The organism is Arthrobacter cupressi (genome assembly GCF_900099975.1).
Classification (GTDB): Bacteria; Actinomycetota; Actinomycetes; order Actinomycetales; family Micrococcaceae; genus Arthrobacter; species Arthrobacter cupressi.
Genome location: NZ_FNEI01000001.1, coordinates 113,406 through 170,694 on the forward strand (window position 1 = coordinate 113,406; position 57,289 = coordinate 170,694).

A 57,289-nucleotide genomic window follows, 5' to 3' on the forward strand; every position below is an offset into this window, starting at 1 on the left:
CGTTTAAGCGGCGTGGTTTAGGCGGACAGGCCCGACGGCGGCCGGCCGCCCCGGCGGCGCGCTCCGGGGGAGCAGGCCTCCTAGCCCGCCGCCCGCACCGCCAGCCACACGAACTCCTGGGCTCCGAGCGTCAGGCCGTCCGCCAGGGACACCGGCCGGCCACCCAGGAGTTCGGTGGCGCCCGGAGCGAAACCGGAGAGGGTCTGGGCCGTGACATGCTGGGCCGCGTCCGCGAAGTTCGCCAGGACCAGCACGGTGCGGCTCCCGCCCGGGCGCTGGTAGCCCAGGACGTGCCGGTTGTTGGCGTTGAATCCGATCAGCGGGTTTCCCGCGAGCTCGGGCGTTGCGGAACGCACGTCGAGCATCCGCTTCAGGCTCGCGAAGATGGCGCCTTCCGGCGTCGACGGATCGCCGCGGTGCGCGTAGCGCCCGGCGGGGTAGTGCGGACGGTGGACCCAGCGGCTGTCGGCCTCATGGCCGGGCTCCTCCGCGTAACTGTAGTCGTTGAGCTGGCCCACCTCGTCGCCGAGGTAAATCAGCGGAATCCCGCCGGTGCTGATCGCGATCGAGTGCAGCAGCAGCACCCGGCGCACCGCCTCCGGCGAGCCGTCCTCGAGTCCGCACAGGGACGCCGTCGTGCCCGAAATTCGGCAGTCCCCCGTCTTCGGGTTGTCCTGGAAGGCGACGCCGCGCGCGAAGCTGCCCGGGAAACGGTTGACGTAGAACGAGTTGAGGAAGCGGCGGTGGTCGAAGCCGTTGATCCCCAGTTCCGCGGCGTCCTCGTCGGCGAAGGTCCAGCCGATGTCGTCATGGCTGCGCACATAGTTGACCCACGCGGTCCCGGCCGGCAGGTTGTGCCGCCGTTCCAGGGCCTGGGAGAGCAGCGATGCGTCCCGCGTGGCCAGGGCCTCCCAGCCCAGCGCCATCTCCAGCGGGTTGTACGAAATCTGGCATTCGGCGGGGTCGATGTACTGCACCACCTCGTCCGGGTGGACGATCGCCTCCGACTTGAACAGCAGCGACGGCGCGGCCAGGCGGCACACGGCGTTGAAGCCCCGCAGCAGCTCATGGGCCTCGGGCAGGCTCTCGCAGGCCGTGCCGAGCTGCTTCCAGATGAAAGCGACTGCGTCCATCCGCAGGATCTCCACGCCCTGGTTCGCGAGGAACATCATCTCGCCCGCCATCGCCCGGAACACGGCCGGGTTGGCGTAGTTCAGATCCCACTGGAAGGTGTGGAAGGTGCACCAGACCCACCGGCCGTCCGGCTGCTGCACGAAGCTGCCCGGGTGGTCGTCCGGGAAGATCTCCCGCACGGTCTGCTCGTAGGCGTCCGGCATGGTGCGGTCCGGGAAGATCCAGTAATAGTCGGAGAACTCCTGCTCGCCCGCGGCGGCGCGCCGCGCCCATTCGTGCTCGTCCGAGGTGTGGTTGAAGATGAAGTCCAGCACCAGGCTGATGCCGTTCGCCCGCAGCTCCGCGGCCACCTCCCGCAGCTCTGCCATGGTGCCGACCTTCGGGTTGACGTCCCGGTAGCTGGACACCGCGTAGCCGCCGTCCGAGTTCGGTTCAGGGGCAAGGAAGAGCGGCATGAGGTGCAGGTAGCTCAGCCCGAGTTCGCGGAAATAGGGGATGCGTCCGCGAAGGCCCTCCAAGTTTTCGGCGTAGCGGTCCACGTAGCAGACGCCGCCGAGCATGTTTCCGGCGGCGAACCACTGCGGCTCGGCCTCGCGCCGGGCGTCGAGTTCCTTCAGTTCCGCGGGGCGCTCCTGCCACGACCGGGCGCACTCCACCACGAGGGCCGCCAAGTGCTCCTCCCAGTCCGGGCGGGAGCCGTAGAGCGAGGCGAACAGTCCCCGGAGCACTGGCACGTACTCCTCCACGCGGGCGAGAAAGACCTTCCAGTCAGGTCCTTTCCGGCGCAGCCCGGGGTCTGCTTCCAAGGCCTCGAGGACCTGCTTCAGCGTCGCGTTTCCGTCGCTGCTCGTTCCGCCCATGGGACCTCCTTGTACACCGTGTGTGGCAGCAGCCGCACAGGGAATGTATGCGCTGCATCACATACTGTAGTGGCCTCCGAGGCACGCATGAAAGCGCTTACGCATCTGCCGCGGCTCAGCCGCCGGACCGGCACACCTCCACGAAGGCTCGGAACGGCGCCAGCCGCTGCCCGTCAGGCAACTGGCCCGCCTCCGGATGCCACTGCATGGAAACAACCCAACGCAACGGATCCTCCAGGCCTTCGATCGTGCCGTCGTCGGCCACCGCCGTCACCAGCAGCCCGCTGCCCACCCGGGCCACGGCCTGGTGGTGGCCGGACGCGATCCGCACGCTGGGCGAGCCGCCGTACAGGCCCGCGAGACGGGAACCTGCCGCCAGCCCGACGTCGTGCCACGCCCAGGAGTGTTCAGCCCAGGAGTGTGCAGCCCGGGTGTCCGGGACTTCGGCAGCGGGTTCCGGCCCCGCCGCGATCCGGTGCGTCACCGCGGACGGGTGCATGTCCTGGATGAGCGTGCCGCCGTAGAGCACGTTCAGGACCTGGTGGCCCCGGCAGATCCCCAGTACCGGGATCCCGGCGGCGACGCCCGCCTTGGCCACGGCGATGTCGAGCTCGTCCTGGGCAGGGTTGACGTCGTACAGCGCGGGGCCGGGTTCCTCGCCGTACAGGCCGGGGTCCACGTCGCCGCCGCCTGGCAGCACGACGCCGTCGAGCCCGCGCACGCCGGCGGCCGGGTCGCCGTCGGAGGAATCCAGCAGCACCGCTTCCGCCCCGGCCCGGCCGAGCAGCTCCACGATGAGTTCAAAGAGGCCGTTGGCCTTGCCGACGCGCGGGTCGGCGCCTTCGGAGTTGCTGAGCCGGACGGGGATGCCGATGCGCGGTGCACCGTTTGAAGGCTGCATGGCCCCATTCTGCTACGGAGCCGCCCGGAAAGGACCAGCAAATGCCTAAGCTGATCGGATGACACCCTCCGGCCGCCTGAATCCCAGCCCGCGCACCCTCGACGTCGAAAGTGTGGCGCACTTCGACCGGCTGGTCAGCGCCGGTGCCGGGACGATGCATGGCTGGCACGCCCAGTCGCTGGACCTGAGGGGCCGCAGCCGCGAACTCACGGCGCTCGACGCCCAGGGCGCCATTTTCCTCGGCTGCACTTTCGACGACGGCGTGGAGGACAGCCTGCGCAGCCGCGGCGCCCTGATCTTCCCGAAACTGCGCGGCATCCCCTTCAATCCGTACCGGGGCAGCCTGTATACCGCCGCCGAACTCTACGAGGACATCGCCGGGCACGAATACGAGGCCACCCCGGACGCCCGGATCTACCAATGGAGCATCCTGCCCGGCCAGCGCACCAGCCTCGACGCCACCCTCGCAGCGGCCCTGCACGACCACGCCGTCGGGGACGCCCTCGAGGAGGCGCTCTCCAACGGCGACTTCGCCGGCACCCGCCTGGTGGGCGTGATGGGCGGCCACGCGGCCCGGCGCGGCACGGCGGAATACGCCGACGCCGCCCGGCTCGGCAGGCTCCTGGCCCGTTCCGGTTTCACCGTCGCCACCGGCGGCGGCCCGGGTGCGATGGAGGCCGCCAACTGCGGCGCGTACCTCAGCGGACTGCCCGACGGCGACTTCACCGCCGCGCTCGGAACCCTCGCCACCGCGCCGGGCTTCCGGCCCTCGGTGACGGAGTGGGCGCGGGCGGCGGCCGCCGTCGTCGGGCAATACCCCGGAGGGACCGCCTCGCTGGGCATTCCCACCTGGTTCTATGGGCACGAACCGCCCAACCTCTTCGCCACCCACATCGCCAAGTACTTCGCGAACTCCGTACGGGAGGCGATCCTGCTGGAACTGTGCACGGGCGGCATCGTGTTCCTGCCCGGATCGGCCGGCACGGTGCAGGAAATCTTCCAGGACGCCTGCGAGAACTACTACGGCGCCCCGGAAACCATCACGCCCATGGTGCTGGTGGGGCGTGAACACTGGGAGGAAACGTACCCGGCCTGGCCCATGCTGCAGGCGCTCGCCCTCGGAAAGCCGATGGCCGGCCGTATCCACCTCGTGGACACCGTGGAGGAGGCGCTCACGGTGCTCGCCTAGCTGCCCTTCCCGCGCACGGACATGTCCGCTCCTTCGTGCGAAGAAGCGGACATGTCCCGGTGGATCAGGCTTCCACGATGTTGTGCTCCGGGCCGAAGCCGAACTTGGTGATGTTCTCCACCGAGTCCTCGCCGATCACCAAGATGTCGTGCTCGCGGTAGCCGCCGGCGCCCGGGAGGCCGTCGGCCACGGTGATCATCGGCTCCATGGAGACCACCATGCCCGGCTCGAGCACCGTCTCGATGTCCTCGCGGAGCTCCAAACCCGCCTCGCGGCCGTAGTAGTGCGAAAGCACGCCGAAGGAGTGGCCGTAGCCGAACGTGCGGTTGGGCAGAAGGCCGTAGCCGATGTAGATCTCGTTGAGCTCGGCGGCGATGTCCTTGCAGACGGCGCCGGGCTTGATGAGTTCGAGGCCGCGGCGATGCACCTCCACGTTGATGTTCCAGAGCTCGAGCGAGCGCTCGTCCGGTTGGCCGAGGAAAAGGGTTCGTTCGAGGGCGGTGTAGTAGCCGGAGGTCATGGGGAAGCAATTCAGCGAGAGGATGTCGCCCTTCTCCAGCCTGCGGGTGGTGGCCCAGTTGTGGGCGCCGTCGGTGTTGATGCCGGACTGGAACCAGACCCAGGTGTCGCGGACTTCGCGGTCCGGGAAGGTCCGGGCGATCTCGTGGACCATGGCCTCGGTGCCGATCAGGGCCACCTCGTATTCGGTGATGCCTTCGCGGATCGCGTTCCGGATGGCCTCGCCGCCGAGGTCGCCGATGCGGGCGCCGTGCTTGATGACCTCGATTTCCTCGGCGGACTTGATCATGCGCTGCCGCATGGCGTCCTGGGAGACGTCGAGGAGCCGTGCGCCCGGGAACGCGGCGGCGAGCTTCTCGCGGGTCAGGCCGGGCAGGAAATCGTCCTCGACGCCCAGGCGCGTGGCCTTGACGCCCCGCTGCCGCAGGGCCTCCTGGATGCCGAAGTAGAAGTTGTCGCGGCGCCAGTCGGTGTAGACGATGTTTTCGCCGTACGAGGTGCGCCACGGCATGCCGGCGTCGATGTTCGCCGTGATGGTGACCGAATCGTCGGCGGTGACCACCAGGGCGTAGTTGCGCCCGAACGTCGTGTAGAGGAAGTCCGAGTAGTACTTGATGCCGTGGTACGAGGTCAGGACGACGGCGTCCAGCTCCTTCGCGGCCATGATCCGGCGGAGGCCGGCCAGGCGGCGTTCGAATTCCGCAGCCGAGAAGGTGAGCTTGCCCTTGCTGCCGTTGTGCAGGACCTTGAGGCGCTCGAGTTCGGTGACGTTCGTGACGGTGGTGTCGACGGACATGGTGTGTCTCCTTTTCAGGGGTTGTGTTGCGTGGGTGATGGAAGTTGGTGGATGCCGCGCCGCTACTGCGCGGCGAGTTCGGCGCTGATCGCCTCGGCGAGGGCCTTGGAGGTCCGCTCGAGCAGGAGCTGCCCGGCGGCCTCCGAGGCGGATTTGGCCGAGGAGAGGCAGCCTGATGCGGGCGTGAGTTCGGCCCGGACCGGCAGGATGTCGTAGCGGGGCAACTGCGCCGCCGGCAGGTCCATGACCCGCTCCAGGCGGACGAGGTCGGGGTGCAGGTGCAGCATCAGGGAGGTCTCCAGGACGCCGCCGTGCTCCACGTCCCAGCCAGGGAAGGAGCCGCTGTAGATCTCCTCGATGGTGTCCTCGTCGACGAAGTCCCAGTACGAAAGCAGGATGGCGGACACGTCCTGGCCGCGCCGTGCCAGCTCGGCCGTGGCTTGTTCGATTCCCTCGTAGAGGAACTGGTAATTCTCGAAGTGGCCGTTGAGGAAAATGAGCCTGTGTGCGCCGTGCCGGGCGAACTCGAGGGTGAGCGTCCTGGCGATCGAGATCAGCGTCGTCGCGTCGAGGCTGGTGGTGCCGCCCAGGTGGTTCCCGCCGCCCGAACGCTGCTGCGACTTGTACCCGTACACGACCGGCGCGGCGACGAGGCCCCCAATGACCCCGGCGAGGCGGGTGCTCATGGCCTTGGACAGGATGACGTCGGTGTTGAGCGGCAGGTGCGGTCCGTGCTGCTCGATCGAGCCGACCGGGATGATGACCGGCGCACCATCTGCGATGGCCTCGCGGTAGGTGAACGCGTCGAGCTCCTCCATGAGGACGCTGCGGGGCATGGTTTCTCCTTGAATGCGGTGTGGGAAGGCATGGGGGACCGGGGCGGCGGCGGGTCGTGGGCCCGCCGCCGCCGCGATCCGGGAAAGGCTACGGGGCCGGGATGTGGCTGGCGTCGGGAGCGGGGGGCACTGCCTGGACAGACGCCGATGGCTGGACGGGAACTGCCTGGACGGGCGACGACGGCGGTTCGGCCGCTTGCGTCACGTCACCGTGCACGTCGAGGTACTCCTGGTCGCTGACGCCGTCTTTGATGCCGAGCGGCACCTCCGGGTGGATCCGGTCACGGAACCGCGGGTAGCTGAGGGCGAAGTACAGGATTCCCGAGGTGAGCGAACCGGCCAGCCAGGACAGGTCCACGCCGCCCATGGCCGTGGCGATGGGGCCTTGGAAGACCGGCAGGGCGCCGTACATGAACAGCCAGGTCATCACCAGGCCGGCTGCGAAGGCGATGAGCGCGCGCGGGTTGACGGCCTTGAGTTTGGTGTCCCGCGGGCCGGCGAACAGGTAGCCGAAGTTCTTGTGCCGGCGTTCGAAGATGAAGTAGTGGACTGCCATGATGCCGCCCCAGGTGGCTACCCAGGCCGCGATAGCGATGACCCAGCTGTCCAGGAGCGTCGCGAAGTCCTCGGCGAAGAGGAAGAGGATCACGGCGCACATCGAGAAGATGCCGACCACGATCGAGATCTTCCTGCGTGAAATCTTGATGTCGAGGGCCTGGGTGGCAACGCCGAAGGTGTACAGGTTGATGATGTTGGTGGCGATCGGTCCGTGGATGACCAGCAGGATGACCGGGATGGCCATGGCGCCGAAGCTCTTGACGATCAGCTCGCCGGGATCGGCGGTGCCGTTCATGGTCGCCAGGCTCGCACCGAGCAGGCCCAGCCAGGCGACCGGGAGGAACTGGCCGAGGACCGAGGTGAAGTAGAGCTTGCGGGGCACGATGCTCTTGGAAACGAAGCGTGAGTAATCCGGCGCGTAGGTGAACCAGCCGATGCCCCACCCAATGCCGATCGCGGTCATGATGCCTGACATCGCCGCGATCCGCTCGCCGCCGCTGAGGACCTCGCCGGCCGGGCCGGCGTAGCTCCAGTCGATGGGCAGCTGGGTCCAGGCGATGATGGACATCGCCACGAGCACAAGGAGCGTGGGCGGCATGGTGATGCGCTCGAACTTGGCGATCGCGCCGTAGCCGCGGTAGCAGATGGCCACCTGCACGCCCATGATGACGGCGGCAACCCCGACCTTCCAGGCCAGGTTCTCCTGGGCCGGGTCCACCCAGCCGATCATGCCGAACAGGGCCATGACCAGGTCGAGGATGACCCAGGTGTTCACGGCGGACCAGCCCACCGCGACGATTGCCTGGATGGCGGCCGGGACGTAGGCGCCGCGGCGGCCGAAGGCGCCCCGGGCGAGGAGCATGCCGGTTGCCCCGGTCTTCTGTCCGAGGAGGACGAAAAAGCCGAAGCCGACCATGCCGATGACGTTTCCGAGGACGAGCACCGTCATGGTGTCGGCAAGGCCGAGGCCCATGTTGATGCCGAGGGCGCCGAGGATCCAGTTGATGGGGGCGACGTTGGCCCCGGCCCAGATCCAGAACTGCCCGGAGAGTTTGGTGGTGCGGGCCGACTCCGGAACGGGCTGCAGCACATCCTCGACGGCGTGCGTGGCGTTCTCAGAGTGGCTCTGAGTGCGAAGACTCATGGGGGGACTACTTTCTCTTGGTCTGCTTTTCGAGCGAGTAGCCGGCTCCCTTCCACTGTATGGCGGCCGATCCGCATCCAGTAGACTCACCCTGTCGCCATTGAGTGCGGCTCCGGGTTACAGATCGTCACCTGCATGAGATGCGCGTTACACGGACGAACGTGAGGAAGCGAGGCGCTGCGTGGCCGTTCCGTTGAAGGAAGTCCTGGACAGCGTGGCGCTTCTGCCGGGCCAGCCGGTGGTGCTCGCCGGGCAGGAGGCGGTTGCCCACCGGACGGTGCGCTGGGTGCACTCAAGCGAGGTGGTGCAGATCGCTCCGTTGCTCAGGGGCGGCGAGTTCCTGCTGGTGGGCGGCCAGAACTTCCTTGCCCTCCGCGAGGGCGCGCAGCTGGAGTACATCAGGAGCCTGTCCGAGCGCGGGGTCGCCTGCGTCGCCTTCGAAACGGCTGGCGGACGCGACATCCCCCTGGAGGTCCTGGCGGCCGCCGACGAGGCAGGGCTGCCGCTGGTGGGGCTCCGGAACGTGGTGCCGTTCGTCGAGGTCGCCGAATGGGTGAACCGGCGCATCGTTTCCCGGCAGGTCGAAGCGCTCCAGATTGCCGATGCCCTTTCGCAGCAGCTCGCCGAGCGGGTGGCCGCGGGCGGTGCCCCGCTCCTGCCAATCCTCGAACTGACGGCACGGGCGCTGGATGCCTGGGTCGCCGTCGTCGATCCGCGCGGCGTCGTGATCGAATCAGCCGGTACCGAACCAGGGGAGCGCGGCCCCGCCTTCAGCGTTGAACTGAACGTTGGCGGCATCGACATCGCCCGGCTCGAGATCTCCTCCGCTTCGGAGGACCCGGACCGCCTGGAGACCGTGGCCCAGCGGATCCGCGGCATCGTGGCCCTCGCCCTCTCGCAGCGCCACCGTCCCAGCCTCGCCCGGATGGCCGATGACGCGCTGCTGCGGATGATCGTCGCCGGGGGCGGCGGTGACCAGCTCCTGGAGTTGGCCGAGGCGGCGGGGCTGCCGCCGGACGTTCCGGTCGCCGTCGCGCTTTTCCGCTCCCGGGACTCGGGGCGTCCCGCTCCCGACGCCGAGCGGACCCTCCGCGCGCTGGGCGCCCAGATCCGGCTCCACGCCGACGGCGACGCCTTGGTGGCGCTTGTTCCGTTCGAGCGCGGGGGGAGCGTGGCCGCGCGGCAAGAGTTCATCCGCTCGCTGCGGGAATCGCTCTCGGGCAAGGGCGGCCTTGGCGCGGTCGGTCCCACCGAGCCGTCCATCCGCGGGGCGTCCCGCTCACTCGCCGAGGCCCGGATTACCCTGCGGCTCGGGCGGGCGTCGAAATGGGAACACGCCGTCTATGACAGTGCCGACTTCGTCGTCGAGCGCTTCGCGGAACGGGAGCTGCCCCGGCATGCCGTGGAGCTCTTCATCGAGGAGACGTTGGGGCCGTTGATGGAGCTGGAGCGCCGCCGCGGCGGCGAGCTGGTGCGCACGCTCGATGTGTGGATCACAGAAGGCTGCAACACTGCGGAAGCCGCGCGGGTCCTCTTCCTTGAGCGGCAGAGCCTCCACAAGCGGCTCGCCCGCATCTTTGAGGTCCTCGGCGGTGATCCCCGCGGGACGGGCCGGCTGGGAGCGCTCGCCTTCGCGGTCAAGCTCGTGCGCGGAAACGCCCGGCTGCGCGACGGCGCCCGCGGCTGACGGGCGACGGGCCGGTAACGCAGGACGCCGGGCACCAATTCGGTGCCCGGCGTCGCGCTGTGGAGAAGGTCTACTTGAGCCAGGCCTCCACCTTCTCGGGGTGCGCCTCCACCCACTTCTTGGCCGCAGCTTCCGGTGCCATGCCGTTCTGGATGTCCGTTGCCACGGAATCCTGGTCGGCGTTGGTCCAGCTGAACGCCTTGGCCAGCTTGGCCGCCGGCGAGCCGCTGTCCGCGAACTTCTTGGAAATGACCTTGTTCAGCTTGTAGTCCGGGTAGTCGCAGGCAATCTTCTCGGCGTCCGCATCGCAGCCGGGTGTCCACTTCGGCAGGTTGACCTTCACGAGGGGAACTTCGGCGAGGAACCACTGGGGTTCGTAGAAGTAGCCCAGCAGCGGGGTCTTGTTCTTCTCCGCGGCACGGAACGACTGGATGAGGGCGGCTTCGGAGCCGGAGTACACCACCTTGAAGTCCAGCTTCAGGTTCTTGACCAGGGCTTCGTCGTTCGTCACGAACGCGGGGTCGCCGTCGAGGAGCTGGCCCTTGCCACCGGACTCGGAGGTCGCAAGGAGCGAAGCGTACTTGTTCAGGTTCTTGCTGTCGGTGATGTCCGGGTGGGCCTTTGCCAGCCATGGCGGCACGTACCAGCCGATGTGTCCTTCGTTTCCTGTCGGCCCGGCGTCGACGGCTACGGCCTGCTCGGTGATGTACTGCTTGGCGAGGTCCTCGTGGCCCCAGTTTTCGATGATGACGTCCACCTCTCCCGAGCCGAAGCCCTGCCAGGCGATCTGCTCGTTGAGGTCCTTTTGCACCACCGTGCACCCCAGCTTTTCTTTGGCCACGTAGCTGTAGACGGCAGCGTTGGCCGTGTAGCCGACCCACGCGTTGAGGGCCACATTGACGGTGCCGCACTGGGGCTTCGACGCGTCGGCCGCCGCGGCCTGGTTGACGGACGCGCCGCCGCAGGCGGACAGGAGCAGGGCTGTGGCTGCTGCCCCGGCCAGGGCCGGGACAAGCCGTTTCAGGACACTGGTACTTTTCATGGTCAAGCCTCCTTGGTGTTGGGAACGGAGTTGTTGGGAACTGGTTGGGCTTTGTGGGTGGACTTTGAGGGTCGTGCGAAGGCCGCCGCCTGCGTGATGCGGTCAAGGAGGATGCCGAGGAAGACGATGGTCAGGCCGGCTGCCATTCCCTTGCCGAAAAGCGAGCTCTGAACGAACCCGGCGACGACGTCGTAGCCAAGGCCGCCGGCACCCACCAAGGCGCCCACGACGACCATGGCCAGGACGTAAATGAGGCCCTGGTTGGCGGCGAGTCCAAGCGATTTCCTGGCCATGGGGAGCTGGACCTTCGTGATGACCTGCCAGGGGGTTGACCCGCTGGACACCGCGGCTTCGACCACAGTGGGGGAGACCCCGGAAATGCCGTCGGCCATGATCTTGATCGCCGCGGGCGCCGCGTAGATGACGCCTGCAATGATCGCGGTGAAGCGGGTTGCGCCGAAGAGGCCCAGGAAAGGAACCAGGTAGACGAAGGCGGGCAAGGTCTGGCCGGCATCCAGTACCGGGCGCAGGAGCTTGTCGAGCCTGCTGGAACGGCCCATTGCAACACCGAACAGCACACCCAGGACCATGACGATGACGGTCGCTACCAGGGTGCTCGCGAGGGTCACCATCGCGTCGCCCCACAGGCCGAGGTAGACGATCGCGGTCAGGCAGCCAAGGACCAGGGCGGTGAGCTTCCAGCCGCCGAAAGCGTAGGCTGCCAGGGCCAGGACCGCGAAGATGATGAAGAACGGCGTTTCCGTGGCGAGGGACTGGAACGGGTTCAGGAAAGCGACGGTGACCGCCTCCCGGAATGTCTCGGTCAGCAGGAACAAGTGGGTTTGCATCCAGTCACTGGCCGACGCCACGCCGCTGGTGATGGCCGGGCCGAAGTTCAAATCCGTGGGGAATTGGGCCGCCCAGAGCACCGTCCTGGAAAGTTGGACCAGAACCAGCACCAGGACGAAGGTGGCGCCCAGGACAATCACCCGCAGCCGGCGCGAAACCTTGCTTCGCCGCCGCTGTGTGGCAGGCTTTGCCCTTTCGCTGGCGGCGGTGGTCACCCGGTCGAGCATGATCGCCATGAGGACGATCGAGAGGCCCGCATTCACGGCCGTGCCGACGTCGAGCGACTGCAGGGCACGGACCACCACCTGGCCAAGGCCGGGAGCGGCGATCAGCGCGGCGATCGTCACCATGGAAAGTGCGGCCATGGTGCCTTGGTTGATGCCCATCACGATGGTCCGCTTGGCCATGGGTATCTGGAGCGTGAACAACCGCTGCAGTCCGGTGGTTCCCAGGGAGTCGGATGCTTCACGGGTGTTCTCCGGGATGCCCCTGATGCCGTGGGCGGTCAGGCGGATGATCGGCGGCGCCGCGTAGATCACGGTGGCGATGACGGCGGAGGCCGGGCCGATCAGGAAGACCAGTGCCAGGGGCGCCAGGTAGACGAAGGTCGGGAGGATCTGCATGAAGTCCAGCACCGGCGTGATGATCTTCTCGATGCGGGCGCTGATGCCCGCCAGCACGCCCAGGGGGAGTCCGACGAGCAGGGACAGCAGGACCGCCGTCACCACGAGGGAAAACGTGTAGGCGGCCTCGACGAAGAGTCCCTGCAGGCCAAAGAAGACGAACACGGCAGCGGTCAGCACCGCCACCCGGGCGTTGCCGACGGCGAAAGCGATCCAGCTCAGGAGTCCGACGGTACCGAGCCAGCCGATTTCCGGGAGCCTCAGGCCCGTGGGGCTCGCCGCGAACGTGGTGGTGAACACGTTGGCGACGGCGTCGACGGCGGAGCGCAGCGGCGAGAAGACGTAGAGGAAGACGGGGTTGTCCGCGCGGTTGGATGCCACCCAGGCGTTGAAATGGTTCAGCGAGCGGTGGAGATCCGTCAGTTCCGCGGTGGGCAGCGTGAGGGTACCGGTGCCGCGCAGGAGGAAGTACCCCGCGAGCCAGATGGCGCCGGCACTGAGGAGGAGGACCGTCTTGCGGCTCAGGCGCCGGCGCGGTGCCCGGACCGGAGCGGCCTGGGTGTCCGGTGTTTCTTCCAGGTCGACGAGGGTGGCGCTCATGCTGCTGCTCTCACTCCACGCAGCACGGAGAGGATGCTGTCGCGATCGATCTGGCCGGTGATTGCGCCAGCTTCTTCGACGAGGACCGGGCTGGATGAGTGCATCACAGTGTGGATGGCGTCGCGGATGATGGTGGAAGAACTCAGCACCGGCGCGTCACCGGGAGTGCCTGCGGCCAACGGTTCGGCGATCCATTTCAGGGTGAGGACGTCCGAACGGGGCACCTCGGAGACGAAATCGGCGATGTAGTCGTTGGCCGGCGAGCCGACAAGCTCGTCTCCGGTGCCGCACTGGACGGCTTCCCCGTGCCGCATGATCAGGATCCGGTCGCCCAGTTTGAGGGCTTCGGAGAGATCGTGGGTCACGAAGACCATGGTCTTGCCCATGTCTTTGTGCAGGCGGATGACCTCGGCCTGCATGTCGCGGCGGATCAACGGATCCAGGGCCGAGAACGGCTCGTCGAACAGGATGGCATCGGGGTCGCCCGCCAGCGCCCGGGCCAGACCCACCCGCTGCTGCATGCCGCCGGACAGCTGTTCGGGATAGTGCCCCTCATAGCCGTTGAGGCCCACAAGATCGATGACCTCACGCGAACGGGCATACCGTTCGTTCTTTGCCGTGCCCCGGATTTGCAGGCCGTAGGCCACGTTGTCCAGCACGGTGCGGTGCGGCAGGAGTCCGAAATGCTGGAACACCATGGACATCTTCTGCCGGCGCAAATCCCGCAGTTCGGCGGGACGGGCCTGAAGGATGTCCTGGCCTCCGATGCTGACGCTGCCCGATGTGGGTTCGATCAGGCGCGTCAGACAGCGGATGAGCGTGGATTTGCCGGATCCAGAGAGGCCCATGATGACGAACACTTCGCCCCTTGCCACGTCGAAACTCATGTTCCTGACCGCGGCCACGCATCCGGTGCGTTCCAGCAAATTCGAGGAAGGCAAAGCGGACAATTCCGGATCCAAGGGGATCTTCGCGCCGCCGGATCCGAAGACTTTCCAAAGATTGCGTACCGATATAGCGGAACTGTTCATTCCTGCACTCCTGCTGGGGGCTCTGCCTGGGGCGTCGCGTGGGGAAAAGTATGGGGAAGTTCGCAACGATCGCGGTTGTTTAATATGCAACTTTCACCGTGATACGCAACACCGTGACGGAGGTCACAGCGTGTTGTCAAGCATTTTGTTTCCCGCAGTCCTTTCATGACTTGCATCCGGGGCGCGGTTTTGCGTCCCCCGTGAGGCGACGCCGTCGCGTCCGGCGCGCGCCCCGGGAGGAAGCGGGGAGGGCGCTTGCCACGCGGGAGTAGGCGAAATCGTTTATATACCGTCCGGACGGATGTTTGGACGCCGCCTTGGTGGCCAGGTTTCCGGCAGTCGTCATATTTTTCTCGACGGCGGGTTATGTCAATCGAGTTGTGTATTGCGCAACTTGGAAAGCGGAATCCGGGGCGACTGGGCTGCCGGGTCGGTTTCCAGTGCAGCCAGATGGGGTGGCCTGGCCGGCGCCCGCGAAGGGTGCCCGCATCGGCCCGGCGCGCGTCGCCGGCGCAGGATGCGACGCCCCCGCTTTCGCCATAGTCTGGCGGGGTGGATACAAGGACAGTGAACCCGGGAGAGCAAGTCGACAGGCAGTCCCGCATCTTGGATGCAGTGCTGGAGCTGTTGTCGCGCCATGGCATCTCGGGTGTCAATATGCGGGCCGTGGCCCGCGAAGCCGGCGTCGCGCTCGGTCTCGTCAACTACTACTACGCGGACAAGCCGAGCCTCATCCGTGCGGTCCTGAACCGGATCGGCGAGAGCGACATGAGGCTGGTGACCCCCGACCCGGAGGCGCATCCGGATGAGCAGCTCCGTGAGGCCCTGAGGCGGGTCGCGGGACCGGAAATCCTGACCACGCCCTATTTGTCGCTGCGCCTCCACCTTTGGGCGCTCGCGCAAGCCGATGAAGACTTTGCCGTGATCAACGCGGAAGCGTTTGACCAGTACCTGGACGGGCTCGCGACGCTGATCGGCAACGCCAAGCCGGAGCTTTCCCGCGAAGCATGCAAGCAGCGGGCGGATGACATTGTCGTCGTGCAGAACGGGATGTGGCTGACGTCCCTCCTGGGCATCGACAAGGCGGCAATCCAGCGGAGCATCGCCCGCACCGAGCAGATCGCCTTCGCCGACTAGCGAAAGCGAGGCTCCGACTCCCGACGGTTTGTGACCCGCGGGCTTCGGCGTGCCCAAATCATCCGGGTTGGCCCCGGCCACGGGCCTCGCGAATCCGAGAGTGCGCTCACTGTTGAACAAATGTCCAGTCGAGGTCTTGAACATATGTTCAAGCTCGGCTAGCCTCGATGTATGACCTGCGCCACACCGGCGAGGTCCCCGCGGAGATTGGCCTACGGGTCAGTGGCGCCCACGCGTCGCGCCATGGTCTTCGGTGTCGGCACCAGGCCGCATCCGCGTCGAGGCCTAAGGAGATTTGCAGCATGACAAAAACGAGCTACGACTACGTCATCGTAGGTGGGGGAAGTGCCGGCTCCGTGCTGGCCAACCGCTTGAGCGAAGGCGGCACGCGCAGCGTCCTGGTCCTTGAAGCGGGCCGCAGCGACTACCCCTGGGATCTTTTCATCCAGATGCCGGCAGCCCTGACCTTCCCCAGCGGCAACCCGCTCTACGACTGGCGCTACGAATCGGATCCGGAGCCGTACATGGGCGGCCGCCGCGTCGCCCACGCCCGCGGCAAGGTGCTGGGCGGCTCCAGCTCCATCAACGGCATGATCTTCCAACGCGGCAACCCCATGGACTACGAGCGCTGGGGCGCCGACGCCGGCATGGAGACCTGGGACTTCGCCCACTGCCTCCCGTACTTCCGCCGCATGGAAAACACCCTCGCCGCCGATCCGGACGACGAATTCCGCGGCCACTCCGGCCCGCTGGTCCTGGAACGCGGACCCGCCACCAACCCGCTCTTCCAGTCCTTCTTCCAGGCGGCCCAGCAGGCCGGCTTCCCGCTCACGGACGACGTCAACGGCTACCGCCAGGAAGGCTTCGCGCCCTTCGACCGCAACGTCCACAAGGGCCAGCGCCTCTCGGCCTCCCGCGCCTACCTGCGCCCCAACACCGGCCGGCGGAACCTCGATGTCCTCACCCGGGCCTTCGTCACCAAGGTCAACTTCAAGGGCAACGTGGCCACCGGCGTCACCTACCGCCGCAACGGCAAGCTTCACACCGTCAACGCGGGCGAGGTCATCCTGTCCGGCGGCGCCATCAACACCCCGCAGCTGCTGCAGCTCTCCGGTGTAGGCGAATCCAAGCACCTGAAGTCCCTCGGCATCAACCCGGTGGTCAACCTGCCCGGCGTCGGCGAGAACCTGCAGGACCACCTCGAGGTGTACATCCAGCACGCCTGCACCCAGCCGGTGTCCATGCAGCCGGCCCTCGATGTGTGGCGCATGCCGTGGATTGGCATGCAGTGGCTCTTCGGGCGCAAGGGCCCGGCGGCCACCAACCACTTCGAAGGCGGCGGCTTCGTCCGCTCCAACGAGGACGTGTCCTACCCGAACCTGATGTTCCACTTCCTCCCGGTGGCCGTCCGCTACGACGGCCAGAAGGCCGACGCCAAGCACGGCTACCAGGTGCACATCGGCCCGATGTACTCGGACGCCCGCGGCAGCCTGAAGATCAAGTCCACGGATCCCACGGTCCACCCGTCCATGGTCTTCAACTACCTCTCCACCGACCAGGACCGCCGAGAATGGGTCGAAGCCGTGCGCATCTCCCGCGACATCCTGGGCCAGTCCGCCATGGCACCGTTCAATGGCGGCGAGATCTCTCCCGGCCGGAGCGTCCAGACGGACAAGGAAATCCTGGATTGGGTTGCCGCCGACGCCGAAACCGCGCTGCACCCGTCCTGCACCGCCAAGATGGGGCCGGCGTCCGATCCGATGGCCGTGGTCGACCCGATCGACATGTCCGTGCACGGCACCAAGGGCCTGCGTGTCGTGGACGCCTCCGCCATGCCGTACGTCACCAACGGCAACATCTATGCCCCGGTGATGATGCTGGCCGAGCGCGCCTCCGACCTGATCCTCGGCAAGGCTCCGCTGGCCGCGCAGCACACCGAGTTCTACCGCCACGGAATCTCTCCGCTCGAGCGCGACAAGTCCGCAAGCCAGGCAGTGAGGGGCTAGACAATGAGCGTCACTGAAACCCTGCAAGAAATGAACGCAGTGAAGATCGTCCGCGGCATCTTCATCGACGGCGGCTGGCAGGAGGCCTCCGACGGCGGGACAACAGTTGTGCGCTGTCCGGCGGACGGACGCGAGGTGGCAGTTGTCGCTTCGTCCACCGTCGAGGACGCGGAGCGGGCAATCGCCAGTGCCCGGGCAGCGTTCGACGGCGGTGCGTGGCGCCGCTTGACGGACCTGGAGCGCGGGGCGGTCATGCTGCGGGTCGCGGAGCTCCTCGAACGGGACAAGGCGATCTATGCCCGGGCCGAGTCGCTGGACACCGGCAAGCGCCTGGTCGAGGCCGAGTACGACATTGACGACATCGCCGCGTGCTTCCGCTACTACGGCAAGGTCGCGGGCCTCGATGCGGGTCGCGTGATCGACACGGGGCGTCCGAACGCCATCAGCCGCGTGGTCTATGAGCCGCTGGGCGTGTGCACCCTCATCGCACCGTGGAACTACCCGCTCCTGCAGGCGGCCTGGAAGGTGGCACCGGCCCTCGTGGCGGGAAACTCCTTCGTGCTCAAGCCCAGCGAGCTGACGCCGTCGACGTCCATCCTGCTCATGGAAACGCTGGCCGAGGCCGGGGTTCCGGCCGGCGTCGCGAACCTCGTCACGGGACGCGGATCGCGGGTGGGGCCGGTGCTGAGTGCGGACCCGCGGGTGGATCTGGTCTCCATGACCGGAAGCCTGGCCACGGGACAGACCATCATGGCGGCTGCCGCGGACACCGTGAAGCGCGTTGCCTTCGAGCTTGGCGGAAAGAACCCGAACGTCGTCTTCGCGGACGCGGACTGGGACGCCGCCGTCGACAATGCCCTGACCGCTGTCTTCCTGCACTCCGGCCAGGTCTGCTCGGCCGGAGCCCGGCTCGTCGTCGAGGAGACCATTGCGGAGCGCTTCGTCGCCGAGGTGGTCGAGCGGGCGAAGAAGATCCGCATGGGTGGCCCCTTTGACTCCGATGCGGAAACGGGCCCGCTCATCTCCGCGAAGCACCGCGAACAGGTCCACGTCTACGTTCAGGCAGGCATTGCGGAGGGCGCCGAGCTTTTGTGCGGCGGCTACATCCCCGACGAGGGCTTGCTCGCGGACGGCTTCTTCTACCCGCCCACCGTGCTCGGCAACTGCCGCTCGGGTATGAGCGTGCTGCGGGAGGAGTCATTCGGGCCGGTGCTGACCGTGGAAACCTTCCGGACCGAAGCCGAGGCCGTTGCCATAGCCAACGACACGGAGTACGGACTGGCGGGTGCGGTCTGGACTTCGGACGCCTCGAAGGCGCAGCGCGTTGCCGCCGGGCTCCGGCACGGGACGGTGTGGATCAATGACTACCACCCGTACGTCCCGCAGGCGGAGTGGGGCGGTTTCGGCAAGTCCGGCATTGGCCGTGAACTTGGCAGCGCGGGCCTCAACGAATACCGCGAGGCGAAACACATCTGGCAGAACATCCAGCCCGCTCCCAGCGGTTGGTTCGGCCAGCCTGCCGAAGACCCGTCCGCCGAAGGCTAGGACGGGCAACGCAGGCAAGCACCATTCAAGGGGGACACGGGCCGGGCGTGCCGTGAAGCACGCCCGGCCGGTCCCGCCGGCCTCCAGGCTCGGCGGGCAACATCGTGCCATTCGATTTAGGAGCTCAGATGTCAGAATCACGCAAGACCACTGACACAAGCGGCATGGACGAGTTTGGCTACGCCCAAACCCTGGACCGCAGCATCGGAAAGTTCGCAAGTTTCGCCGCCGGCGTCAGCTACATCTCCATCCTGACCGGCGTTTTCCAACTGTTCTACTTTGGCTTCTCCACCGCCGGACCGGCTTACGCCTGGTCCTGGCCCATCGTTTTTGTCGGCCAGTTGATGGTCGCACTCTGCTTCGCTGAACTGGCCGGGCGCTACCCCGTGGCCGGTTCCGTCTACAACTGGGCCAAGCGGCTCAGCACCGGCACCTGGGCCTGGCTTTCGGGCTGGCTTCTGCTGATTTCGTCGATTGTGGCCCTGGGCTCGGTGGCCCTGGCCCTGCAGATCACCCTGCCGCAGCTCTGGAGCGGTTTCCAGATCATTGGCGACGGCACGGGCCCGTACGACTTCGCCGTCAACGGCGTGCTGCTGGCCACCATCATGATCGTCATCTCCACGCTCATCAACGCGTTTGGTGTGAAGCTGATGACCAAGATCAACAGCATCGGCGTGTTCGTTGAACTGATCGCCGCAGCGCTGCTGATCGTTGCCCTGTTCTGGCACGTCGTGAACGGCCCGGAAGTCCTCTTCGACACCTCCGGCTTCGGCCAGGAACACCCCATGGGCTTCTTCGGCGTCTTCCTGATCGCCGCCATGGCCTCCGGCTACGTCATGTACGGCTTCGACACCGCCTCTTCGCTCGGCGAGGAAACCAAGGACCCCAAGAAGACCGCGCCCAAGGCCATCATCCGCGCCGTCACCGCGTCCTTCCTGCTCGGCGGCCTGCTGCTGTTCGGCGGCATCCTCGCCGCACCGGACCTCAACGATCCCAAGCTCGGCGCAGCCGACGGCGGCCTGCAGTACATCGTGCTGTCCGTCCTGGGTGGCCCCTTCGGCAAGGCGTTCCTGGCCTGCATCGTGGTGGCCGTGGTGGTCTGCACCCTGGCCGTGCACGCCGCCGCCATCCGCATGATGTTCGCCATGGCCCGGGACAACAACCTGCCGTTCAGCCGCCAGCTCAGCAAGGTGGATCCGGTCCGCAAGACCCCCACCGTTGCCGCGATCGTGATCGGTGTCATGGCCATCATCCCGCTGATCGTCAATGTGGCGCAGCCGGCCATCTTCACCATCCTCTCCAGCATCAGCATCGTGCTGATCTACCTGTCCTACCTGCTGGTCACCGTGCCGATGCTGCGCCGCCGCTTCCTGAAGAAGTGGCCGCTGCCGGATGACGGCACCGAGGTGGGCTTCAGCCTCGGCAAATGGGGCTTCGTGGTGAATCTGCTGGCGGTGCTGTGGGGCGCTGCGATGACCATCAACCTCATCTGGCCGCGGCAGGAAATCTACAACTCCGTGCCGCCGTTCGCGTGGTACCTGCAATGGGGCGGCGTCTTCTTCGTTGGAGCCGTGGCCGTTGCCGGCATCCTGCTCTACCGCTTGAAGATCCGGCACCAAACCGGCGTCCTCGCCGAGCACGCCGCCGCGGTCGCAGTCCGCCCGTCCTCGGGGCACCCTACGGAAGCGGTGGTCACGGAAAAAGCCGGGATTGACACCCGGGTGTGACCCCTGCCATATTTCAATAACGCACCATGCGCATCGTGTTGTGTAATACGCAATTGGACGAAGCTTATGGAGCTGCCCATTCGAGCATCCCGGCTACCCTTTTGGGTAGCCGGGTGCCGGGGTTTTAGCTCATACCATGGGTAAGTCGTATCGGAGCCTTGCGCCGGTCAATGGAAGGAAACAAGGAAACGTGGTTCATAAGGTCCAAGCGGTTGTTGTCAGGGAAAAGGACGCTCCCGCCACCATCGAGACCATCCTGGTCCCGGAGCCGGGCCCGGGCGAAGCCCTGGTTGATGTCCTGACGTGCGGTGTCTGCCACACCGACCTGCACTACAAGCTCGGCGGCATCGGCAACGATTACCCGTACCTGCTCGGCCACGAATCCACCGCCGTGGTGAGCCAGGTGGGCTCCGACGTCACCGACCTCAAGCCCGGCGACCGCGTCATCCTCAACTGGCGCGCCGTCTGCGGAAACTGCCGCTCCTGTGCCAAGGGCCAGCCGCAGTACTGCTTCGCCACCCACAACGCCACCCAGAAGATGACCCTCGAGGACGGCACCCCGCTGTCTCCGGCGCTGGGCATCGGCTCCTTCGCGGAGAAGACCCTCGTTGCGGCCGGCCAGTGCACCAAGATTGACGACGACGTCGACCCCGCCGCCGTCGGCCTCCTCGGCTGCGGCATCATGGCGGGCATCGGTGCCGCCATGAACACCGGCGAGGTCAAGCGCGGCGAGTCGGTCGCCGTCATCGGCTGCGGCGGCGTCGGCATTGCCGCCGTCGCAGGGGCCAAGCTGGCGGGCGCGACGACGATCATCGCCGTCGACCTCGACCCCGCCAAGGTGGAGCTCGCCAAGACCCTCGGCGCCACGCACGGCGTCGTCTCAAAGGACGTGGACGCCGTCGAGGCGATCCGCGAGCTGACCGACGGCAATGGCGCCGACGTCGTGATCGACGCGGTGGGCCGCCCGGAAACCTACAAGCAGGCCTTCTACGCCCGCGACCTCGCCGGCCGCGTGGTCCTGGTGGGCGTCCCGACGCCGGAGATGACCCTCGAGCTTCCCCTGCTGGATGTCTTCGGCCGCGGCGGATCGCTCAAGTCGTCCTGGTACGGAGACTGCCTGCCGTCCCGCGACTTCCCGATGCTCGTGGACCAGTACCGCCTGGGCCGCCTGCCGCTGGATGCCTTCGTGACCGAGCGCATCGGCCTGGGCGACGTGGAAGCCGCGTTCGAGAAGATGCACCGCGGCGAGGTCCTGCGTTCTGTGGTGGAAATCTGATGGCTGTCACCGTAGAGAACCGGGTCACCTCCGGAACGTTTTCGCTCGACGGCGGCACCTGGGACGTAGACAACAACGTCTGGATCGTGGGCAACGACGAGGAATGCGTCATCATCGATTCTCCGCACGACGCCGCCGCGATCGTGGACCAGGTTCGTGGCCGTAAGGTGCTTGCCATCCTCATGACGCACGCGCACAACGACCACATCGGAGCGGCACGCGAGGTGGCTGACGCCGTCGGCGCTCCCATCCACCTGCACCCCGAAGACATGATCCTGTGGAAGCAGGTCTACCCGGATGTCCAGCCGGACAAGTTCCTCTCTGATGGCGAAGAATTCGCGGTGGGAGGCGCCACGCTGAAGGCGATCCACACGCCGGGCCATTCCCCGGGATCCACCTGCTTTTACTTGGAAAGCGAAGGAACCGTCTTCACCGGGGACACGCTGTTCAACGGCGGTCCCGGAGCCACCGGCCGCTCGTTCAGCGACTACCCAACCATCCTGTCCTCGATCCGGGAGCGCCTCCTGACGCTGCCGGCCGATACCGTGGTACGGACCGGCCACGGCGACAACACCACCATTGGCGCCGAGCGGGAAACCCTCTCGCAGCTGGCCTAGTAACTCAGCCCCGTAGTACACCGTAGTTCCACAGTGAGGCACACCCCGCATGAAATTCACCAAGCAGCCTGCGCCCGTCGCGGACATCGACGAAGCACAGCTTGAGGTCCACAAGCCCAAGAAGGAAGCGGCCGGGGTCAAGGCCGTCATGGTGGCGCTCGAGCGCGCCGTGGCGCAGGCCGGTGTGCAGCGCTCCGTGCAGTCCCTGCTGCGCCTGAACCAGAAGGGCGGCTTCGACTGCCCGGGCTGTGCGTGGCCGGAAACTGACGGGAAGCGCAAGGCCGCGGAGTTCTGCGAAAACGGTGCCAAGGCAGTGGCGGAAGAGAACACGCTGCGGACCGTCGGCGCCGAATTCTGGGCGAAGCACTCCATCGCCGAGCTGTCGCAGAAGACCGAGTACTGGCTGGGCAACCAGGGAAGGCTCAGCGAGCCGGTGGTGATCCGCCCGGGGGAGACGCACTATTCGCCGATCTCCTGGTCGGATGCCTTTGCCCTCATCGGGGAGCGCATCAGCGGCACGACGCCGGACCGTTGCGTTTTCTACACCTCCGGCCGGACGGCGAACGAGACGGCGTTCATGTACCAGCTGTTCGCCCGGTCCATCGGCACGAACAACCTGCCGGACTGCTCGAACATGTGCCACGAGTCGTCGGGGTCGGCTCTGAACCCGACCATCGGCATCGGCAAGGGCACGGTCTCCCTGGAGGACATCCACGAGGCCGAGCTGATCTTCGTGGTCGGCCAGAACCCGGGCACCAACCACCCGCGCATGCTGGGCGCCTTGCAGGAATGCAAGGAGAACGGCGGCAAGGTGGTGGCCGTGAACCCGCTGCCCGAGGCCGGCCTGTTCAACTTCAAGGATCCGCAGACTTTCGCGGGCGTGGTGGGCAAGGGCACTCCCATTGCCGATGAGTTCCTGCAGATCAAGGTGGGTGGCGACCTCGCCCTCTTCCAGGCCCTGGGCCACCTGCTCCTGGAAGAGGAGAAGCGCAACCCGGGCACCGTGGTTGACCGGGCGTTCGTCGAGTCCCAGACGGACGGCTTCGAAGCCTACGCCGAAGCCCGGGCCACGCTGGACTGGGAGGTCACCGAGGAAGCCACGGGCCTGTCCCGCGAGCAGATCGAGACCGTCGCCGGGATGCTGATCCGCTCCAAGGCCACCATCTTCTGCTGGGCACTGGGCGTCACGCAGCAGCCGCACTCGGTGGACACCATCAAGGAAATGGTCAACGTCCTGCTGCTCCAGGGCAACTTCGGCAAACCCGGGGCCGGCGCCTGCCCGGTGCGCGGCCACTCCAACGTCCAGGGCGACCGCACCATGGGTGTGTGGGAGAAGCCCACCGAGCCGCTCCTGGCGGCCTTGGACCGCGAGTTCGGCATCACCTCTCCGCGGGAGCACGGCCATGACTCCGTGGAAACCCAGCACGCCCTGGAAAACGGCGACGTAGACGTGTTCGTTTGCATGGGCGGCAACTTCGCCGCGGCGGGCTCGGACACCGAGGGGCTGGAAGCCGGCATGCAGCGGGCGGGCCTCACGGTCCACGTCTCCACCAAGCCCAACCGTTCGCACATCGTGCACGGGAAGACGTCCCTGATCCTGCCCACGCTGGGCCGCACGGACCGGGATGACAAGCACGCCAAGGGCATCCAGTTCCTCTCCGTGGAGAACTCCATGTCGGTGGTGCATTCCACGCAGGGCCGCCTTCAGCCGGTTTCGGAGCACCTGCTGGCAGAACCGGTGATCATCGCCCGCATGGCCGAGGCCACCTTCGGCCCGGACCACGCAGTGGACTGGCGGGCCATGGCCGAGGACTACGACGTCGTCCGCGACCACATCTCCCGCGTCCTTCCCGGCTTCGAGGACTTCAACACCCGCGTGCGCAACAAGGCAGGCTTCGTCCTGCCCAACCCGCCGCGCGACACCCGCTCCTTCAAGACGGACATCGGCCGCGGCCGCTTCACCGTCAGCCCGCTGGAGTTCCTCACGCCCCCGTCCGGCCACCTGGTGCTGCAGACCCTGCGCAGCCACGACCAGTACAACACCACCTTCTACGGTCTTGACGACCGGTACCGCGGCATTTCCGATGGCCGCCGCGTCATCCTGATCCACCCGAAGGACCTGGCCGCGCAGGGCTTCCAGGATCGTGACCTGGTGGACGTCATCAGCGTCTTCGCGGGTGCTGAACGCCGGGCGGACAAGTTCCGGCTGATCGCCTACCCCACGGCCGAAGGATGCGCCGCGGCGTACTTCCCGGAGGCCAACGCGCTGGTGCACAAGGAGAACGTGGCCCGCGTGTCCAACACGCCCGGCTTCAAGGCGATGTTCGTGCGCTTCGTGCCGCACGTGGAGGCTGCCGCGGCAGGGTAGCCGCTACCTCCTGTATTGACGTACGACGGCGACATTCCGCACCGGGCGGAGTGTCGCCGTCGTACGTTGGTCCGCCAGGCGTCACCCCTCCAGCCGCAGCACCGTGGCGTTCGCGCCCACGATGAGCAGGATTCCGGCCCACTGGCCTGCGTTGAGGGCCTGGCCCAGCGCCAGCCCTATCAACGCCGCGAACACCGGATTGACGCTCATGAGCATGCCGAACAGGGCGGCCGGCACGCGGCGCAGGGCCAGCAGGTCGGCGATGTACGGGACCGCCGAGGCCAGCACGCCCGCGGCCACGGCGCAGAGGATTGCGAACCAGCTCACGGGCCGGCTGAACAGTATGACGACGGCGACCGGCAGGAAGGCCGCTGCGGAGACTGCCATGGCGGCGGCGGTGCCCTGGATGCCCGGGATGCGCCGGCCGATGGTGCGGTTGAGCAGGATGTAGGCTGCCCAGCTTGCGGCGCCCACCAACCCGAAGCCGATCCCGAGGTAGTCCGTGGAGGGGCCGGGCTGGGTGATGCCCACGACGCCGGCCGCCGCTGCGAGGGCGCACGCGATGCCGGCCTTGCTGCGGGCGCCGAGGAGCGCGAGGGACAGCGGACCCAGGAATTCCAAGGTTACCGCCAGGCCCAGGCCGATCCGTTCGATCGCCGAGTACAGGCCGAGGTTCATGGTGCCCACCACCACGGCCAGCAGGCACACCGGCCACAACTGTCCGCGGGTGAAGCTCCGGAAGCGCGGCCTCGCGATCGGCAGGAGCACCGCTGCCGCGATCAATTGCCGCACCGCGACGACGCCGAGCGGGCCGATCGCCGGGAACGCCAGCGAGCCGCTTGCCGCGCCGAGCTGGTTCGAGAGGGAGCTGGCCATCAGCGTGGCCACGCCGCGTACTGTGCTCTTCCCGGTGCCTGCCGTGTTTTCCATGCGGCAAGTGTCGCGCCGGCGGCCCGCATTTTCACAATGCACGCGGCGCCGTATTCATGCGTCTTGCGCATGAATAGAATCGCCTTATGGAGATGGAAATTCGGCAGCTGCGGTGTTTTGTGGCGGTGGTGGACGAGGGAAGTTTCACCGACGCCGGAATCAGCCTGGGGATCTCGCAGACGGCCGTCTCCCGGAACCTCGCGGCCCTCGAGGAATACCTCGGCGTCCGGCTCATCCACCGCACCACCCGCAGTGTCTCCCTGACGGAGGCGGGGGAGCGGGCCCTGGCGCACGCGCGCCGGGTGCTGGCCGCCGTCGTCGGGCTGGAACGCGATGCGCAGGGCGGCGGACGGCTCCGCCTCGGCTATGCCTGGTCCGCGCTCGGCCGCCACACGCTGGAACTGCAGCGCCGCTGGGCCGCGGAGCTCCCGGACGTTGACCTGGAACTGGTCATGGACAACAGCCCGACGGCGGGGCTGCTTGAGGGGGCCAGCGACGTCGCGATCCTGCGGCGCGTGCCCGTGGCCGGGAAGGCGGCGGCCCGGACGGTGGACCTGCGCCGGATCGGGATGGAAAAGCGGTACTGCGCGATGGCGGCGGACGATCCCCTTGCGGGCCGCCGGAGTGTTGCGCTGGCGCAGATCGCGGACAAGGCGCTGGCCGTGGACCTGCGCACCGGGAGCACCACGCTGGAGCTCTGGCCCGTTGACTCCCGGCCGGCGAAAACCATCGAGATCCACAGCGTGGACGACTGGCTGACGCTCATCGGCAGCGGCAAGGCCCGGGGTGTGACCGCCGAGTCCACGGCGCACCAGTACCGGCGCCGCGGGCTCGTGTACCGTCCGGTGCGCGACGCCCCGCCGGTTCCGGTCCATGCCGCGTGGATCAAGGGCGAGCTCCCGATGGCGGGCAGGCGGCTGATTGCCATGCTGGAGGAGCTGTATGGTTCCTGAACACGGAAATCGACCGGCCCAAATGTTGTTTGCCCCCTGAAATTTCAGGTGGCAAACAACGTTTGGCCGGGCGGGAATCAGGTGCTGGGTGGTGGAAGGCGCTTGCGCTCAACGGAGCCAGAGAGTTCGCTGGCCCCGGAACCTACAGCGTCGACGTGTCGATCACGAAGCGGTACCGCACGTCCGAGGCGAGGACGCGCTCGTAGGCCTCGTTGATCTTCTCCGCCGGGATGGTTTCGATCTCTGCCCCGATGCCGTGTTCGGCGCAGAAGTCGAGCATTTCCTGGGTTTCGCGGATACCGCCGATGTTGGAACCGGCCAGGGACTTGCCGCCCACGATCAGGCTGAAAATGCGCAGGTCCAAGGGTTCGCCCGGCGCGCCCACGCACACCAGCGCACCGTGCGGCTTCACCAGGCGCAGGTAGTCGTCCAGGGAGATCGTGGCGCTGACGGTGTTGATGATCAGGTCGAAGCTGCCGGCCAGGTCCTGGAACGTGGACTCATCGCTGGTGGCGTAATAGTGGTCGGCGCCCAGGGCGAGGCCGTCCTCCTGCTTCTTGAGGGACTGGGACAGCACGGTGACCTCGGCGCCCATGGCGTGGGCGAGCTTGACGGCCATGTGGCCCAGGCCGCCCAGGCCGACGACGGCGACCTTCTTGCCGGGGCCGGCGCCCCAGCGGCGCAGCGGCGAGTAGGTGGTGATGCCGGCGCACAGCAGCGGCGCGGCGACGTCGAGGTCCAGGCCCTCGGGAATCCGGACGGCGAAGGCCTCGTCCACCACCACGTGGCTGGAGTAGCCGCCCTGGGTGATGGTGCCGTCGCGGTCGGTGGCGGCGTAGGTACCAACATTGCCGTTCAGGCAGTCCTGTTCCTGGCCGTTGAGGCACTGTTCGCATTCGCGGCAGGAATTGACCATGCAGCCGACGCCGACCCGGTCGCCGACCTTGTGGCGGGACACCCCGCTGCCGACGGCCGAGACGATTCCGGCGATCTCGTGGCCGGGGGTGAGCGGGTAGGGGACCGGGCCCCAGTCGCCGCGGACGGTGTGGATGTCGGAGTGGCAGATGCCGGCGAACTTGATGTCGATCAGGATGTCATTGGCGCCGAGTTCGCGGCGTTCGATGGTGCTGGGGACAAGGGGTTCCGTAGCGGAGGTAGCAGCGTAGGCCTTGGCAGTAATCATGTTTAAAAGCCTAGGGGTACAGACGGGGCCAAGGGAGGCCCTGTCTGTACCCCTGTTAGCGGGAATAAATCCCTAGCCGGAATACGCTCAGCCGCGGATGCGCTCCATGGCCGGGTCATACAGCGGTTCGGCGGTCACGGTTGCCGGGATGCGCTCACCGAAGTACTCGATCTCCACCGAATCCCCGACGCCGACGGCGGACGGCAGCCAGGCGTAGGCGATCGGCTTGTGGATGGTGAAACCGTAGGCGGCACTGGTGACGTAACCGGCAGCTTCGCCGCCGACGTACACCGGTTCCTTGCCGAGCACGATCGAGGTGCCGTCGTCGATGGTCAGGCAGCGCAGGGTCTTGGCGGCGGGCTCTTCCTTGCGGACGGCCAGTGCCTCGGCACCCACGAAGCCTTCCTTGCCCTTGGCCACGGAGAAGCCCAGGCCGGACTGGTAGGGATCGTGCTCGGTGTGCATGTCCGTGCCCCAGAGTCGGTAGCCCTTCTCCAGGCGCATGCTGTTGAACGCGCCGCGGCCGGCGGCAACGATGCCGAACTCCTGGCCCGCTTCGAAGAGCAGGTCCCAGAGCTTCAGGCCGTACTCGGCGGTGGTGTAGAGCTCCCAGCCGAGTTCACCCACGTAGGACAGCCGCCAGGCGCTGACGGGAATGCCGCCCACGGAGATTTCCTTGGTACGGAAGTACTTCAGGCCGTCGTTGCTGAGGTCGTCGTCGCTAAGCTTGCCGATGACCTCGCGGGCCAGCGGACCCCACAGGCCGATGCAGCAGGTGCTGCCGGTGATGTCGGTGACGTGCGCCCACTGGGACGGATCCGCGGCCGACTGCTTGCGGGCTTCCACACGCAAGTAGTCGAAGTCCACGTTGCTGTTGACGCCCAGCTGGAACTTCTCCTCCTCGAGGCGGGCAACCGTTACGTCGCTGCGGATGCCGCCGTCGTGCTCCAGCAGCAGGCAGTAGGTGACAGCGCCGGGCTTCTTGGTGATGTTTCCGGTGCTGAGGCGGTGCAGCAGGGCCTCGGCTCCGGGGCCCACAACCTGGAGCCGCTTGAGCGGGGTCATGTCATAGAGCCCGACGGCGGTACGCGTCCGCCATGCCTCCGCTGCGGAGATGGGGGAGTGGAACATGTTGGACCAGGAGTCGCGCTCCGGCGCCTGCCATTCGGCGGGCAGTTCCTCGAGCAAGCCGCGGTTGGCCTCGAACCAGTGCGGGCGCTCCCAGCCGGCGGACTCCAGGAAGAAGGCGCCGAGTTCCTTCTGGCGGACGTTGAAGGGGCTCACGCGCAGGTCGCGCGGGGATTCCTTGGGCTGCAGCGGGTGCAGGATGTCGTAGATTTCCACGAAGTTCTGCTGCGAGGTTTCGCTGACGTAGGCGTCCGAAGTCTGCACCTTCTCGAAGCGGGTGAGCTCGGTGCCGTGCAGGTCGGTGCGGGAGCGGCCCTCGACCAGGAGCTCCGCCACGGCCTTGGCCACGCCGGAGGAGTGTGTCACCCAGACGGCCTCGGCTACCCAGAAGCCGGTGAGGTCCGGGTGCTCGCCGATCAGCGGGCCGCCGTCAGGGGTGAAGGAGAAGATGCCGTTGAAGCCGTCCTCGATCGCAGTGCTACGCAGGGCCGGCAGCAGGTCCTGGCTGTCTTCCCACGCGGGCAGGAAGTCTTCCAGGGTGAACTCCAGGCGGGAGGGCATCTTGTGGTCCGACATCTCCTCGGAGGACACCTTCGGCAGCGCGGACATGTCCACCGGCATGGGGCGGTGGGCGTAGCTGCCGATGCCGATCTTGTTGCCCCACTCGCGGTAGTACAGGTCCTTGTCCTGGTAGCGCAGGATCGGCTTGGTGGCGCCCTTGGGGAGTTCGTTGACGCCCTCGAGCTCGGCCAGGGGGGTGGTGACGACGTACTGGTGGGCCAGCGGGAGCAGCGGGACTTCCAGGCCCACCAGCTTGCCGAGCTCACGGCCCCAGAAACCGGCACAGGACACCACGATGTCGGCCGGGATCAGTCCGGTGTTGGTTTCGACGCCGGTTACCTTGCCGCCTTCCTGGGCGATGCCGGTGACGGTGGTGTTGCCGATGAAGGTCACGCCGCGCTCACTGGAGCGCTCGATCAGCAGCTGCACGGCGCGTGCCGCCAGGGCCAGGCCGTCAGTGGGGATGAGCAGGCCGCCCAGGACCTCGCGGTCGCCCGTGAGCTTGCCGGTGTTCAGGAGGGGGTAGATCTTTTCGCACTCGTCGGCGTCGATGATGCGGCTTTCGACGCCCCAGGAGGTCATGATGCCCATCTTGCGCTTCAGTTCGGCGAGGCGCTCCGGGGTGGTTGCCAGTTCCAGGCCGCCCACCTGGTTGAAGCAGGACTGGCCGTCCTTGCTCAGGGAGAGCAGCTTGTTCACCGTGTACGTGGCGAACTCGGTCATGGTCCTGGATCCGTTGTTCTGGAACACCAGGCCCGGCGCGTGGGAGGTGGAGCCGCCGGCAAGTTCCAGCGGGCCCTGCTCCACGACGGTGACGTTGGTCCAGCCGCGGCTGGACAGTTCATCCGCGAGGTTGGTGCCGACAATGCCGGCGCCGATGATGACGACGCGTGGTGATGCGCTCATGGGTGTTATTTCTCCTGTTGGCTTGGCGTTCGCGTTAGCGGAAGACGACGGTACGGGTGTTGTTGAGCAGGACCCGGTGCTGGCAGTGCCACTTCACTGCCCGGGACAGTGCCTGGGACTCGGCGTCCCTGCCGACCGTGACCAGGGCGTTCGGGTCCAGGCTGTGGTCCACCCGGAACACTTCCTGCTCGATGATCGGGCCCTCATCCAGGTCTGCGGTGACGTAGTGGGCGGTGGCTCCGATGAGCTTCACGCCGCGGTCCCAGGCCTGGTGGTAGGGCTTGGCGCCCTTGAAGCCGGGCAGGAAGGAATGGTGGATATTGATGGCGCGGCCGCGGAGCTTGGTGGTGAGCTCGTCCGAGAGCACCTGCATGTAGCGGGCCAGGACCACCAGGTCGGCCTGGTACTCCTCGACCAGTTCCAGCAGGCGCGCCTCGGCCTGCGGCTTGGTGTCCGCGGTGATCGGCACGTGGATGAACGGCAGGCCTGCGGCTTCCGCCATGGGGCGGAGGTCTTCGTGGTTGGAAACCACGACGGCGATCTCCGCACCCAGGCTGCCCGCCCGCCACCGGAAGATGAGGTCGTTGAGGCAGTGGCCGAACTTCGAGACCATCACCAGCAGGCGCTGGGGGCGGCCGTCGTGGATGGCGAACTCCATATCGAACTCATCGGCGATGGCGGCGAACTCGGCGCTCAGGCCTTCCGCGGAAACTTCCTTGTCTCCCGGGGTGAAGGCCGTGCGCAGGTAGAGCTTGCCGCTCATGTGGTCGTCGAACTGCTGGTGTTCAACAATGTCGAAGCCCCGGTCGGCGAGGAAGCCGGTGATGGCCCGGACGATTCCGGGGCGTTCCGGACACGCAAGGGTAAGCACGTACTGTGCGGTGCTCGTACCGCGAACGCTGGGGACGGCGCCGGCTTCCGCCGTCGCGCCACCCGTCGGGCGGCCTTCGAGGACTGTGGTCATGGTCTACTCCTGGTTCTTTACGGGGGCTTGGGTGTCAGCGGAGGAAGCCGGGCAGGGGCCGTCGTCCGAACAGCGCTGATCGCATTGATGCTTGGTGACGAGGTCGAACTGAACGCCGCCGTGCTGGTCCACGCCGCTGCGGATGGCGCGTTCCACCACTGTGTCGGCCAGTCGGCGGCGGAGGGAAAGCGGGTCCCGGCGCAGGTCGCGGGTCAGTGCGACGCAGAGCAGGAGCATCACGAGCACGAAGGGCAGGGCCGCGACGATGGTGATGCGCTGCAGGCCGGAGAGCGCTTCGGAAGGCTGGTCACCGCCGGCCAGGAGCATCACCGCGGCTACTGCGCCGGTGAGCGAGCCCCAGAAGATCACGACGGCCCGGCGGGGTTCCTCGGCACCGTTGGAGCTGAGGGATCCCATGACGATGGAGGCCGCGTCGGCACCGGTGATGAAGAAGATGGCGACGAGGACCATGGCGAGGACGATTACCGCGGAGATGGCCCAACCGGGCATCTGGAGGTTCTTGACCAGATCGAAAAGCGCGCCGTCGAAGTTGATGGTGGCGACGCCGTCGACCATTTTTGCGATGCCGTCGGCGGCGTCGGCCGTCTTGTCGGCTACCTGCTGGACGTGGAACGCGGTGCCGCCGAAGATGCCGAACCAGATCACGCTGACGAGGCTGGGCACCAGGAGCACGCCGGTGACGAACTGGCGGATGGTGCGGCCGCGGCTGATCCGGGCGATGAACAACCCGACGAAGGGCGTCCAGGAGACCCACCAGGCCCAGTAGAAGATGGTCCAGCCGGACATCCAGGCGCGCAGCGCTTCGTCGCCCACGGCTTCAGTGCGGGAGGACATGGCGGCCAGGTCGCGGATGTAGTCGCCCACGGCCGAGGGGATGAGGTTGAGGATGAACAGGGTGGGGCCGGCGACGAACACGATGAGTGCCAGGATGACGGCCAGGATCATGTTGATGTTGGACAGCCACTGGATGCCGCGGCTGATGCCGGACACTGCGGACGCAACGAAGCAGAAGGTCAGGACGGCCACGATCACCACGAGGACCGGGGTGCCGATTTGGCCGGCCCAGCCGTTGGAGGTGATGCCGCTGCCGATTTGCAGGGCGCCCAGGCCCAGGGAGGCGGCGGTGCCGAAAAGCGTGGCGAAGATGGCCAGGATGTTGATGAACTTGCCAACCGGGCCTTCGACGGCGCGTACGCCGAAGATCGAAGTGAACGCCACCGAGATGAGCTGGCGGCGGCCCAGGCGGTAGGTGCCGTAGGCCATGGCGATGCCGACCACGGCGTACATGGCCCAGGGGTGCAGGGTCCAGTGGAAGATCGAGGTTGCCATGGCCGTCTGGATGGCTTCGGGAGTGCGTCCGTCCACGGTCCCCGGCGGCGGCGAAATGTAGTGGTAGAGCGGCTCTGCCACCCCGTAGAACATAAGGCCGATGCCCATGCCGGCGGCGAACATCATGGCGATCCAGGACACGGTCCGGTATTCGGGCTTTTCACCGTCCTTGCCCAGCGGGATGTTGCCGAATTTGCCGAGTGCAAGCCAGAGGATGAACACCACGAAGAGGGACGCCAGGACCATGAACAGCCAACCGGTGTACTCCATGACCCAGCCGAGGACGTCCGTGGAGACCGTGGCCAGGCTGTCCCGGCCGAGGAATCCCCATGCGACGAAGGCCAGGGCGATGACGCCCGTGATGCCGAAGGTCACCTTGTCCAGGACAAGCTTGCGGTTGCGGCGTTCCGTCACCGCGCGTTCAGTCCTGCTCTGCCGAAGTTCCAGGAGGATCTGCTGGGTGTCCGCTGCCTCGTGTGCCTCGTGGGAGGAAGGAATAGTCTCCGGTGCAGGAACCAATTGGGGCTCCTCCGGTTCGACGGGGGGCTTGGCATCCGGGCGGATGTCGCTGTTCAAAGCCATGTCAAGTCCTTTGGTTTGGATTCATGGGCTGGCGTTACTCCGGCGTCCACAGGCCGGGCGGAAGGTTGGGGTCTTCCAGGTATTCAGTAAGCAGAATCAGCTCTGCCTTGATCTGTGCGTTTGTTCCGCAAAGATCAACACGTCTCGCAATATGCAACAGAGTGGCCCGAGTCACAGCCCTCTGTCAAGGCTTTTCCGAAGTCTTAAGTCCTATTTCACGCCTTTCCCGTTGCGTTTGACAGGAAGCGGGGTAACTCCTCCGGTGTTGCGCACTGCGCGTCCTGTTGCGTAAGAAGCGGCTTGGAGGGCCGGGAGTACGGAAAGTCCGTGAAAATGGGGCAGGCATGCTCTGTCGGACTGAGCGCAATTTGCGAAGTGCACTCAGGCCGCAAGAACATGCCTGCCGCCAATCACCGCCGAAGCCCGCCTCTCTGCCAGGTGGAAAGGGGCAGAGAGGCCGGAACGGGCGTCAGGCGTCGATGACGAGGTCCGTCTGCGCGGTGGAGCAGCAAGGCAGGAACTTGCCTGCAGAGATTTCCCGTGCGCGGATCCCGCCCTGGTGGTTCATGTCGACCTCACCCGAAAGCTTGACGACCTTGCACGAGCCGCACATGCCTTCCTTGCAGTTCGCACCGATCCTGACGCCTGCTCGCTGGGCCGCATCCAGGATGTGCTCACTGGGGTCGATCCGCACGTTGATGCCGGTGCGCAGGAAGGACATGGTGAGGCTGCCTGTCCCTACGGTGTTGAAGCTCGAGGCGTCAGGAGTGACGGCCTCAGGCTCCGCACCGCCGTCGGAGGCCTCGGACACCGGTGCGTCCGGGCCGACGGGCTCCAAGGGGAGGCCTGAGGCCGGCAGGGTCCCGTCGGCATCGTAGCCGGGCTCATAGAGTCCGAACGCGGCGGGCTGGCTCTCGAAGTAGTCCCCGGCGGATTCGGCGATCTCCTCCGCGATTTCTTCTGCGAGGTTTTCAGCCAGGGCGAGTTCCGCCTGGTACTCAAGGAGCGTCTGGCGGTCGCCCGAGAAGAATTCCATGTAGATGGAAGTGTCGTCGACGCCGACCTCCTTGAGGAGTTCGGTAGCGCCGTTCAGGTATCCCTCGGGGCCGCAGGCGTAGACCTGGCGGCCGTTGGCATCCGGGGCCACCTCGTTGAGCATGGCCGCCGACAGCCTTCCGCTGAGTCCTTCCCAGTCGTCGGGCCGGCCGCGGTCGCCCAAGGAGTAGAAGACCCTGAAGCGTGAATCCACGGAGGCGATGTGGGCCAGCTCCCGGTCGAAGGCAAAGCCTCCGGCCTCCGAGCCGTGGTAAAGCACCACGACATCCGCCAGCCCGGGCAGGGAGTGGATGGTCCGCACCATCGACATGATGGGAGTGATGCCGGCGCCGGCGGCGAGCAGGAGGTACCGGGCCCGGCGGTCGGCGTCGGGCAGGTGGAATGCTCCCACCGGTCCGAGCATCTCGAGCACGGTGCCGGGCCGGACGTTCTCGTGGACCCACGGCGAGACGAGGCCCGTGGGGTCGCTCTTGACGCTGATGCTGAAGGTCCACGGCTGCGTCGGCGAACTGGACAGCGAGTAGCTGCGGTCCACCGGGTCCTGGTCCTCGCCATTCACCGGGAAAGCGACGTTCACGTACTGGCCTGCACGGAACGCCAGCGGCGCGCCGTCGCTGCGGCGGAACACGAAGGTCATGATGCCGCCGGCCTCGGGAACGGTCTCGACGCATTCGGCCATGAACTCCTGGGGGTGCCAGGGGCCCAAGGCGTGGGCGGCGCGGGCGGGCACCTCGGTGCCGCCCATCACCCTGTTCCACGGCATCTCAAGACCGCGGATCCGCTGTGGTTCCAGGATTGCCGTTTCGGGGACGAGCTCAATCATGCCAAGTGCTCCTGCACGCGCTGCACGTACCAGTTGATGAAAGCTTCGACCTGGTATTCGCTCTTCATGTAGGGGCCGGGTTCATAAGCGGGGCTGGCGGCACCCTGCTGGCACAGTTCCACGAACGCCTTGTCCTGGATGTTCGTCTGCTTCCACACGTAGGTGAGCTTGTCCAGGTCGTAGTCAACGCCTTCCACGGCGTCGTCGGCTACCAGCCAGGTGGTCCGGACGAGGGTCTGGTGCTCGTTGATGGGGAAGACGCCGAAGGTGATGACGTGGTCGCCCATGAAGTGGAACCAGCTGTTGGGCTGGAGGTGCATCGAGCAACGGCCGAGGCGGAAGTCGCGCAGGTCGCCGAGCAGCTTCTTGGAGAGCCGGCGCCCATCGGCGGAGAATGATTCGCCATCTCCGTCGAGCGCTTCACGGGAGATGCGGATGCCCGCGACGCGGGTGTCGAGCTCCTCGACCACCTCGTAGGGAAGGCCGTAGCGGCGGCAGCGCTCCTCGAGGTCGGCCTGGGCCTGCTTGTTGCGGTCCCACACTTCCTCGAGGTGGGTGGGGATGAGGCCCTCGGTCAGGCCCCAGGTGGGGAAGAGGGAGCAGGCGAGTTCCGGGTGCCCGTCGCAGTGGTAGCACTCACGGTTGTTCTCCATGACGAGCTTCCAGTTGCCCTCTTCGATGATGTTCTGCTGGTAGGCGATCTTCGTCTTCGCCAGTTCGTGGGGTGCGAGGTAGGGCTCGAAGATCTTGGAGGTCTCGTCGAAGTCGGTGGGCGGTTCGTTCGCGATGCAGACGAAGATCAGGCCGGCGACTTCGCGGCCGTGGGCGCGCTTGAGCGCGAAGCAGTTCTTGTCGAACTTGGTCTCACCCGGTGCGGAGGCGTGGATCAGGTTGCCCTCGGGGGAGTAGGTCCAGGAGTGGTAGCCGCAGACCAGGTTTCCGGTGGAACCGGTGGCTTCGGTCAGGACGCGGGCACCGCGGTGGCGGCACACGTTGTGCAGGACGTTTACGCCGCCGTCGTCATTGCGCAGCACGATCAGGGAGTAGGGGCCGTAGTCGACGGTGACGTAGTCCCCCGGCTCGGGCAGTTCAGCGGTGCTGGCTGCGAAGATCCAGTGCTGGCCGAAAATGGCCTCCATGTCGAGGCTGAAGATGGTGGGATCCGTGTAGAACGGGGCATCGAGGGAGTAGCCGGTGCGCCGGAACTCAAACAACGCGGTGATTTCTGCCAGCTGCTCGGCAGGCAAAGTTGAGGCGAGCTTTCCGCGTGAATTCAGGGGCACGTTCACTGAAGCAGTCATGGGTTTCCTCCCGGGAGGCATGGGTAAATGGGTGTTGCGTGTCGATCACGGGCGTGTGGTGCAAGCGGCGTTCTCGAAGTCTTTGTACTGAATGAGATTAGGGTCACTTGCGCTGCAACAAAAGCGCAAGAATCTGAAGATAACCATGCAAAATAGTTGCATGATCGATGCGAGACTCATCACACTTCGGGTTTTTGCCCGCTGCGGCACGATAGGCGCAACTGCCGAGCTCACAGGTTACTCACCGTCCGCCGTCTCCGCGCAGCTGCGGGAGCTCCAGCGCGTGCTTGGAATGCAGCTGTTGACGAAAGACGGCCGCGGCGTGCGGCTGACCGCCACCGGCCGCTTCCTGGTGGCGGGTTCGGACCCCCTCATTGCCCAATGGGAGAGCCTGCGCGCCGCAGCCATGGAGGCCGGCGAACAGGTGCAGGCCCACTTTGGCATCGGCGGATTCTCCACTGCGGCCGCCCAACTGCTCGCGCCCCTTGCCGCCACCCTGCGCTCAACACGCCCCTTGCTGGAGGTTCAGGTTCTTGAGGCCGATCCGGCCCGCTGTTACGACTTGTTGATTGCGGAGCGAATCGATCTCGCGGTTATTGTCGCCATGCAGTCCGATGCTTATGGCGAGGACGATCCGCGGTTCGAACAGACCGTCCTGCTCGATGATCCCCTGGACGTGATCATTCCCGCGAACCATCCGCTGGCCTCGCGGACCTCAGTGACGCTAGAGGAGCTGGCATCCGAACCCTGGATCACGGAGTCCGCTGGTTCCACCTACCATTCGCTCTTCACCGCAGCCTTCACGGCAGTCGGGGTGACGCCGCGGATTGCCCATGAGGCCGTTGAATGGGAAACCCACATCGCCTTCGTAGGCGCGGGGCTGGGCGTCGGCCTGCTGCCGAGGCTGGCCCCCCTGCATGATGCCGAGAACGTGGTTCGGCTTCGTATCACCGGCAAGGGGAAACCGGTGCGCCGCATTGTCGCCGCGGTGCGCAGGGGCAGCATCGCTTCGCCCCTGATCCAGGAGTCGCTCGGCATCCTGCAGGCCAACGCCGACCGGATCCTCACCGCCCGGCTTGAAACCGCCCGGCTTGAAGGGGACCAGTAAGCGCCGCCAGTGTGGCGTCCCGGCGGTTTCTCCACCCTATGAACGCCGGAAGGTCAGCGGCGGGCGTAACCCATCCGCGCGCTGATCCTCAGCCCGGCCTCTTTCAACCCGTCCAGGACTCCCGGCTCCGTTTCCGGATCGAATCGGAAGGCGGGGCCGGAGATGCTGACGGCCCCGATGACGACGCCCACGTGGTTGTAGACCGGCACGGACATCGAGGTGAGCCCGATTTCGAATTCTTCCCTGACGACGCCGTAACCCTGGCGGGCGACGTCCAGCAATTCGGTTTCGAGGGTTTTCCTGTCCGTGATGGTGCGGGGCGTGCGCGCCGGCAGCCCGGTTTCCGCCAGAATCCGTGCGCGCTCGTCCGCGGGCAGCCCGGCGAGCAGGACTTTGCCGCTGCTGGTCGCGTGCAAGGGTGTCAGGCTGCCCACCCAGTCATAGGTGGCAAGCGTGGACGGGCCCATGGCCTGGTCCACGTTCACGGCGAAATTGGAACGCAGCACCGCCAGGTTGACGGTTTCCTTGAACTCTTCGGCCAGGGCTTCGAGCACCGGGCGTGCTTCCCGCACCAGGCTGAGCCGGCCCGGAATGGAGCTGGCCAGGCGCAGGATCCCGAAGCCGAGCTGGTACTTGCCGCGCTCGCTGTTCTGGTGGACCATGTCGCGGCTGACCAAGGAACCGAGGAGGCGGGACACCGTGGACTTGTGGATGCCCATTTCCTCGGCGATTTCGCTCACGCCGGCGTGGCCGTCCCGGGCCAGGATTTCCAGGACGGCAAGGGCCCGGTCCACGGACTGGACACCGCCATGCTGGCCGTTGTCTGACTCGGCATCGGGCTCGGGGTCAACTTTCGAAGCCATGCTCCACTCTCAGGTAGGTCTGCGGCCAGTGATCGCCACAGGGTTTGTCGTGCCCTTCACTTACTTCAACTTAGCCGATCCTTTGCGCGAACGTGTGACGCAGGTGACACTGAGTTAACCCGCCTGACACAAATCGAGCCGCATCAGCACCCGCGGGAACCCGTTGATCACCGACTCCGTATCCGCCGCCTTGCTGAACCCCGCGTCCTCAAAAAGCTTCCGGGTGCCGACATACGCCATGGTGAGGTCCACCTTCGCGCCGCCGTTGTCCACCGGATAGCCCTCGATGGCCGGGGCCCCGTTGTTGCGGGCGAACTCGACCGCGCCCTCCAGGAGCGCGTGCGATATGCCCTTGCCGCGGTGTCCCGGCCGCACCCGGATGCACCAGACGGACCACACCGGCAATTCATCCACGGACGGGATCTTCCTGCTCCGGGCAAAACTGGTGTCCGACCGCGGATGGACGGCCGCCCACCCGACCGGCTCGCCGCCGTCGTACGCCAAAACTCCTGGAGGAACCTCCTCCGTCAGCAGCTGCCTGACGAACTCGCCGCGCTGCCGGCCCTGCAGGGCCAGGTTCTGCTTGGCGGGGACGCGGTAACTCAGGCACCAGCACACGTTGGAGTCCAGGCTCTTCTTCGGTCCGACGAGCGTGCGGACATCCTCGAACTGCCTTGCCGGACGGATCTCAATGGCCATGTCGCTACTGTCCTCTCCTGCATCCGATCCTAGCGGCCGGCTGGTTTCACAGGTTGGAGGCCGCATTCACAGGCCAGTGACAGCTTCCGGAAAGGGGGCGCTGAAGTCAGGAGCCGATGGTGGAACGAGGGTGGCATCCCGCCCCCGCCCAACAAGCCGTTCGAAGCGGCGGAATGAGGAGACAGACACATGGCAAGTACAAAGAGAATCACGCTCGGCGTCGCTGCCGGTGCCCTCGCGCTGAGCGCCGGACTCGGCGTCACCGGTGTGGCGTCTGCGGCGACCACTCCCAGCCCCAGCGCCACGGAATCGGGTACGACGGCGGAGGGCGCCGCACCTGGTGACGGCACCGCTCCGGGCGGCTTCGGCCGCCATGGCGGCCATGGAGGCGACCGCGGACAGCTGGCCGCCGACCTGGCCAGCAAACTGGGCGTCGACGAGGCCAAGGTGACCGAGGCGATCCAGGCCTTCCGCGAAGCCAACAAGCCGTCGGCGCCGCCGACCGAGGGCTCCACGGAAACCCGGCCGGACCGAACCGCCATGGACGCGGCCCTCGCGAAGTCCCTGGCTGAGAAGCTCGGTATCGAGGAGGCCAAGGTCACCGCGGCATTGGCCGAAATCCGCAGCGAGGCCCAGGCGGAGCGGGCCGCCGCGCTGAAGTCAAGGCTGGACAAGGCCGTCAGCGAAGGAACGCTCACCCAGGCAGAGGCCGACGCCGTCACGAAGGCCGTGGAGAAAGGGGTGATCGGGGGAGGCGGCCGCTAATACACGGCCCACGGGCTAGTACACGGCACGCTGTCCGGCGGCCCCGGCCAAGCAATGGTCGGGGCCGCCGGCCTCGTCCGGGCCGTTCCGGATTGGTTCCCGCCGTGCCACACTTGGATGACAATCGAGTGGCTGGGGACGCGGGTGCCTGCGGGAATGGGTCAGGAGATTGCGGAGGGGAGGTGCCGGGGCATGATGGCCGGATGGGCTTACCTCTTGGGTGCGATCATGACGATTGACGCCCTTTTGCTGGGGCTGTTGCTGATGAACGTGAAGTGGCCCAAGCATTTGCGCAAGGATTGATGCCGGGCCTGGCTGACGCCGGGCCTACAGCACCTTGCGGACGGTTTCCTCGAAGCTTGTCACGTGGTGCAGGGCCAATGCGGCCGATTTCTCTTCGTCGCCGTCCGCGATGGCGTTGAGCAGGTCGACGTGCTCGGCGATGTGCCCGGTGACGGACGGCATCTTCTCGAGCATGTGGCACCAGATCCGGGTGGCCAGGTTGTCGTAGCGGATCAGTACGTCTTCCAGGTGCGGGTTGGCTGCGGCCTTGTAGATGAGCCGGTGGACCTGGATGTCGTAGCGCATGAGTTCGTGCTGTCCGGCTTTGCCGTCTTCCAGGTCGCCGATGGTGGTGGCGATGTCCCGCAGTTCCTGCCGGACCTTGGGTCCGGCCATACGGGCTGCCCGGCGCGCGGCCAGGGGCTCCAGGAGTTCGCGGATTTCCGAGACATCGGCCAGCTGGGTAATGTCCACGCCGGTGGCGAACGTGCCGCGCCGCGGGTAGGAAACCACCAGGTGGTCGCTCTCGAGGCGCTTGATTGCTTCGCGGACGGGAGTGCGTCCGATGCCGAGTTCGCCCGCGATCTGGCCGTCATTGATCGGATCGCCCGGCTTGATGTCCAGCATGATGAGCCGGTCCCGCAGGAGCAGGTAGGCGTTTTCGGCCAGGGATGCGCCCTGCGGGCCCGACTCCAGTGCTTCCAAAACTGTGCTCATTGCTCTCTCCACTTGCGGTCATTCAATCCTTGCGCAGAAGACTCGCGGTGGACTGTTGACGTTCCTGTGATTTACAACATACCATGAATGCAGTTCTGATATATCAGTTGCCTAACAGTTGGTGACTACGAAGAATCCGAAGGAGCTTGAGCATGGTTGAACCGCTGATCCGCCCGCTGGCCGAGGCTGACCCGGAAGTCGATCAGGCGATTGCGCAGGAGCTCATCCGGCAGCAGTCCACCCTGGAAATGATCGCCTCTGAAAACTTCGCTCCGACTGCCGTGATGCAGGCTCAGGGCTCGGTGCTGACCAACAAGTACGCCGAGGGCTACCCGGGCAAGCGCTACTACGGCGGCTGCGAGCACGTGGACGTCATCGAGCAGCTGGCCATCGACCGCCTGAAGTCCCTCTTCGGGGCCGAATACGCGAACGTTCAGCCGCACTCCGGCGCCCAGGCGAACGCCGCGGCAATGCACGCCCTGATCACGCCCGGCGACACCATCATGGGCCTCAACCTGGCCCACGGCGGCCACCTCACCCACGGCATGCGGATCAACTTCTCCGGCAAGCTCTACAACGTGGTCCCCTACAGCGTTCGCGAAGACACCCACACCATCGACATGGCTGAAGTCGAACGCCTCGCAGTCGAGAACAAGCCGCAGCTCATCGTCGCCGGCTGGTCCGCTTACTCCCGCCAGCTGGACTTCGCCGAGTTCCGCCGCATCGCGGACCTCGTGGGCGCCTACCTCATGGTGGACATGGCACACTTCGCCGGACTGGTAGCGGCAGGGCTGCACCCGAGCCCCGTGCCGCACGCCCACATCGTCACCAGCACCACGCACAAGACGCTGGGCGGCCCCCGTGGCGGCGTGATCCTGACCAACGACGCCGAGATCGCCAAGAAGGTCAACTCCGCAGTCTTCCCCGGCCAGCAGGGTGGCCCGCTGGAGCACGTGGTCGCTGCCAAGGCAGTCGCGTTCAAGTTCGCTTCCGAGCCTGAATTCAAGGAGCGCCAGGTCCGTGTCCTGGAAGGTGCCAAAATCCTGGCCCAGCGCTTCCTGCAGGACGACGTGGCCGAGGCCGGCATCTCCGTCGTCAGCGGCGGCACCGACGTCCACCTGGTCCTGGTGGACCTGCGCAACTCCGAACTGAATGGCCAGCAGGGCGAGGATGCCCTGCACCACATCGGCATCACCGTCAACCGCAACGCCGTCCCCTTCGACCCGCGCCCGCCGATGGTTTCCTCCGGCCTGCGGGTCGGCACCCCCGCCCTGGCCGCCCGCGGTTTCGGCGCCGCCGAGTTCACCGAGGTTGCTGACATCATCGCGACGGCGCTCATCGCCGCCGCCGGCGACGGCACCCTGGGTGAGGACACCGCCGTCGAACTCCGCGCCCGCGTCACCGCACTCGCCGAACAGTTCCCCCTGTACCCGCACCTCGGCACGGCCGGATCGGCCGCCGAACTCGAAGCAGAAATGATTGGAGCAGCCCAGTGAGCCAGGACCACGACCACCTGCACCTCCCGGAGCACCCGGACTTCCTCTGGCGCAACCCGGAGCCCAAGTCCTCCTACGACGCCGTCATCGTGGGCGGCGGCGGGCACGGCCTGGCCACCGCCTACTTCCTGGCCAAGAACCACGGCATGACCAACATCGCCGTCCTGGAAAAGGGCTGGCTGGCCGGCGGCAACATGGCCCGCAACACCACGATCATCCGCTCCAACTACCTCTGGGATGAGAGCGCCGCCATCTATGAGCACGCCCTCAAGCTCTGGGAAGTGCTGCCGGAAGAGCTCGAATACGACTTCCTGTTCAGCCAGCGCGGCGTGATGAACCTGGCCCACACCCTGGGCGACGTGCGTGAGAGCATGCGCCGCGTGGGCGCCAACAAGCTCAACGGTGTCGACGCCGAATGGCTGGACCCGCAGCAGGTCAAGGAACTCTGCCCCATCCTGAACGTCAGCGACAACATCCGCTACCCCGTCATGGGCGCCACCTACCAGCCCCGCGCCGGCATCGCCAAGCACGACCACGTAGCCTGGGCATTCGCCCGCAAGTGCGACGAGCTGGGCGTGGACATCATCCAGAACTGCGAAGTCACCGGCTTCCTCAAGGACGGCAACCGCGTGGTGGGCGTCAAGACCAACCGCGGCACCATCAACACCGAAAAGGTGGGTCTTGCAGCCGCCGGCCACAGCAGCGTGCTGGCCGAGATGGCAGGCTTCCGCCTCCCCATCCAGTCCCACCCGCTGCAGGCACTGGTCTCCGAACTGCACGAGCCGGTCCACCCCACGGTGGTCATGTCCAACCACGTGCACGTCTACGTCTCCCAGGCCCACAAGGGCGAACTGGTGATGGGTGCCGGCGTCGACTCCTACAACGGCTACGGCCAGCGCGGTTCCTTCCATGTGATCGAGGAACAGATGGCCGCCGCCGTCGAGCTCTTCCCGATCTTCGCCCGGGCCCACGTGCTGCGGACCTGGGGCGGAATCGTGGACACCACCATGGACGCCTCGCCGATCGTCGGCACCACCCCCGTGGAGAACATGTTCGTGAACTGCGGCTGGGGCACGGGCGGCTTCAAGGGCACCCCGGCAGCCGGGCTGACCTTCGCGCACACCATCGCCACCGGCGCGCCGCACAAGCTCAACGAACCGTTCTCGCTGGAACGCTTCGAGACCGGCGCCCTGATCGACGAACACGGCGCAGCCGCCGTCGCCCACTAACGGATCCACAGAAAGAAGCCGGAAATGCTCCTGATCTCCTGCCCCAACTGCGGGCCACGGGACGAAACCGAATTCCACTACGGCGGCCAGGCCCACGTGGCCTACCCCGAAGACCCGTACGCGCTGAACGACCGCGAATGGGCCGAGTACCTGTTCTACCGGGACAACACCAAGGGCGCCTACGCCGAACGCTGGGTCCACAGCACCGGTTGCCGCCAATGGTTCAACATGCTCCGTGACACCGTGAGCTACGAAATCCAGGCGATCTACCCCATGGGTACCCCAGCACCGGGCACCTCCGCCCAGGAAACCAACGCACAGGCCCCGGAAGGAGCAAGCAAGTGACGTCCCAGAACGCCCGCCTCGCCAACGGCGGCCGCATCGACCGCAGTATTTCCTGGCGCTTCACCGTGGACGGCCAGGAATACACCGGCCACCCGGGTGACACCCTCGCCTCGGCACTGCTCGCCAACGGCCGCGTCGCCGTCGGCAACTCCCTCTACGAGGACCGCCCGCGCGGCATCATGTCCGCCGGGGTCGAGGAATCCAACGCCCTGGTGAAGATCGCCGCCCGCTTCCCGGGCCACGTGGCCGAATCCATGCTCCCGGCCACCACCGTGTCCCTCGTGGACGGGCTGAAGGCCGAGCTCCTGAACGGCCTCGGCAAGCTCGACCCCAACGAGGACAAGGCCGAATACGACAAGAAGTACGTCCACACGGACGTGCTGGTGATCGGTGGTGGTGTCGCAGGACTCTCCGCCGCCCGTGAAGCCGTCCGCACCGGCGCCCGCGTGATCCTCATCGACGACCAGCCCGAACTCGGCGGCGCCCTGCTCTCGGGATCCACCGCCCCCGGCCTGGTCGAGGAAATCGAAGGCAAGCCGGCTCTGGAATGGGTGGCCGACGTCGAAGCCGAACTGGTGTCCGCCGCCGAATGCACGGTGCTGAACCGCACCACCGCTTTCGGCGCCTACGACTCCAACTACGTGATCGCCGCCCAGAACCGCACGGACCACCTCACCGTTCCCGCGGCCGACGGCGTCTCCCGCCAGCGCATCTGGCACATCCGCGCCGCCCAGGTGGTCCTGGCCCCCGGCGCCCACGAGCGCCCGCTGGTGTTCGAGAACAACGACCGCCCCGGCATCATGCTCGCCTCGGCCGTGCGCAGCTACCTGAACCGCTACGCCGTCGCCGCAGGCTCCCGCGTGGTCATCAGCACCACCAACGACTCCGCCTACGCCCTCGCCGCGGACCTGCAGGCCGCCGGCGTCAAGGTCGCCGCAGTCGTGGACGCCCGGCCCCAGCTGAGCGCCACCGCCGCGGCAACCGTGGAGCAGGGCATCCGCGTCCTGATCGGCAGCGCCGTCGCGGACACCACCGGCAACGGCGAAGGCGGCCGCGTGGACAGCGTCACCGTCCGCAGCATCAACGACGACGGCGAGCTCACCTCCGGCGTCGAGCAGTTCGCCTGCGACCTGCTGGCCGTCTCCGGCGGCTGGAGCCCCGTGGTCCACCTCCACAGCCAGCGCCAGGGCAAGCTGCGCTGGGACGAAGACCTGGCAGGCTTCGTGCCGAGCACCGTGGTCAAGGACCAGCAGGTGGTCGGTGCCGGCCGCGGCAGCTACGAACTGGCCGACTGCCTGGCCGAGGGCATCAGCGCCGGCGCAGCCGCAGCGATCGCCGCCGGCTTCAGCAGCAGCACCGTCCCCGCCGAAGCCAAGGCCCCTGTCGCCTCCGCACCGACCCGCCAGCTGTGGCTCATTCCGGGCCAGCAGGGCACCGCAGGGGAGTGGCACAACCACTTCGTGGACTTCCAGCGCGACCAGTCCGTGGCGGACGTCCTCCGTTCCACCGGCGCCGGCATGCGTTCGGTGGAACACGTCAAGCGCTACACTTCCATCAGCACCGCCAACGACCAGGGCAAGACCTCCGGCGTCAACGCGATCGGCGTCATCGCCGCAGCTTTGAAGGCCGAAGGCGCCGCCGCTGCGGGCATCGGTGAAATCGGCACCACCACCTACCGCGCACCGTTCACCCCGGTGGCCTTCGCGGCACTGGCCGGACGCCAGCGCGGCGAGCTGTTCGACCCGGCCCGCGTCACCTCCATCCACCCGTGGCACGTAGAGCACGGCGCCCTGTTCGAAGACGTCGGACAGTGGAAGCGCCCGTGGTACTACCCGCAGGCGGGCGAGGACATGGACACCGCCGTGCTGCGCGAATGCGCCGCCGTACGCGAGTCCGTGGGCTTCATGGACGCCACCACCCTCGGCAAGATCGAGATCCGGGGCAAGGATGCCGGCGAATTCCTCAACCGCGTCTACACCAACGCCTTCAAGAAGCTCGCCCCGGGTTCGGCCCGCTACGGTGTCATGTGCACCCCGGACGGCATGATCTTCGACGACGGCGTGACCCTGCGCCTGGACGAGGACCGCTTCTTCATGACGACCACCACCGGCGGCGCTGCCAAGGTGCTGGACTGGCTGGAAGAATGGCACCAGACCGAGTGGCCGGAACTGGACGTGGACTGCACCTCGGTGACCGAGCAGTGGAGCACCGTGGCAGTCGTCGGACCGAAGTCCCGCGCCGTGATCGCCAAGGTCGCCCCCGAGCTGGCTGTGGACGGCGGGCTGGACGCGGAGAACTTCCCGTTCATGACCTTCCGCGAAACCACCCTGGCCTCCGGTGTCCGGGCCCGCGTCTGCCGGATCTCCTTCTCCGGTGAACTGGCCTACGAAATCAACGTGCCGTCCTGGTACGGCCTGAACGTCTGGGAAGCAGTGGCCGCGGCCGGCGCCGAGTTCAACATCACCCCCTACGGCACCGAGACCATGCACGTGCTGCGCGCCGAGAAGGGCTACCCGATCGTCGGACAGGACACCGACGGCACGGTCACCCCGCAGGATGCAGGCATGGAGTGGATCGTCTCCAAGGCCAAGGACTTTATCGGCAAGCGCTCCTACAGCCGGGTGGACGCCCAGCGCGAGGACCGCAAGCACCTGGTCAGCGTGCTCCCGGTGGACGGCTCGCTCCGTCTGCCCGAAGGCACCCAGCTGGTGGAGAAGGGCATCGCAGTCAACCCCGCCTACGGCCCCGTCCCGATGGAAGGCTTCGTGACCTCGAGCTACCACAGCGCAGCACTCGGCCGTTCCTTCGGCCTGGCCCTGATCCGCAACGGCCGCAACCGCATCGGCGAGACCCTGGTGGCCGCCGTCGGAGATCAGCTCGTGGACGTGACGGTCGGCGAAACAGTACTTTTCGACCCTGAAGGGAACCGCAAAGATGGTTGAGACAGCAGCAGCAACCGCCAGCAACAACGGAGTCCGGGAGGCCCGCCGCAGCCCGGCCGCGCACCTCGCAGGGATCTTTGAGGCCGCTTCGCTTGCCGGCGTCGCGGAGATCAAGGAGATCCCGTTCCGGACCATGGCCGGTATCCGCGTCCAGCGGGCCAGCGAAGCCGGCGCCCGCATCGCCTCGGTGTCCGGCGGCCTGCCGGCCACCTGTGGCGAGGTCGCCGGGAACGGCGCCGTGTCCGTTCTGTGGCTCGGCCCGGCCGAGTTCCTGGTGATCGCCCCCGAAAACGCCCACGAGTCCCTGGGCGGGGACCTGCTCCCGGCCCTGACCGAGGCGCTCGGCGATGGCCAGGGCCAGGTGGTGGACCTTTCGGCGAACCGCACGGTCTTCGAACTCTCCGGCCTCCGGGCCCGCGACGTCCTGGAAAAGGGCTGCTCCCTGGACCTGCACCCGCGCTCCTTCAAGACCGGCACCGCCCTCGCCACCGAGATCGGCCACATCCCGGTGATCCTGTGGAAGCGCGGCGACGACACCTTCGAGGTGCTGCCCCGGGCGTCCTTCGCCGACTACCTGGGCCGCTGGCTGGTGGACGGCATGCGTGAATTCGCTTCGCCGGAGGTGCCGTGATGACCGCCCCCGCCACCGAGCGCGGCACCGGCTCCAGCGCCGAGACCACCGTTGAGCATGTCCTGACCCTGGACTGCGCGGAAACCCCGGGCATCGTCCACGCGGTCTCCGGCTTCCTGCTGGAGCACGGCTGCGACATCGTGGACAACAAGCAGTTCGGCTCCCGCGACGACGCGCACTTCTTCATGCGGGTGCACTTCTCCTCCACGGGGGACGACTCCACGCTGGACACCCTGCGGGAAGCCTTCGGGCCGATCGCGGAGAAGTTCGGGATGCGCTGGCAGCTGGAACGCCACGGGTCCAAGCGCCGGGTGCTGATCATGGTCTCCAAGTTCGGGCACTGCCTGAACGACCTGCTGTTCCGGGCCCGCGTGGGTGAACTGCCCATCGACATCGTCGGCGTCGTATCCAACCACACGGACCATCAGGGGCTTGCCGAATGGCACGGCATCCCGTTCTTCCACATTCCTGTCAACGCGGAGATCAAGCCGCAGGCCGAGGCCCGGCTGCTGGAGATCATCGACGAACTGGACGTGGAACTGGTGGTCCTGGCCCGCTACATGCAGGTGCTCAGTGACGACCTGGCCCGCAAGCTGGACGGCCGTGCCATCAACATCCACCACTCCTTCCTGCCGAGCTTCAAGGGCGCCAAGCCGTACCACCAGGCCTACGCCCGCGGCGTGAAGACGGTGGGTGCCACGGCGCACTACGTCAACGGGGAACTGGACGAAGGGCCGATCATCGCCCAGCAGGTCCAGGACGTGGACCACACCTATGGTCCGGAGGACCTCGTGGCCGTGGGCCGCGACTCCGAATGCAAGGCCCTTAGCAATGCGGTGCGCTGGCACTGCGAGGGCCGCGTGATCTTGCAGGGGAACCGGACGGTAGTCCTCAAGTAGGACCCGGATCCCCGCAACAAAGCCTGTTCACGGGAAGCAGGAAATGCCCGACGGCGGTTCGCACCGCCGTCGGGCATCTTGCGTTTAAGGCGCTTAGAGGTCGTCGCGGCAGGGGGCCGAGTGCAGCTTATAGAGCCCTGTGAGGTCCCCGGCGGCCAGGCCGTCCGGGGCGCCGATTTCCGGGTACATCAGCTGGACCGGATCGTCTACGTGGTCCAGGCCCACCACATGGCCCAGTTCGTGCTGCATGACCGCCGAGACGTAGTCCGCCCCACCGGGCAGGGCCAGGAGTTCGGTGATCTGCGGGGTGTCCAGGTCCAGCCGGCCCGAGACGTAGCTGCGCGGGCCGCCGCCGAAACTGTAGGCCGTGCTGCCGCCGGTGCCGATCACCTTCCCCGCCAGCGCCGGGGACGTTTCCGGCGTGGTCCAGGAAAGCAGCAGGGGCGCCCAGCGGTCGCCATACAACGCGGGCTGGTAGGCCTCACGTTTCTCCGAGGGTTTTTCCTTGGTGGTGCCGTCGTTGATGAACTTCAATCCCGTGGCGGCCGATATCTTCGCCACGGCATCCTCCAGCAGGCCTTCCGAGCCGGCCGGCGCGAGTTCGGCGTTGACCACATAGTGCACGGGACGGCAGGGGGAGTAGCCCACCGGGGTGCCGTCCGCGTTGGTGGCGAGGAATTTGTAGGAGCTGTTTTCCTCGGCCGGCTTCACGGGCGTGAGCAAGGGCTGCCCGGCCTCTTCCAGGCCCGGCGGCGGGGCGTCGTCATCCTGCTCCTTAGTGCCGCCCGGTGCCGCAGTACCCGCCGTTCCCGGTCGGGTGTTCGTTGCCGGGCTTTCCCGGGTGGCCCCCGGCAGCGCCGGGAACAGGGACGTGATGCGCGGATCGCCGCGCAGGAAGCCGCTGACCAGCAGCGCTACGACTGCCGCGATGGCCACCAGCAAGAGGTTGCGGAACAGGTGCATCCCGGTGCTGGGCCGCCGTGGCGGCCGCCCGCCGTCGGGCTCGAAATCCGGGTACATCCTGCTCCCTGTGTTGTAGACAAAGCGGCCGCGGTGCCGCCTAGCCTACGACAGTGCCGAAGAGCAGGCCCAGCCCGTAGGTCGCGGCGGCGGCGCCAAGGCCGATCGCCAGCTGCCGGAGGCCGCGTGTGAGGGGCGAGGTGCCGGAAAGCAGGCCGACGACGGCGCCCGTACCGAGGAGCGCGACGCCCACCAGAGTACCGGCCGTCACGAGCGCCGCGAAACCGCCCAGGCCGAAGATGAACGGCAGGATCGGCACGATGGCGCCGGACGCGAAGAAGCAGAAGCTGGACAACGCCGCGCCCCAGGCGGAACCGACGGCCTCGTGCTCATCCGGGGCCTGGTCTTCCTCCGGGTGCAGGGACAGCGAAGGATCGCAGTCGCAGGAATAGACGCCCATGCGTTCGGCGGCACGGTGCTCGGCCGCCTCATGGCTCATGCCCCGGGCCAGGTAGACCAGCACCAGCTCGTTGTGCTCGATGTCCAGGGACGGCGCAGCGGAGAGCGTGACCTGCGTGGGCCGGGTGGCCTTGAGCAGTTCCAACTGGGAACGCACCGAGACGTATTCGCCGGCACCCATGGATAGCGCGCCGGCCAGCAGGCCCGCAACGCCGCTGAAGAGCACCACAGTGGTGGGGACGCCAGTGGCCGCCATGCCCATGACCAGGGACAGGTTGCTGACCAGGCCGTCGTTCGCACCGAAGACGGCGGCGCGGAAGGAACCCGAAAGCCGGTTGCGCCCGCGGGTGGCCAGGCCCCGGACCACCTCTTCGTGGATCTGTTCGTCCGCGGCCATGGCGCGGGTTGCGGCGGGATCGGTGGCGTAGGGGGAGCGGCTCTCGGCCCGCTGGGCGAGGGCCAGGACGAACACCGAGCCGAAATGCCGGGCCAGGAAGCCGAGCATCCGGCTGCGCGTGGATGCCGCCCGTGGCATGCCGGCTTGCTCGCCCAGAAGGCGAAGCCAGTGGGCTTCGTGGCGGCCTTCGGCCTCGGCGAGGGAAAGCAGGATTTCGCGTTCTTCGCCGTCGCGGCGTTGCGCCAGTTCACGGTACACGGCCGCTTCGGCGCGTTCATCGGCCAAATACTGCCGCCACCGTTTGATGTCTGCGGGGGAAGGGGCTTCCCTGTGCGTTTGCACTGTGCCTTTTGGCGTTTGCACTGTACTTTTCGGCGTTCGCACTGTGGCTCCTGGGTAGCGGGGGCGGTCTTGATTCGACCCCTTGCAACCCCACATTAGCCCTAATTTTCGCGGTTTTTTGGCCGGTAATCCTCATCGTGGAGTTTCGGTACGCCTTAAATGCCCCGCCTTGGGGAGCACCTTGACCGCCGGCAGGGGCAGTGCTCAGATGGAGGAACAGGGGCCACGGATTGGGCGCGGCCGTGCAACCGGCCGGACCGACCCGCAGCCCGCGGCACATGAAGGGGAGGTTGCACCGTGGACAACACCGAAACACACGCCCGGCACCCTGATCGACCTACCGTGGAGTCGGATCCCGCCTACGACTACAGCGAGGACATCGCGGTGGATGAGGAATGGGACGAAGAGGACGACGCCATTGACGAAGAGGAACGGGTGGTTCCGCTCGACGTCGACGAACACCGTGAGGACGAGGGCGAAGAAGAATAGCCCCAACGTCACTCCAGAATGAAGGACAGTTCCTTGCCAGCGCGGTAGCCACGCGCAGCAACGGCGAGGAGCAGTTTCCGCTCGGCCGGGAGCCAGAGCGCGGGCCGGACCGCCCGGGACAGCGCCCGGGTGAGAAGCAGCGGCTCCGCACAGCGGTGGAGTTCCTGCCTGCCGGCCACGAATAGCAGCACCGTTCCGCTCGTGGCGTCGATACAGGGAATTACCGGCAAGGCCGTGGCGGGGGAGGTCCCAACGCGGATTGCGTCAACGTGGGTGGTGGCATCGAAGGGCATCGGCCTTCTCCTGGGGAGTTGCTCTTGCCTGGCCGGTTGTCTCTGGTCCGGTGCAGGCCGCTTCCTCATCCGAACCACCCGTGAACATGGGGTTGGCGCGTGGCCAGTCGGAGCTTGGCGCCACATCTCTTGAAGCTGGAATCACTGTAGCAGCGTCCCGCAGCACGGGAACCCCGGCCCGGGAACACGACGACGGCGGCGCCACCTGCGAAAGGTGGCACCGCCGTCGGGCGTTCTTATGCTGGGAGCCGCCGGTGATTAGTGGCCGGTGTGGCTGGCCACGGGATGGGCGTCCAGGGGCAGTTCCTCGGAGACGGCCCCGGCAACCCGGCGCTCCCACGCCTCGTGGACGTCCGGGTCCGTGGGCGGCGTCAGCAGCGACACCACCACATAGGTGACAAGCGATGCGCCCAGGCCCCAGTAGATGGGCTCGTTGGCGTAGACGCCGTCGGCGCTCGGGATGATTCCCACGGCGTACATGATCAGCAGCGCCAGGGTCAGCACGGACCCGACCGCCATCGACCAGGCGGCGCCGATGCCGGTGCCGCGCTTCCAGACCAAGCCGCCGAGGATCGCGACCAGCAGGCCGCCCACCAGGATGTCGTAGGCGATGGTCAGGGCGACCACCACGTCCTGCGCCGCCATGGAGATCAGGACGGCGAGGATGCCCAGGCCCAGGACCCAGTAGCGGTTGGCCTTGACGTCATGCTCGGGGTTCTCGGTGTCGTCGGTGTGGATGGTCTTGCCGAACCAGCTGGCCACGAACGGCACCACGTCGGCGCGGGCCACGGTGGCGGCGGCGATCAGCGCGCCGGAGGCGGTGGACATCATGGCTGCCACGGCGGCGGCCATGACCAGGCCGCCGATGCCGATCGGGAGCAGGTGCGTGGCAACTTCGGCGTAGACAACGTCCTTGCCGAGGTTGGTGACGTCGATGTCCGGCAGGGCCACGCGGGCGGCCAGGCCGATCACGGCGCCGGCCAGGCCGTAGAGGATGCAGTACACACCGGCGGTGGCGCCGCCCCAGCGGGCAACCTTGGGGGTCTTGGCGGTGAAGACGCGCTGCCAGATGTCCTGGCCGATCAGCAGGCCAAGGGTGTAGACGACGAAGTAGGTGATGATGGTCTGCGTGCCGATGCCGTCGAGCCGGAAGAAGCTGGCGTCAACGCGCTCGCGGATGCCGTCCAGGCCGCCCGCCGCGTTCAGGGCGAAGGGCAGCATGAGCACGAAGATGCCCACGGTCTTGATGATGAACTGGACCTGGTCTGCCAAGGTGATGGACCACATGCCGCCGATCGTGGAGTAGACCAGCACGATCGCGCCGCCGACGGCGATGGCGAGCCAGCGTTCCCAATCGAAGAGGACCACGAAGATGGTGGCGTAGGCACCGGTCGAGGTGGCGCACAGCATCAGGGTGTAGGCCAGCATCACGATGCCCGAGGTCTGGGTGGCCTGCTGGCCGTACCGCAGGCTGAGCATCTGGGAGACGGTGTAGATCTTGAGCCGCTGGATGGTCCCGGCGAAGAGCAGGCTGAGCAGGAGGACGCCGGCGCCGATGGCCACGACGAGCCACATGCCGGAGATGCCGAATTTGTAGCCGAGCCCGACGCCGCCCACCGTTGAGGCGCCGCCGAGGACCACCGCGGCCATGGTTCCGGTATAGAGGAAGGGGCCCAGGCGGCGGCCGGCCACCAGGAAGTCGCTGTTGTTCTTGGTGCGGGACTTGCCCCACCAGCCAAAGGCCAGCATGGCCAGCAGGTACACCACCACAATGGCGATGTTGACGATCGATGAGTCCATATCGGCTCCTGGGGATATTCGCAGCGGCCGGGTTCCGGTTCCATGACAGCGCCGGTGTCATGAGGACGATCCGCGATGCGGTGTGTTGGGGAGAAAGGTGCGCCATTTGCCTAGAAGGCAACACTTGTTGCATGAAAGGATATGTAGTGATCGGCGTAACAGTCAAGGACGGGTGCTTGCGCCGGGCAAGGTCCAAGGCGGCGCCGGATACTATGGCCCAAATGACTGGGCCGCACTTTTCGGCCTGAAAGGTTCGTGAATGAAGGCTCTCCCCGTTGAACCCAGCAACGTCCCGCTTGCCATCGGTTCCAGAATCCGTGCTGCCCGCCAATCGCAGCGGCTCACCATCGAGCAAGTGGCCGAAGCCACGGGGTTGACCAAGGGATTCCTCAGCAGGGTGGAACGGGACCTGACCTCGCCGTCGGTGGCATCCCTGGTGACTCTGTGCCAGGTCCTGTCCGTCTCCATCGGGGACCTCTTCGCCGCGCCGGAGACGCACCTGACGCGCCGCGACGACGGGCCGAAAATCTCCCTGGGCGGAGAAGGGATCGTGGAGCGCCTGCTCACCGCCCGCTCCGAACGCCGCCTGCAGATCATCCGGGCCGTCATCGAACCGCGCGGCCGCGGCGAGTCGGAGCTCTATGCCGTCGACTGCGACGTGGACGTCCTGCACGTCACCAAGGGCCGCATCCAGCTGATCCTGAGCAACGAGAAGTACGACCTCGGGGAAGGAGACACCCTCTCGTTCCCCGGCCGTGAGCCGCACACCTGGGTCAACCCCACCGATGAGACTGTCGAGGTGCTCTGGATCCTGGTCCCGGCCGCCAGCCGCTAAAGAGGCGGCCGCCAGGAGCCCGGCTTAGCCCACGTGCACCCAGGGCCGGCGCGTGACGTCGGCTTCGGCTTCGCGCAGCACCTCGCGGGTCACCGGGGCGATTTCGCCTTCGCCGAAGAACAGGAACTTGCTGAGGTTGGCGATCGGGTTGCCCTCCGTCCAGCGGAAGTAGATGTGCGGCATGAGGCCCGTGACGTCGCGGATGTGCAACAGCACGGCCGCCAGCGTGTTGGGCACGTTGTTGCTGTGGACCTCCAGGACCTTGAAGCCGTGGCGGTGCTTGCCCTCCACGAGCAGCTCCTGCTCGAAATCCGAACTGTCGTCCACGATGACCTCGATGAACAAGGCGTCGCTGTCCTCCGGCAGGTGGTTGGCCTGCTGGGCGTGCTCCAGCTTCTCCCGGTACCGCTCGACACCGGCCCGTTTCGGCTCGTGGGCGATCAGGCGGATGGGTCCTTCGTCATTGGCCGCGGTGAACTCCAGGGCCCGTTGGTCCATCTTGATGTGGGTGGCGCGCAGTTCGAAGGAGCGCCGGACCCGCGAGGCGAAACTCACCAGCAGGATCCCCAGGATGAACAGGGCGGCAATCTTGATGCCGTCTGGCCGTTCCACCACATTGGCCACCGTGGTGTAGCTGAACACCACAGACACGGCGCCGAACGCCAGGATCTTCACGCGCTGCTTTCGCCGCTTGGCCGAAAGGGTCACCGCGATGGACGCCGAGGTCATGAGCACCAGGACGCCGGTGGCGTACGCCCCGCCCTGTGCCTCCACGTTCGCTTCGAAGATCACGGTGATCAGGAAGCCGACGGCGGTGAACACCAGGACCAGCGGGCGGACGGCCTTGGTCCACGAGGGCGCCATGCCGAAGCGCGGGAGGTAGCGCGGTACGAGGTTCAGCAGCCCGGCCATGGCCGAGGCGCCGGCGAACCAGAGGATGGCGATGGTGCTGACGTCGTAGGCGGTGCCGAACGCGTCGCCCAGGTACTGGTGCGCCAGGTAGGCCAGGGCGCGGCCGTTGGCCTTGCCGCCCGCTTCGAATTCGGCCGCCGGGATGAGGAAAGTGGTGATGAAGCTGGAAGTCACCAGGAAGGCACTCATGATGAGGGCCGCCGTCGTGAGCAGCTTGTGGGCGCCGCGGATGCGGCCCGCGGGGCGCTCTTCGGTGTCGTCCGGTGCGCCCTTGATCTGGGGCATGACGGCCACGCCGGTTTCGAAGCCGGAGAGGCCGAGGGCGAGTTTCGGGAACACCAGGAGCGCGATGCCGATCATCACCAGGGGGTTGCCGTGCTGCTGGTTGAGGGCGGCCCACCAGTCGGTGACAACGTGGGCCTCGGTGGCCACGTGAAACAGGCCCACCAGCACCACCACGGCGTTGAGCAGCAGGTAGACGCCCACCAGCAGGACGGCCACGTTGATGGCTTCCTTGAATCCGCGCAGGAAGACGATGCCGAGGGCTGCGATCAGGGCAAGGGTGATGGCCACTTCCTGGCCGTGCATCCATTCGGGCGCGAAGGGGTTCTCCACGGCGTGCGCGCTCGCGTCGGCGGCGGAGAGCGTCATGGTGATCATGAAGTCCGTCGCAGCGAAGCCAAGCAGCGCCAGGACGAAGAGCTTGCCGCCCCAGCGGGGGAGGAGCTTCTCCAGCATGGCGATGGAGCCTTCGCCGCGGGGGCTCTCGGAGGCGACCCTGCGATAGACCGGCAGGGCACCCAGCAGCGTCACGGCGACCAGCACGATCGTGGCCAGCGGGGACACCATGCCGGCGGCCAGGGCTGCGATGGCCGGCTGGTAGCCGAGGGTGGAGAAGTAGTCAACGCCGGTAAGGCACATGACCTTCCACCAGGACTGGGGCTTGTGCTCGCGTTCCGGCCTGCCGTGCTGCCGCGGCCGGCCGCCGGCCTCGGGCATGCCCTCGAGCAGCCAGTGCTTGAAGCCGCCGCTTGGTTTGCGCCGGTTGGAAGGGTCTGCCGGCGTCCGGGTCAGGGTGGTCACGATGTCCTTTCGCGCAGCCTGGGAGCTGCTCCAGAAGAGAGCGTAAAGCGGCCCCCCGGCCCGGAAGTCCGCTCTTTACGGAATCCTTACGCCGGGTGTGAGCGGCGTCTCTTTCGCGGACCACGGCCACGGCCGGCAGAATTTTTCAATTCGATGTAAGTTCTGGGGCCGGGCTGGAAACCATATGGGTGACGGGGCACTTCGAATGGTTGGGGCGCCCTGCACCACCATCAGGAACCCGCTCACGATTGGGGAAGACCATGCATTCTGCAGTTTTCGGGAAAACCGCCGCGGGGGTTGCCCTCGCGATCGCCCTGGGTGCGACGGCCGCCGCCTGCGCGCCGTCGCCCGCGGCAGCTCCGACGTCGGACCGCACCGCCGGGCCCGCCCTCACCCTCACGTCGTCCAGGACGGAGGCTGCCAAGGCGGAGCAGGAAAGGAAGGCGAAGCCCGTGAAGACCTTCACTTTCCCGGACGGCCATATTTCCTTCCAGTACCCGGCGGGCTGGTCCGTCGCCACCGCTGACTGCCCCACCGTCCCCGGCGGTCCCACCGGGTGCGTCGAGGCGACGGTCAGGAGCAAGGGCAAGTCGGTGGCCTTCCTGGTCAGTGGCTTCTACGGCGACGGTGGATCCGGCCCGGTGGACCGTACCGTGTTCGACTCCGCCGCCGTGCCGGGCCTGGCGGGCTTCGAGGGGAGCCCGGCGTTCGGCTTCTTCAAGGACAGCTACGGCGATGTCAACGACCACTACTTCATGGATATCCGCCGGGCCGATGAGCTCGTTTCCGGCAGCACCGGCAGCGGCAGCGGGCAGGTCACCCTGCCCAATGGCGTGGGAATCTTCCGGGTCTACATCGACTCGCCGGGCTTCGCGTCCGATGCCGAAGCCAAGGCCTGGATGGGCACGGTGGAGTACGCGCAGTTGAAGGCGCTGCTGCTGAGCGTCAGCTACAAGTAGCGGCGAGCCGCACTAAATGAGCACAGCCCGACGGCGGCCGGTCACCCAGGTGCCCGGCCGCCGTCGGGCTGTGTCCCTCTTTCCTCGAGCGGCGGAATTCCTGTAAACAAGTGATGCATATAAGGAAACTTTGTGTGTATGATGGCTGTCACACCCTGACTCGATCTCGAAGGAGAGAGGCCGCTGTGGAAGAGCTCCGCATTGAAGCCAACGGAAACCTTGGCCCCATTGATTCATCCCGCATCCCGCGCTACGCGGGTGCCGCCACCTACGCACGCCTCCCGCGCCTGGACCAGGTCGCCAAGGCGGACGTCACCCTGGTGGGCGTGCCGTTCGACTCGGGCGTTTCCTACCGCCCCGGTGCCCGCTTCGGCGCGAACCACATCCGCGAAGCCAGCCGCCTTCTGCGCCCCTACAACCCGGCCTGGGACGTCAGCCCCTTCGAGAATGTGCAGGTGGCGGACGCCGGGGACATGGCGGTCAACCCCTTCAACATCAACGAGGCCATCGAGACCATCCAGCAGAATGCGCTGGACCTGACGGCCAGCGGCAGCAAGCTCGTGACCCTTGGCGGCGACCACACCATTGCCCTGCCCCTGTTG

46 protein-coding genes and 1 riboswitch (1 of these 47 running past the window's edge) are annotated in these 57,289 nt (G+C 66.8%); of the genes, 23 read left to right on the top strand and 23 right to left on the bottom strand.

What is annotated here, in order from left to right:
- Positions 1 to 80: 80 nt before the first annotated feature.
- Positions 81 to 1,994 (bottom strand): alpha-amylase family glycosyl hydrolase, encoded by a 1,914-nt coding sequence (locus tag BLP88_RS00535; protein WP_074586068.1) that lies wholly within the window; start codon positions 1,992 to 1,994, stop codon positions 81 to 83.
- A gap of 115 nt (positions 1,995 to 2,109) precedes the next feature.
- Positions 2,110 to 2,895, bottom strand: coding sequence for a gamma-glutamyl-gamma-aminobutyrate hydrolase family protein (locus BLP88_RS00540; RefSeq protein ID WP_074586070.1), 786 nt, complete (start codon positions 2,893 to 2,895; stop codon positions 2,110 to 2,112).
- A gap of 58 nt (positions 2,896 to 2,953) precedes the next feature.
- Here BLP88_RS00540 and BLP88_RS00545 point away from each other — a divergent pair, with 58 nt between their 5' ends.
- Positions 2,954 to 4,084, top strand: a complete 1,131-nt coding sequence (locus BLP88_RS00545; protein WP_074586071.1) for an LOG family protein — start codon at positions 2,954 to 2,956, stop codon at positions 4,082 to 4,084.
- Between the two features lie 64 nt (positions 4,085 to 4,148).
- Here the strand turns inward: BLP88_RS00545 and BLP88_RS00550 are convergent, their stop codons facing one another.
- From BLP88_RS00550 to BLP88_RS00560, 3 genes are all read right to left on the bottom strand, one after another.
- Positions 4,149 to 5,399: an aminopeptidase P family protein gene (locus BLP88_RS00550; RefSeq protein ID WP_074586073.1), complete on the bottom strand. Its 1,251-nt coding sequence runs from the start codon at positions 5,397 to 5,399 to the stop codon at positions 4,149 to 4,151.
- Between the two features lie 62 nt (positions 5,400 to 5,461).
- Positions 5,462 to 6,235, bottom strand: a complete 774-nt coding sequence (locus BLP88_RS00555; protein WP_074586074.1) for a creatininase — start codon at positions 6,233 to 6,235, stop codon at positions 5,462 to 5,464.
- An 88-nt stretch (positions 6,236 to 6,323) separates the two neighbouring features.
- Positions 6,324 to 7,937, bottom strand: a complete 1,614-nt coding sequence (locus BLP88_RS00560) for a purine-cytosine permease family protein (protein WP_084110660.1) — start codon at positions 7,935 to 7,937, stop codon at positions 6,324 to 6,326.
- A gap of 181 nt (positions 7,938 to 8,118) precedes the next feature.
- Between BLP88_RS00560 and BLP88_RS00565 the strand changes: the two genes are divergently transcribed.
- A complete protein-coding gene (locus BLP88_RS00565) occupies positions 8,119 to 9,624 on the top strand; it encodes a PucR family transcriptional regulator (protein WP_074586078.1) in 1,506 nt (501 codons plus the stop codon).
- 70 nt (positions 9,625 to 9,694) lie between these two features.
- Here BLP88_RS00565 and BLP88_RS00570 read toward each other — a convergent pair whose 3' ends face one another.
- Genes BLP88_RS00570 through BLP88_RS00580 form a run of 3 tightly spaced genes read right to left on the bottom strand, consistent with a single transcriptional unit; the run spans position 9,695 to position 13,769 of the window.
- A complete protein-coding gene (locus BLP88_RS00570) occupies positions 9,695 to 10,666 on the bottom strand; it encodes an ABC transporter substrate-binding protein (protein ID WP_074586079.1) in 972 nt (323 codons plus the stop codon).
- Between the two features lie 2 nt (positions 10,667 to 10,668).
- Positions 10,669 to 12,738 (bottom strand): ABC transporter permease, encoded by a 2,070-nt coding sequence (locus BLP88_RS00575; protein ID WP_074586081.1) that lies wholly within the window; start codon positions 12,736 to 12,738, stop codon positions 10,669 to 10,671.
- Positions 12,735 to 13,769 (bottom strand): quaternary amine ABC transporter ATP-binding protein, encoded by a 1,035-nt coding sequence (locus BLP88_RS00580; protein ID WP_074586083.1) that lies wholly within the window; start codon positions 13,767 to 13,769, stop codon positions 12,735 to 12,737. Before BLP88_RS00580 ends, BLP88_RS00575 begins: the two co-directional genes overlap by 4 nt.
- A gap of 552 nt (positions 13,770 to 14,321) precedes the next feature.
- Between BLP88_RS00580 and BLP88_RS00585 the strand changes: the two genes are divergently transcribed.
- The 7 genes from BLP88_RS00585 to BLP88_RS00615 all read left to right on the top strand — a co-directional run bounded on the left by BLP88_RS00585 (position 14,322) and on the right by BLP88_RS00615 (position 24,445).
- Positions 14,322 to 14,906: a TetR/AcrR family transcriptional regulator gene (locus BLP88_RS00585; RefSeq protein ID WP_074586084.1), complete on the top strand. Its 585-nt coding sequence runs from the start codon at positions 14,322 to 14,324 to the stop codon at positions 14,904 to 14,906.
- A 302-nt stretch (positions 14,907 to 15,208) separates the two neighbouring features.
- Complete coding sequence (gene betA, locus BLP88_RS00590; RefSeq protein ID WP_074586086.1) at positions 15,209 to 16,912, top strand: choline dehydrogenase; 1,704 nt, start codon at positions 15,209 to 15,211, stop codon at positions 16,910 to 16,912.
- 3 nt (positions 16,913 to 16,915) lie between these two features.
- Positions 16,916 to 18,457, top strand: coding sequence for an aldehyde dehydrogenase family protein (locus BLP88_RS00595; protein WP_245679720.1), 1,542 nt, complete (start codon positions 16,916 to 16,918; stop codon positions 18,455 to 18,457).
- Positions 18,458 to 18,585: 128 nt separating this feature from the next.
- Complete coding sequence (locus BLP88_RS00600) at positions 18,586 to 20,184, top strand: APC family permease (RefSeq protein WP_074586088.1); 1,599 nt, start codon at positions 18,586 to 18,588, stop codon at positions 20,182 to 20,184.
- A 190-nt stretch (positions 20,185 to 20,374) separates the two neighbouring features.
- Positions 20,375 to 21,460, top strand: coding sequence for an S-(hydroxymethyl)mycothiol dehydrogenase (locus BLP88_RS00605; RefSeq protein ID WP_175453458.1), 1,086 nt, complete (start codon positions 20,375 to 20,377; stop codon positions 21,458 to 21,460).
- A complete protein-coding gene (locus tag BLP88_RS00610; RefSeq protein ID WP_074586091.1) occupies positions 21,460 to 22,077 on the top strand; it encodes an MBL fold metallo-hydrolase in 618 nt (205 codons plus the stop codon). The genes BLP88_RS00605 and BLP88_RS00610 overlap by 1 nt, the downstream gene beginning before the upstream one ends.
- Before the next feature lie 49 nt (positions 22,078 to 22,126).
- Positions 22,127 to 24,445 (top strand): FdhF/YdeP family oxidoreductase, encoded by a 2,319-nt coding sequence (locus BLP88_RS00615; RefSeq protein WP_074586092.1) that lies wholly within the window; start codon positions 22,127 to 22,129, stop codon positions 24,443 to 24,445.
- Positions 24,446 to 24,526: 81 nt separating this feature from the next.
- On the opposite strand, the gene BLP88_RS00620 is transcribed toward BLP88_RS00615, so the two are convergent.
- The gene (locus BLP88_RS00620; RefSeq protein WP_074586094.1) at positions 24,527 to 25,375 is read right to left on the bottom strand and encodes an EamA family transporter; all 849 of its coding nucleotides are present in this window, start codon (positions 25,373 to 25,375) and stop codon (positions 24,527 to 24,529) included.
- Between the two features lie 86 nt (positions 25,376 to 25,461).
- Here BLP88_RS00620 and BLP88_RS00625 point away from each other — a divergent pair, with 86 nt between their 5' ends.
- A complete protein-coding gene (locus BLP88_RS00625) occupies positions 25,462 to 26,328 on the top strand; it encodes a LysR family transcriptional regulator (RefSeq protein WP_074586096.1) in 867 nt (288 codons plus the stop codon).
- A 142-nt stretch (positions 26,329 to 26,470) separates the two neighbouring features.
- Here BLP88_RS00625 and BLP88_RS00630 read toward each other — a convergent pair whose 3' ends face one another.
- From BLP88_RS00630 to BLP88_RS00655, 6 genes are all read right to left on the bottom strand, one after another.
- Entirely contained in the window at positions 26,471 to 27,511 is a 1,041-nt protein-coding gene (locus BLP88_RS00630) for an NAD(P)-dependent alcohol dehydrogenase (protein ID WP_074586097.1), read from the bottom strand.
- An 87-nt stretch (positions 27,512 to 27,598) separates the two neighbouring features.
- Positions 27,599 to 30,106, bottom strand: a complete 2,508-nt coding sequence (locus BLP88_RS00635; RefSeq protein WP_074586099.1) for a GcvT family protein — start codon at positions 30,104 to 30,106, stop codon at positions 27,599 to 27,601.
- A gap of 34 nt (positions 30,107 to 30,140) precedes the next feature.
- The gene (gene purU / locus BLP88_RS00640) at positions 30,141 to 31,070 is read right to left on the bottom strand and encodes a formyltetrahydrofolate deformylase (protein ID WP_084110661.1); all 930 of its coding nucleotides are present in this window, start codon (positions 31,068 to 31,070) and stop codon (positions 30,141 to 30,143) included.
- 3 nt (positions 31,071 to 31,073) lie between these two features.
- On the bottom strand, positions 31,074 to 33,002 hold the full coding sequence (locus BLP88_RS00645; protein WP_074586101.1) for a BCCT family transporter: 1,929 nt from the start codon (positions 33,000 to 33,002) through the stop codon (positions 31,074 to 31,076).
- A gap of 469 nt (positions 33,003 to 33,471) precedes the next feature.
- On the bottom strand, positions 33,472 to 34,881 hold the full coding sequence (locus BLP88_RS00650) for a ferredoxin reductase (protein ID WP_074586102.1): 1,410 nt from the start codon (positions 34,879 to 34,881) through the stop codon (positions 33,472 to 33,474).
- Entirely contained in the window at positions 34,878 to 36,182 is a 1,305-nt protein-coding gene (locus BLP88_RS00655; RefSeq protein ID WP_074586104.1) for an aromatic ring-hydroxylating oxygenase subunit alpha, read from the bottom strand. The genes BLP88_RS00650 and BLP88_RS00655 overlap by 4 nt, the downstream gene beginning before the upstream one ends.
- Positions 36,183 to 36,342: 160 nt before the next feature.
- On the opposite strand from BLP88_RS00655, the gene BLP88_RS00660 reads away from it, so the two are divergent.
- Positions 36,343 to 37,290, top strand: coding sequence for a LysR family transcriptional regulator (locus BLP88_RS00660; protein ID WP_074586106.1), 948 nt, complete (start codon positions 36,343 to 36,345; stop codon positions 37,288 to 37,290).
- 53 nt (positions 37,291 to 37,343) lie between these two features.
- On the opposite strand, the gene BLP88_RS00665 is transcribed toward BLP88_RS00660, so the two are convergent.
- The gene (locus BLP88_RS00665; protein WP_074586108.1) at positions 37,344 to 38,153 is read right to left on the bottom strand and encodes an IclR family transcriptional regulator; all 810 of its coding nucleotides are present in this window, start codon (positions 38,151 to 38,153) and stop codon (positions 37,344 to 37,346) included.
- 114 nt (positions 38,154 to 38,267) lie between these two features.
- Entirely contained in the window at positions 38,268 to 38,852 is a 585-nt protein-coding gene (locus tag BLP88_RS00670; protein WP_074586109.1) for a GNAT family N-acetyltransferase, read from the bottom strand.
- Positions 38,853 to 39,041: 189 nt separating this feature from the next.
- On the opposite strand from BLP88_RS00670, the gene BLP88_RS00675 reads away from it, so the two are divergent.
- Both BLP88_RS00675 and BLP88_RS00680 read left to right on the top strand, forming a co-directional pair.
- Positions 39,042 to 39,617, top strand: coding sequence for a hypothetical protein (locus BLP88_RS00675; RefSeq protein WP_074586111.1), 576 nt, complete (start codon positions 39,042 to 39,044; stop codon positions 39,615 to 39,617).
- A 117-nt stretch (positions 39,618 to 39,734) separates the two neighbouring features.
- Positions 39,735 to 39,920: a hypothetical protein gene (locus BLP88_RS00680; protein ID WP_139163255.1), complete on the top strand. Its 186-nt coding sequence runs from the start codon at positions 39,735 to 39,737 to the stop codon at positions 39,918 to 39,920.
- Between the two features lie 24 nt (positions 39,921 to 39,944).
- On the opposite strand, the gene BLP88_RS00685 is transcribed toward BLP88_RS00680, so the two are convergent.
- Complete coding sequence (locus BLP88_RS00685) at positions 39,945 to 40,616, bottom strand: GntR family transcriptional regulator (RefSeq protein ID WP_084110662.1); 672 nt, start codon at positions 40,614 to 40,616, stop codon at positions 39,945 to 39,947.
- Positions 40,617 to 40,768: 152 nt separating this feature from the next.
- Here BLP88_RS00685 and glyA point away from each other — a divergent pair, with 152 nt between their 5' ends.
- From glyA to purU (BLP88_RS00715), 6 genes are read left to right on the top strand one after another with little or no spacing between them, the layout of a single operon-like run.
- Positions 40,769 to 42,112, top strand: coding sequence for a serine hydroxymethyltransferase (gene glyA / locus BLP88_RS00690; protein WP_074586117.1), 1,344 nt, complete (start codon positions 40,769 to 40,771; stop codon positions 42,110 to 42,112).
- Positions 42,109 to 43,341 carry a sarcosine oxidase subunit beta family protein gene (locus tag BLP88_RS00695; RefSeq protein WP_245679721.1) on the top strand — a complete coding sequence of 411 codons (1,233 nt, stop codon included), beginning with the start codon at positions 42,109 to 42,111 and terminating at the stop codon, positions 43,339 to 43,341. Before glyA ends, BLP88_RS00695 begins: the two co-directional genes overlap by 4 nt.
- Before the next feature lie 24 nt (positions 43,342 to 43,365).
- On the top strand, positions 43,366 to 43,686 hold the full coding sequence (locus BLP88_RS00700) for a sarcosine oxidase subunit delta (protein WP_074586119.1): 321 nt from the start codon (positions 43,366 to 43,368) through the stop codon (positions 43,684 to 43,686).
- Positions 43,683 to 46,628 carry a sarcosine oxidase subunit alpha family protein gene (locus tag BLP88_RS00705; protein WP_074586121.1) on the top strand — a complete coding sequence of 982 codons (2,946 nt, stop codon included), beginning with the start codon at positions 43,683 to 43,685 and terminating at the stop codon, positions 46,626 to 46,628. The genes BLP88_RS00700 and BLP88_RS00705 overlap by 4 nt, the downstream gene beginning before the upstream one ends.
- Complete coding sequence (locus BLP88_RS00710; RefSeq protein WP_074586122.1) at positions 46,621 to 47,259, top strand: sarcosine oxidase subunit gamma; 639 nt, start codon at positions 46,621 to 46,623, stop codon at positions 47,257 to 47,259. The genes BLP88_RS00705 and BLP88_RS00710 overlap by 8 nt, the downstream gene beginning before the upstream one ends.
- Positions 47,259 to 48,158: a formyltetrahydrofolate deformylase gene (purU, locus tag BLP88_RS00715; protein WP_074586124.1), complete on the top strand. Its 900-nt coding sequence runs from the start codon at positions 47,259 to 47,261 to the stop codon at positions 48,156 to 48,158. The genes BLP88_RS00710 and purU (BLP88_RS00715) overlap by 1 nt, the downstream gene beginning before the upstream one ends.
- Before the next feature lie 93 nt (positions 48,159 to 48,251).
- Here purU (BLP88_RS00715) and BLP88_RS00720 read toward each other — a convergent pair whose 3' ends face one another.
- Positions 48,252 to 49,178, bottom strand: coding sequence for a matrixin family metalloprotease (locus BLP88_RS00720; protein WP_373366894.1), 927 nt, complete (start codon positions 49,176 to 49,178; stop codon positions 48,252 to 48,254).
- Positions 49,179 to 49,218: 40 nt separating this feature from the next.
- Positions 49,219 to 50,412 carry a VIT1/CCC1 transporter family protein gene (locus tag BLP88_RS00725; RefSeq protein WP_084110663.1) on the bottom strand — a complete coding sequence of 398 codons (1,194 nt, stop codon included), beginning with the start codon at positions 50,410 to 50,412 and terminating at the stop codon, positions 49,219 to 49,221.
- 246 nt (positions 50,413 to 50,658) lie between these two features.
- Here BLP88_RS00725 and BLP88_RS00730 point away from each other — a divergent pair, with 246 nt between their 5' ends.
- Positions 50,659 to 50,805, top strand: a complete 147-nt coding sequence (locus tag BLP88_RS00730) for a hypothetical protein (protein ID WP_218872805.1) — start codon at positions 50,659 to 50,661, stop codon at positions 50,803 to 50,805.
- 8 nt (positions 50,806 to 50,813) lie between these two features.
- Here BLP88_RS00730 and BLP88_RS00735 read toward each other — a convergent pair whose 3' ends face one another.
- Both BLP88_RS00735 and BLP88_RS00740 read right to left on the bottom strand, forming a co-directional pair.
- On the bottom strand, positions 50,814 to 51,098 hold the full coding sequence (locus BLP88_RS00735) for a hypothetical protein (protein ID WP_074586129.1): 285 nt from the start codon (positions 51,096 to 51,098) through the stop codon (positions 50,814 to 50,816).
- A gap of 15 nt (positions 51,099 to 51,113) precedes the next feature.
- Positions 51,114 to 51,233: riboswitch (SAM riboswitch) on the bottom strand.
- Positions 51,234 to 51,356: 123 nt separating this feature from the next.
- The gene (locus BLP88_RS00740; RefSeq protein ID WP_074586131.1) at positions 51,357 to 52,898 is read right to left on the bottom strand and encodes a sodium:solute symporter family protein; all 1,542 of its coding nucleotides are present in this window, start codon (positions 52,896 to 52,898) and stop codon (positions 51,357 to 51,359) included.
- A gap of 259 nt (positions 52,899 to 53,157) precedes the next feature.
- Between BLP88_RS00740 and BLP88_RS00745 the strand changes: the two genes are divergently transcribed.
- A complete protein-coding gene (locus BLP88_RS00745; RefSeq protein WP_074586132.1) occupies positions 53,158 to 53,733 on the top strand; it encodes a helix-turn-helix domain-containing protein in 576 nt (191 codons plus the stop codon).
- A gap of 24 nt (positions 53,734 to 53,757) precedes the next feature.
- Here BLP88_RS00745 and BLP88_RS00750 read toward each other — a convergent pair whose 3' ends face one another.
- Positions 53,758 to 55,728, bottom strand: coding sequence for an APC family permease (locus BLP88_RS00750; protein ID WP_074586134.1), 1,971 nt, complete (start codon positions 55,726 to 55,728; stop codon positions 53,758 to 53,760).
- Positions 55,729 to 55,988: 260 nt separating this feature from the next.
- On the opposite strand from BLP88_RS00750, the gene BLP88_RS00755 reads away from it, so the two are divergent.
- Together BLP88_RS00755 and speB are read left to right on the top strand one after the other, a co-directional pair.
- Complete coding sequence (locus tag BLP88_RS00755; protein ID WP_139163256.1) at positions 55,989 to 56,687, top strand: hypothetical protein; 699 nt, start codon at positions 55,989 to 55,991, stop codon at positions 56,685 to 56,687.
- A gap of 185 nt (positions 56,688 to 56,872) precedes the next feature.
- Positions 56,873 to 57,289 carry the beginning of an agmatinase gene (gene speB, locus BLP88_RS00760; protein WP_074586137.1) on the top strand. Its footprint extends 648 nt past the window's final position, so only the first 417 of its 1,065 coding nucleotides appear in the window; the start codon lies at positions 56,873 to 56,875; its stop codon lies beyond the right edge, outside the window.

What these genes read in the sequence shown, in the direction of transcription:
- BLP88_RS00535 (WP_074586068.1), bottom strand. Translation starts at nt 1,994, where the DNA reads ATGGGCGGAACGAGCAGCGACGGAAACGCGACGCTGAAGCAGGTCCTC.
- BLP88_RS00540 (WP_074586070.1), bottom strand. Translation starts at nt 2,895, where the DNA reads ATGCAGCCTTCAAACGGTGCACCGCGCATCGGCATCCCCGTCCGGCTC.
- BLP88_RS00545 (WP_074586071.1), top strand. Translation starts at nt 2,954, where the DNA reads ATGACACCCTCCGGCCGCCTGAATCCCAGCCCGCGCACCCTCGACGTC.
- BLP88_RS00550 (WP_074586073.1), bottom strand. Translation starts at nt 5,399, where the DNA reads ATGTCCGTCGACACCACCGTCACGAACGTCACCGAACTCGAGCGCCTC.
- BLP88_RS00555 (WP_074586074.1), bottom strand. Translation starts at nt 6,235, where the DNA reads ATGCCCCGCAGCGTCCTCATGGAGGAGCTCGACGCGTTCACCTACCGC.
- BLP88_RS00560 (WP_084110660.1), bottom strand. Translation starts at nt 7,937, where the DNA reads ATGAGTCTTCGCACTCAGAGCCACTCTGAGAACGCCACGCACGCCGTC.
- BLP88_RS00570 (WP_074586079.1), bottom strand. Translation starts at nt 10,666, where the DNA reads ATGAAAAGTACCAGTGTCCTGAAACGGCTTGTCCCGGCCCTGGCCGGG.
- BLP88_RS00575 (WP_074586081.1), bottom strand. Translation starts at nt 12,738, where the DNA reads ATGAGCGCCACCCTCGTCGACCTGGAAGAAACACCGGACACCCAGGCC.
- BLP88_RS00580 (WP_074586083.1), bottom strand. Translation starts at nt 13,769, where the DNA reads ATGAACAGTTCCGCTATATCGGTACGCAATCTTTGGAAAGTCTTCGGA.
- betA (WP_074586086.1), top strand. Translation starts at nt 15,209, where the DNA reads ATGACAAAAACGAGCTACGACTACGTCATCGTAGGTGGGGGAAGTGCC.
- BLP88_RS00595 (WP_245679720.1), top strand. Translation starts at nt 16,916, where the DNA reads ATGAGCGTCACTGAAACCCTGCAAGAAATGAACGCAGTGAAGATCGTC.
- BLP88_RS00600 (WP_074586088.1), top strand. Translation starts at nt 18,586, where the DNA reads ATGTCAGAATCACGCAAGACCACTGACACAAGCGGCATGGACGAGTTT.
- BLP88_RS00610 (WP_074586091.1), top strand. Translation starts at nt 21,460, where the DNA reads ATGGCTGTCACCGTAGAGAACCGGGTCACCTCCGGAACGTTTTCGCTC.
- BLP88_RS00615 (WP_074586092.1), top strand. Translation starts at nt 22,127, where the DNA reads ATGAAATTCACCAAGCAGCCTGCGCCCGTCGCGGACATCGACGAAGCA.
- BLP88_RS00620 (WP_074586094.1), bottom strand. Translation starts at nt 25,375, where the DNA reads ATGGAAAACACGGCAGGCACCGGGAAGAGCACAGTACGCGGCGTGGCC.
- BLP88_RS00625 (WP_074586096.1), top strand. Translation starts at nt 25,462, where the DNA reads ATGGAGATGGAAATTCGGCAGCTGCGGTGTTTTGTGGCGGTGGTGGAC.
- BLP88_RS00630 (WP_074586097.1), bottom strand. Translation starts at nt 27,511, where the DNA reads ATGATTACTGCCAAGGCCTACGCTGCTACCTCCGCTACGGAACCCCTT.
- BLP88_RS00635 (WP_074586099.1), bottom strand. Translation starts at nt 30,106, where the DNA reads ATGAGCGCATCACCACGCGTCGTCATCATCGGCGCCGGCATTGTCGGC.
- purU (WP_084110661.1), bottom strand. Translation starts at nt 31,070, where the DNA reads ATGACCACAGTCCTCGAAGGCCGCCCGACGGGTGGCGCGACGGCGGAA.
- BLP88_RS00645 (WP_074586101.1), bottom strand. Translation starts at nt 33,002, where the DNA reads ATGGCTTTGAACAGCGACATCCGCCCGGATGCCAAGCCCCCCGTCGAA.
- BLP88_RS00650 (WP_074586102.1), bottom strand. Translation starts at nt 34,881, where the DNA reads ATGATTGAGCTCGTCCCCGAAACGGCAATCCTGGAACCACAGCGGATC.
- BLP88_RS00655 (WP_074586104.1), bottom strand. Translation starts at nt 36,182, where the DNA reads ATGACTGCTTCAGTGAACGTGCCCCTGAATTCACGCGGAAAGCTCGCC.
- BLP88_RS00660 (WP_074586106.1), top strand. Translation starts at nt 36,343, where the DNA reads ATGATCGATGCGAGACTCATCACACTTCGGGTTTTTGCCCGCTGCGGC.
- BLP88_RS00665 (WP_074586108.1), bottom strand. Translation starts at nt 38,153, where the DNA reads ATGGCTTCGAAAGTTGACCCCGAGCCCGATGCCGAGTCAGACAACGGC.
- BLP88_RS00670 (WP_074586109.1), bottom strand. Translation starts at nt 38,852, where the DNA reads ATGGCCATTGAGATCCGTCCGGCAAGGCAGTTCGAGGATGTCCGCACG.
- BLP88_RS00675 (WP_074586111.1), top strand. Translation starts at nt 39,042, where the DNA reads ATGGCAAGTACAAAGAGAATCACGCTCGGCGTCGCTGCCGGTGCCCTC.
- BLP88_RS00680 (WP_139163255.1), top strand. Translation starts at nt 39,735, where the DNA reads ATGACAATCGAGTGGCTGGGGACGCGGGTGCCTGCGGGAATGGGTCAG.
- BLP88_RS00685 (WP_084110662.1), bottom strand. Translation starts at nt 40,616, where the DNA reads ATGAGCACAGTTTTGGAAGCACTGGAGTCGGGCCCGCAGGGCGCATCC.
- glyA (WP_074586117.1), top strand. Translation starts at nt 40,769, where the DNA reads ATGGTTGAACCGCTGATCCGCCCGCTGGCCGAGGCTGACCCGGAAGTC.
- BLP88_RS00700 (WP_074586119.1), top strand. Translation starts at nt 43,366, where the DNA reads ATGCTCCTGATCTCCTGCCCCAACTGCGGGCCACGGGACGAAACCGAA.
- BLP88_RS00710 (WP_074586122.1), top strand. Translation starts at nt 46,621, where the DNA reads ATGGTTGAGACAGCAGCAGCAACCGCCAGCAACAACGGAGTCCGGGAG.
- purU (WP_074586124.1), top strand. Translation starts at nt 47,259, where the DNA reads ATGACCGCCCCCGCCACCGAGCGCGGCACCGGCTCCAGCGCCGAGACC.
- BLP88_RS00720 (WP_373366894.1), bottom strand. Translation starts at nt 49,178, where the DNA reads ATGTACCCGGATTTCGAGCCCGACGGCGGGCGGCCGCCACGGCGGCCC.
- BLP88_RS00725 (WP_084110663.1), bottom strand. Translation starts at nt 50,412, where the DNA reads ATGTGGGGTTGCAAGGGGTCGAATCAAGACCGCCCCCGCTACCCAGGA.
- BLP88_RS00735 (WP_074586129.1), bottom strand. Translation starts at nt 51,098, where the DNA reads ATGCCCTTCGATGCCACCACCCACGTTGACGCAATCCGCGTTGGGACC.
- BLP88_RS00740 (WP_074586131.1), bottom strand. Translation starts at nt 52,898, where the DNA reads ATGGACTCATCGATCGTCAACATCGCCATTGTGGTGGTGTACCTGCTG.
- BLP88_RS00745 (WP_074586132.1), top strand. Translation starts at nt 53,158, where the DNA reads ATGAAGGCTCTCCCCGTTGAACCCAGCAACGTCCCGCTTGCCATCGGT.
- BLP88_RS00755 (WP_139163256.1), top strand. Translation starts at nt 55,989, where the DNA reads ATGCATTCTGCAGTTTTCGGGAAAACCGCCGCGGGGGTTGCCCTCGCG.